Raw genomic sequence first — 54,956 nt, 5'->3', positions numbered from 1 at the left:
TGGCCCGACGATTTCTATCTCGGGGTCCGAGAGGGCGAGCAGCCGAGCCTCGTCCCGGGTGTTGACGGCCTCCTCCCACGCCAGGGCGACCTCGGCGGCGGGTGGGATCATGCTCTCTGCCCCTCCGCCAGCGCCGCCTCCAGCGCGTTCCACGCCAGCAGCGCACACTTGCGCCGGGCGTGCAGACGGCTCACCCCCGCCAGCGCCACGAGGTCGCCGAGCGCGGGGTCGGGCGGCGCCTCGCCCATCACCATCGCCCGGTAACTCGCGCTCAGGGTGCGGACCTCCTCCAGCGTCTTGCCCTTCAGGTTCTGGGTGAGCAGGCTGGCACTCGACTGGCTGATCGTGCAGCCGCGCCCGGTGAAGCTCACCCCGGCGAGCCGTCCGCCCTCCACCTGCACCCAGACCGTCACCTGATCGCCGCAGCCGGGATTGTCGAGCGCGGCGTGCGGGGCGCCCGCGATCTCGCCCTTGCCCCGCGGGCGCCCCCCGTGGTCGGAGATGATCTGGCGCGCGACGGTCTCCGGCAGCACGGCCCTACTCCGGCAGGCTCAGGCGCAGCGCGGCGGCGTGCAGCATCCGCACGCCCGTCTCCAGGCTGGCCTCGTCCAGGGTGAAGCGCGGGTGGTGGTGCGGCCAGCGGCTGTCGGCCTCGTCGCTACCCGAGCCGACGTTGAAGTACGCGCCGGGGGCTTTCTGGAGGTACGCGCTGAAGTCCTCGCCACCCATCGTGGGTTTCGCGTCCCGGTAGTGCTCCGGGCCCACCGTCTCCAGCGCGATCTCCCGGAGTTGCGCCGCCACCCAGTCCGTGTTGATGACGGGCCGGTAGCCGGGCTCGTACCGGAACTCGTAGCCCGCCCCGTGTGCCTCACACACGCCCTTGATCACCCGCTCGATCATCCCGGGCGCCCGCTCGCGCAGCTCGGCGTCGAAGGTCCGCACCGTGCCCAGCATGTTCGCCGTGTCGGGGATGACGTTGTGCGTCGTGCCGCTGTGGAAGGAGGTGACCGAGACGACCAGGGCGTCGAGGGCGGCGACGTGGCGGCTCACGACATGCTGGAGGTTGGTGACGACCTGCGCCCCCACCGCGATGGGATCGACTGTCTCCTCGGGGTGCGCCCCGTGCCCGCCCTTGCCCTTGATCGTGATGTGAATGGTGTCGGGTGCGGCCATAAAGGCACCGGGCTTGACCGCCACCATCCCCACCGGAAGCTGGGAGTTGAGGTGCAGGCCCGTCACCACGTCCACCCCGTCCATCAGCTCTGTCTGCATGACGAGTTCCTCGGCCCCGCCCGGCCCGATCTCCTCGGCGTGCTGGAAGATCATGCGGACCTCGCCGGGGACGTTCGCCGCGTCCCCCGACAGCAGGCGCGCGACGCCGAGCAGGATCGCCGTGTGCCCGTCGTGGCCGCAGGCGTGCATGGCGCCGGGGTTTTGCGACACGTACTCGAAGGTGTTCTCCTCCTCCATCGGCAGGGCGTCGATGTCGGCGCGCAGCAGGAGGGTGCGGCCCGGCTTCCCGCCCTTCAGGACCGCCAGCACGCTCGTCCCGGTCGGGCGGGAGACGGTCAGGCCCGGCATCTTCCGCAGCTCGGCCTCGATGTAGGCCGCCGTCTCGTGCTCGTGAAAGCCGACCTCGGGGTGCATGTGCAGGTGCCGCCGCCACGCCACGAGCTGTTCGCGCAGGTCCGTCACCGGGTCCACGGTTTGGGTCATGCCCCAGTGTAGGCCGTGGGGCGCCGGGACGGGCGCCGCGGGACCGTGAACGCGTTCCCGGCCGCACTCAGCAACTTTTCCTCTTCGTGCCGCGTAATGGGAGGTATGAAGACTCGCAAGACCGGCAAGGTCAGCAAATGGATGGTCTACGCCCCCCTCGCCGCCGAACTCATCGGGCTGATGCGCCGCAACCAGCAGGCCAGGCGCGGCAAGTACACCAAGCTCAGCAAACGCGACCGCGCCTTCGACTTCCTGCTCGGTCAGGCCGAGCGGCGGCTGGGCAAGCGGACGGGCACCAAGCGGCGCTGGTTCTGAGCGGCACAGGAGAGAGGACGTCCCGGCGGCAGGGCTGGGGCGTCTCCTTTTGGCTGCCAGAGAGGGGTGGTCAAGGAGCGCCACACCTCCCCTCGATGGGGTGGAGGCCCGCGTCACTCCTACTTCCTGTACTGGATATTGGAGAACTCAAAGCCAGAGAGGCCATTCCAGCTCCGCGTGCAGAACCTGATTGAGCGTTCCCTCTGACCTGACCGCTCCCCCTACCACCGTCCCCGCAGGCTCCGCGCCAGGGCGTGCAGGTCGCCCACACTCGCGGCGGGCAGGAAGGCGTCGAGGTGGGGCAGGGCCGCCTGGACCGCGCGCTGCACCGGCTGGTAGCCGGGCGTGGCGGCGAGGGGCGAGAGCCACGCGAGCAGGCCCGCCCGGTGGCCGAGGTCCCGCAGGGCGCGGGCCAGCACCTCCGGGTCACCCGTGTCGAGACCGTCGCTGAGGATCAGGACCACGGTGTCGCGGGTCACGCGGGCGCGCTCGTCGCGGGCGAGCCGCAGCAGACTCTCCCCGATTCGGGTGCCGCCGCCCCAGGCGTCGCCGAGGTCGGGGAGCCTCAGCGCCTCGCCGGGGGGGGCGCCGCGCAGGGTGGGGGTCAGGCGGGTCAGCGCCGTGCTGAAGGCGTAGACCTCCACCCGACGCGCCCGCAGGTGCAGGGCGTGGGCGAAACGCAGCAGCAGCGTGGCCCCCCGGCCCATGCTGCGGCTGCCGTCGAGCACAATCAGGAAGCGGGGAGCCCGGCGCGGACGGCCCAGCCAGCGCAGCCGCGCCGGGTCGCCCGCCGTGCGCGCCGAGGCCCGCAGGGTGCGCCGGGCGTCGAGCCGCGTGCCCCGCAACATGGGCACCCGCCGCCGGGCCCGCCCCAGCTCCACCGCCCGCACCAGGGCGCCCGCCGCCCGCAGCAGCTCCGGCAGGTCGTCCCCTCCCGCCTCCACCCGCCCCCCCTCGCCCGCGTGGGGGCTGAGGCGGGCCTGGAGCAGCCGGGGCGGGTCCGCCGGGTCGTCGGGCTCGCCCTCCGTCTCGCGCGGGGGGGTGCGGCCCTGGAGGGGCTGATCCTCCCCCTCCTCCGGCGAGTCCTCGGCCCGCGACTCGCCGGGCACCGGGCGCGGCTCTCCCGCCTCCCCCGAGACCTTCTGCGGCGGCGGAGGCGCCTCCGTCTGCGGCAACAGGGGCGGCAGCTCGGGCGGGGGTGGCCCGGTACGGGGCCGGAAGAAGGCCTCGAACTCGGCGTCGAAGACGGGCGCCTGGGCCGGGCTCGCGGTGAGGACCAGCCGCAGCGCGTCGCGCACCTCGCGCAGCCGCAGCACGTCCACCGCCCCGAGGGCCCGCAGCGCGTCCGTCACCTCGCCGGGCCCGATCAGGAAGCCGTGGGCCGCCCTGAGCCGCGCCGCGAAGGCGACCACCCGCGCCGGGAGGTCGGCGGGGAGGGGGGGCGCGTCCGGGCCCGTCGTCACCCCCTCGCCAGCCGTTCCAGGGTCGCGCGGGCGAGGGTCTGATCCTCGCGCAGCTTGAGGACGGCGCCCAGGGTGACTCGCAGCGCCTCCTCGTCGAGGTGGTCGCGGTGCAGGGCGACGAGCGCGGCGGCCCAGTCGAGCGTCTCGGCCACCCCCGGCGGCTTGCCGAGCGGCAACTCGCGCAGCGCGTGGACGGCCCGCGTGACCTGCGCGGCGAGGGCTTCACTGATCCCGGGCAGCCGGGCCCGCACGATCTCCAGCTCCTGCGTCCGGCTGGGGTAGTCCACCCAGAGGTACAGGCAGCGGCGGCGCAGGGCGTCGCTCAGCTCGCGGGCGCGGTTGCTCGTCAGGATGACGTGCGGGCGGGCGGTGGCGCTGATCGTGCCCAGCTCCGGCACCGTGACCTGCCACTCGGCGAGCAGTTCGAGCAAGAAGGCCTCGAAGGCGTCGTCGGCGCGGTCCACCTCGTCGATCAGGAGCACGGGCGGGGTGGGCTGGCTGATCGCCTCCAGCAGGGGGCGGCGCATCAGGAACTCGGGGCCGTAGAGGTCGTCGTCCGTCACCGGGCGCCCCCCCGCCTCCGCCGCGCGCAGGTGTAGGAGCTGGCGGGCGTAGTTCCACTCGTAGAGCGCCGCCTGGGCGTCGAGCCCCTCGTAGCATTGCAGCCGGATCAGCCGCGTGCCCAGCGCCGCCGCGAGGGTCTTGGCCGCCTCGGTCTTGCCGACCCCCGCCGGGCCCTCCAGCAGCAGCGGCTTGCCGAGCGCCACGACGAGCCGCAGCGCCGTCGCCAGCGCGTCGCCCGCCACGTACCCCCGCTCACGAAAGGCCTCGCGCAGCGGATCGGGCGCGGGCATGGGGGAGGGGGCGGCGGCGCTCGGCTCTGAAGGCTGACTCATGCCCCTATCCTCGCGCGTTTCGGGGCGGGGTGGGGTAAGGCGGGAAAGAAAAAGGTCAGATCGAACACGGGAGCCTGATGGGGTGAGGCAGAACAGCTTTGACGCCCTGCGCATCCTCGCTGCCCTGGCCGTGATGGCTTCCCACGCGTGGCAGGTCACGAGCGGTGAACTCGACCCGGACGTCCTGTACCGGCTCTCGGGCGGACAGATGACGTTGGGGGCGCTCGCCGTCACGGTGTTCTTCGGGATGAGCGGTTATTTGGTGATGGGGTCTTGGGAGCGCCGACCGGACGTGGCCGCGTTCGCCCGTGCCCGCGCCCTGCGCATCTGGCCCGCCCTGATCGTGGTCGTGGCCGTCACCGTGGGACTGATCGGCCCGGCGCTGAGCTCGGAGTTCGGGTATTGGTCGAGTCCGCTCACCTGGGCCTACGGGCAGAATCTGTGGCTGCATCAGCCGCCCGGGGGCCAACGGTTCCTGCCCGGCGTGTTCGAAACCAACCCACTCCCCCAGGTGGTGAACGGGCCGCTGTGGACCCTGGAATACGAGGTGGAGTGCTACGCCGCCCTGCTCGCGCTGGGGGCCGCCCGGCTGCTCACCCGGGAGAGCGTCACGGCCCTCGCCGTCGCCCTCGCCGTGATCGTGTGGCGGGTGCCGGGCGCGCAGGAGCAGCCGTGGCTTTACCTGCCTCTCGCCTTCAGCGTGGGCGCGGCACTTCAGGCCTGGAACGCGCGTCTGCCGTGGCGGCGCGACCTCGCCCTCGCGGCGCTCCTCTTCGTCGTCGCGGGCGTCGCCGGGGAGGACCTGCGGACATTCGCCAGCACCTTCGGCCTCTACGCCGTGCTCTACGTGGCTCGGAGTCGGCGGCTCGCTGGTTGGGGGCGCTGGGGCGATCCCAGCTACGGAATCTACCTCTGGGGCATGCTGGTCCAGCAGATCGTGGTGGCCCTCGGCCTCGGCCTCACGCCCGCCGCCAACCTGCTGCTCAGCGTTCCGGTGACGGTGGCCCTGGCCTATGCGTCCTGGCATCTCGTGGAGAGGCGGGCCCTGGCCCTCAAGGACAAGCCGTCCGTCCACTCCTGCGCCCAGACGACACCCCCCTGAGTGGCGCGGAACGCATGCCTCATGGGGTCAAACAGAGCGGTCCTTCCCTTTAGTTTCCATCCATCCTGGCGCGGGTGAGGGACGGGTGACAGCCGCCTCTCTACCCTTGGGCCATGACTGTGCCCTTCCTGCTCTGCGTGCTGATGGTGGCGGCCTCCGGGCTGCACTTCGGCGCACGCGGGGCGGCCCTGCATCACGCGCGCCGCCTCCCCCTGACGCCCGTCCTCGCCCACGCCGCCGTCTCGCTGGGAGCCGTGTGGCTCGGGGCGCTGCTCGACCCCACCCCCGCGCGGCTGCTGTGGCTCTTCGTCGCCCTGGCGAGCGTCGCCGGGTTCTTCAGCGGAGTGCTGCGGGTGCGCCCGGCCCCCGCTCCCGACCGGGCACCCCACCCCACGACCTGACCCGCTTTGAGCAAGCGGCGCCGCCCCCTCCGAGCTGGAGACGGGGCGGCGCCGCTTTCCCGGACAAGGCTTGCTGGGGTCAGGCGGGCGTGCCCGACTGCTCGCCCACCTGCGTGCTCATGTTCTGGAAGGTCTTCTGGATGAGCTTTTGCGCCTGGGCGTCGAGCACGCGCCCGCCCACCGTGGCGACCGGCCCGCGCATGGTGGCGTCGCCCGTCCAGTCGAGGGTGGTCGTGCCGTCGCCGTTGTCCTGGACGGTCGCCCCCGCCGTCAGGTCCACCACGCTGCCCAGGCCGCCGCCCTGCACCTTGACGTTCACCCGGTTTTGCGCCTCGTCGGGCAAGACCTCGATCTTGAACTTGAACTTGCCGCGCACCATGCCCACCCCGACCTGCACGGTCGCGTCCATGTGGGTCTGGTCGTGGACGACGACCTCCTGCACGTCGGGCAGGCAGCGCGCCACCCGCTCGGGGTCCTGCACGAAGGCCCACACCGCCGCCGGGGGGGCCTGCACCTGCTCCTGACCGCTGTAGTTGAGTTTCATGGATGACCTCCGGAAATGTCTGAGAGGTGTGCCCGCCGCGGGGCACCGGGACCGCTCGGACGAATTGTAAAGCTTCCTCCATTGTGCCCGATGGGGGTGGCCCCGGTGGGGGGACCGTGCCGGGCACGAGGAGGGGCTAGACTCGCCCCATGTCCGCGCCCGGCCCCCCTCCGCCCGTCTGGGGTGTCCTCCTGGCGGCGGGCCGGAGCACCCGGATGGGCCGCCCCAAGCAGCTCGCACCCCTGCGCGGCGTGCCCCTCGTGCGCCACGCGGCGCTGGCGCTGGCGGGGGGCGGGCACGACGGCCTCCTCGCGGTGCTGCCCCCGGGCGAGGTGGGGGAGGGCGTCCGCGCGGCGCTCGCCGACCTGCCCTTCGCCTTCGCGGTGAATCCCGACCCGGCGCGGGGGCTGCTGGGGTCTTTCCGGGTGGCGGCGCAGGCGCTGCCGCCGGGGGTCGCCGGGGCCAATTTCGCGCTGGGGGATATGCCGCTGGTGACGGCCGACCTGCACGCTGCCCTCCTGCGGGCCTTCCGTGAGACGGGCGCCCCCGCCGTGCTCGCCCGCTACGGCGACCCGGGCGGGGAGACCGTCGGCGCGCCGCCCCACCTTCTGCGCGCCGACCTCCTCGCCGGGCTGCCGGGCCTGCCCGACGCCGACCACGGCCCCCGCGCCCTCCTGCGGGATCACCGGGCCGGGGTCGTCACCCTCACCTTCCCCGCCGCGCGCCTCCTCGACGTGGACACGCCGGAGGGGCTGGCGCAGGCGGAGGCGTGGCTGGCGGGCCTTCCCTCGGTCTGATCCCAGTCTTCCCCGGGGGAGGTCAGGCCTGGGCGGCGGGCTCGGGGACCTGTTTCCTGCCCTTCTTGTCCGCCTCGCCCGCCGTCCGCAGGGCCTCGGAGAAGGCCGGGAAGAGGGTCCGCACCCACGCCCGCGCCGCCTTGCCCGCCGCCGCCTCGCGCACGAGGAGCTGGTCGCGGAATTCGCCCAGCAGTCCAGAGAGGGCCGGGTCGTCCCGCAGCAGCGCGGTGGTGACTTCCGTGTCCTGGAGGCGGCCCAGGGCGTCGAGCACGTCGGTCAGCGGCGTGGGCACGTCGCCGAGGAGGTCGAGGGTGTAGCGGTGACGCTTGAGGTTCTTGCGCCAGTCGTGCCAGGGCTGGGTGTCCTCGGAGGCGAGCGCGGCCTCGCCCTCCCCCAGCAGCTCGTCCACGTCCCCGGCGGCGAGCTTGCGGGCGCGGCCCTTCCAGCCCCCCTTGAGGTCGTAGGCGGGGGGTTTTGCGGGCCACTCGGTCCCGGCGAGCAGGCCAGCGCGGCGGGCGGTCCATTCCGCGTCGAAGCGGTCGAGGAGCGGCGGCGGAGCGCCCAGCCCCACGAGCGCAGCGTGCAGGTGGCCCCCGGCCACGTCGTGGTCGCGCAGGGGCGCGGCGGCGCGGCGCAGGTCCCGCCACGCGCGCCTCACCTTGCCGCCCGCTCCGGCCACGCGGAGCTCGGCCTGGGCGCGGCGGGTGAGCTTGCGGGCGGCGTGGACGGCCCCCGGGTCCCCGGCCCTGAGCCTGGGCCAGACTTCCTCCAGCCGGTCGGCGGTGGGGCTGCGTTTGGTCATGTCTCTCTCCCTCCAGAAAGCACCCGGCCGGGGGGCGCTCAGTAGGCGGCGGGCAGGGGCACGGGCCGCGTGGGCAGCGCCTCCCCGAAGGCCGCGTACCGCCGCGCCGCCCCGGGGTCCCCCGGACCATACAGGATGGTGACGGGCGGGGGCGAGAGCACGTTCACCGGCAGCAGGGCGAGCCGCCCGGTCTCGTAGGCCCCCAGGTCGAGGTAGACGTGGCGGTCCACCTGCACCGGGGCCTGGACGGGCGTGTGCCCGTGCACGCTGTAGGTCACCCCGGAGGGCAGCGGGAAGGGCCCGTCGAAGGGCCGCAGCCACAGCGCCGCCGCCTCGGGATTGGGGTACTGGCGGTGCGGCACGGGCGGGCTCGCGTGCGCCACGAGCACGCTCAGCCCGGCGGGCGGCTCCCCCACGACCTCGCCGCTCGCGGTGACGTACACCACCCGGCGCAGCACATCCAGGTACTCGGCGAGGGGGGCGGGGAAGCGTTCCAGGGTCAGCCCGCCGAGCTCTCGGCGCACGCTCTCGCCGCCGTTGCCCATCCACCAGCGGAAGCCCTCCAGCGCGCGGCGGTAGTCGCCGGGGTCGCCCGTCTCCTGAAAGCGGCGGTACCACTTCAACCCCTCCCAGGCCATCCGCTCGTGGTTGCCCATCAGCAGGGTCGCCCGGCCCTGGCGGTGCAGGTCGAGCAGGAGTTCGGCGCAGTCCACGCTGTGCAGCCCCCGGTCGATGGCGTCCCCCAGGCTCAGGAAGTGCGTGTCCGGCCCGAAAGTGTCCGCCGCGTACCCCACCGCCGCCGCAAGGAGGTCCGCCCGCCCGTGCAGGTCCGGGATGATGACGACGGGCCTGTTCACGCGCCCTCCCGGCCATCCGGCGCGTCGCTGAAGTCGAGCAGGGTCTGCTTGCTGCGTTCGCGCAGGAGGCGCGCGCCGTCCGGGTCGGGGGTGAAGTCCACGCCCCGCCCGGTCACGCTCACCCGGTAGGCCGCCCCGTCGCGCACCTCCGGCAGCCACTCCGCCGGAAGCTGGAAGGTGCGGCCCCGCGTGTCCTCCACGTCCGCCAGGCCCGCGTCCTCGTCGAGCACGTCCACCACCAGCACCTCTCCCGCCCACGTCATGCCCGCCAGTCTACCCGGCTGAGCACGGAACGCCTCCCCCTTTGGGGGGATGCCCCCCGCCCCCGCGTCTGCTGGGATGGGGGGGAGATGACGCCGCCCTTCCCGCGCCCCCCTGCCCTACCCTGGAGTCCATGACCCGCCCCGACTCCCCCCCCGTCACCCGCCGCCGGGTGCTGCGCGGCCTGCTCGGCGGCGGCGCGGCCCTGGGCGCCCTCGGCGGAGTGGGTGCGGCCCAGGCCTATGCCTTCGGCGTGACGCGGGAGCAGGCGAGCCTGCCGGGCCTGCGTTCTCCCCTGCGTGCCGCCTTCCTCACCGACCTGCACTACGGGCTGTACGTCGGCCCCGGAAGCGTGCGCGCCTGGGTGGACGCCGCGAACGCCGAGCGCCCCGACCTCGTGCTGCTGGGGGGCGATCTCCTTGACCTCCCTTCCGGCGACTCGCCCGCCGCCCTCTTTCCCGAACTCGCCCGGCTGCGCGCGCCGCTGGGCGTGTACGGCGTGTGGGGCAACCACGACTACGACTCCTTCGGGCGCCGCGACTCGCGCCGGGGAGGCCGCGCCCGCCCCGACTGGGAGGAGAGGCGCGAGCAGTTGACCGCCGACTTCGCCCGCGCGGGCGTTACCCTGCTCGTGAACACGGGGCGGGCCGTGCGGGATGACCTCTGGCTGGGCGGCGTGAACGACTTCTGGCAACGCGACGCCGACCCGGCGGCGGCCCTGGCGGGGGCCGGGGACCGCGCCACCCTGCTCCTGACCCACAACCCGGACGTGCTGCCCGAGCTGCCTGCTCACGTCGGCCTGACCCTGTGCGGGCACACCCACGGGGGCCAGATTCGTCTGCCGCTGGTCGGCGCCGTGCACGTGCCCAGCCGTTACGGGCAGCGGTACGCGATGGGCTGGGTGCGCGGCGCGTTTGGGAGTCCCGCCTACGTCAGCCGCGGCCTGGGCACGAGCGGCGTGCCCATCCGCAACCTCTGCGCGCCCGAGGTCACCGTGCTCACGCTGACGGGGGCGGGGTAAGGAGGCCGTCCCCCGTCAGCACCCGCACGAACGCCGCCACCACCGCCGGGTCGAACTGGGTGCCGCTTCCCTCCTCCAGGTAACCCACGGCCTCCGCGTGGGTCCAGGCGCGCTTGTAGGGCCGCTCGCTCACCAGGGCGTCGTACACGTCGCAGGGGGCGAAGATGCGCGCGCCCAGGGGAATCGCCTCGCCCGCCAGCCCGCGCGGGTAGCCCCCCCCGTTCCACCACTCGTGGTGCGAAAGGATCACGTCGAGCGCCCCCCGCGGCAGAAAGGGCAGTTGCTCCGCGAGCCGCGCCCCGTCGAGGACGTGCTCCTCCATCCGGGCGCGGGCGGACGGGTCCAGGCGCCCGGGGTGGTGCAAGATGGCGTCGGGAATGCTGATCTTGCCGAGGTCGTGGAGGTAGGCCCCCCAGCGCAGGGCCCGCAGCGCCGAATCCCGCAGGCCGAGAAGCGCGCCCAGCCGCACGGCGAGCGCCGTCACCCGGTCGGTGTGGCCCTGCGTCTCGGCGTCGCGGGCCTCCAGGGTCAGGCCCAGGACCCGCAGCGCCCCCTCGTGGGCGGCCTGCTCGCGTTCCTCGGCGTCGAGGCGGGCGGCGACGAGCGAGAGCAGCCCGGTCACGCCCGCGAAGAGGGCCCGCTCCTCCTGGGCCCACCCGTGCGGCGTGAAGGTGTGCGAGAGCAGCGCCCCGACGAGCCGCCCGCCCCCGTCGTGGATGGGCGCGGCGGTCAGGGCCAGCACCCCCAGTTCCGGAAAGCCCGCCGCCTCGGGGTGCCCGCGCGTGTCCCCGAAGAACAGCGCCCCCTGGGTCCCCGCCAGCGCCCGCAGCAGCGGCAGGTCGGCGGGCAGCCCGTGGGCGAGCAGCGCCTCCATCACGGGCCCCGCGGGCATCGCCCCGCTCGCCGCCCGCGCGTGGAAGGTCAGGGTGCCCTCCCGCAACTGGAAGTACCCCGCCCCCACGGCGGCGGTGCGCTCCACCAGCGCGTCGAGGGCGGGCCGCATCGCGCTCCCCAGGTCCGGGGCCGTGAGTCCCAGGCGCGTGAGCCCGAGGGTCAGGTCGGCCACCGAGGTCGCCTGCCCGGCGCCGGGCACCGCGGTCGTCCGGGGTGGAAGGGAGCCTGCCATGCCCCCAGCGTACGGGCCGGGTCGTCGGAAAGGCTGTGAGGCAAAAGAACGGGCGGCCCCCAGTGCAGGAGGACCGCCCGGAACGCACCCGTGCTCAGGGCAGCGGGAAACCCCCGGCGAAGGCGTGGACCTCTGCCTTCACGTCCTCGCCCCCCAGCGCCCGGTCGATCAGGTCCGCGATCCTGGGCATGTCCTCTTCCCCCATGCCGCGCGTCGTCACCGCGGGCGTGCCGAGGCGGATGCCGCCCCCGTGCAGAATCTTTTCCGTGTCGTAGGGCAGCGTGGACTTGGAGATGGTGATCGCGTTGGCGTCCAGCCGCTTCGTCGCCTTGGTGCCGTTGAGCCCCTGCGGGCGCAGGTCGAGGACGAAGAGGTGGTTGTCGGTGCCGCCGGAGACGACCCGGTAGCCCCGGTCCTGAAACGCTTTGGCGAGCGCCTGCGCGTTCCTGATGACCTGCGCGCTGTACTCCCTGAACTCGGGCCGCAGCGCCTCCCCGAACGCCACCGCCTTCGCGGCGATCACGTGCTCCAGCGGCCCGCCCTGGTAACCGGGGAAGACGGCCCGGTCGATCTTCGCGCCGAGTTCCACGTCGTTGCTGAGGATGATCCCGCCGCGTGGCCCCCGCAGCGTCTTGTGCGTCGTCGAGGCGACCACGTGCGCGTGCGGCAGCGCGCCCGGGTGCACGCCCGCCGCGATCAGCCCGGCGATGTGCGCGATGTCCGCGAAGAGGATCGCCCCCACCTCGTCCGCCACCTCCCGGAAGGCCGCGAAGTCGATGATCCGGCTGTACGCGCTCGCCCCCGCGATGATCATCTTGGGCCTGTGCTCGTGGGCGAGGCGGCGCACCTCCTCCATGTCGATGAGTTCCGTCTCGGGGTTCACCTTGTACCCGACGATCTTGTACCGCAGGCCGGAGAAGTTCACCGGGTTCCCGTGCGTCAGGTGCCCGCCGTGCGAGAGGTCCATGCCCAGCACGGTGTCCCCCGGCTCGATCAGCGCGTTGTAGACGGCGAGGTTCGCGCTGGAGCCGGAGTGCGGCTGCACGTTCGCCCACTCGGCGCCGAACAGTTCCTTCACCCGCTCGATGGCGAGGCGCTCCACCTGATCGACGACCTCGCAGCCGCCGTACCAGCGTTTGCCGGGATACCCTTCCGCGTACTTGTTCGTCAGCACGCTCCCCTGCGCCTCGCGCACGGCGGCGGAGGTGAAGTTCTCGGAGGCGATCAGCTCCAGCCCCACGCGCTGACGCTCGGCCTCCTGCTCGATCAGGTCGAAGACCGCCGTGTCGCGGACGGCGAGGTCGGGTTTCTCGGCGGTGCTCGTCATGGGGGTACGGTAACACTGCGGGGTGAGGGGGATTGGGGACTTGTCTCCGCAATGGGGACGTGGGAAAGAGGGGTTCTACCGCGTGCTGCCCACCACTTCCCGAGCCCCCTCTCCCAGCCTCCCCCGCACCTCCCGCAACTCCGCCTCGCCCGCCAGCACGAGCACGCTGTCTCCCGCCATCAATTCGGTCGCCCCCTTGGGAATCAGGAACTCCCCGGCGCGGTGGATCAGGATGACCAGGGCCTCCGGCGGCAGGTGCAGGTCCACGATGCGGGCGCCGTCGGCGTCGCTGCCTGCCCTGACCTCGACCTCGACCATCTCGTTCTTGTTGTGCCCGGTCGGGGTGTAGGTGATGGGGTAGGCGGCCCGTGGGGGCAGCGTCTCGCGCACGCCCAGCCAGCGGGCGACGAGGGTGAGGGTGGTGCCCTGGAGCAGCACGCTCGTCAGCACGATGAAGAAGACGATGTTGAACAGGGTCTGTGCCTGCGGGATTTCGGCGAGCAGCGGAAAGGTGGCGAGGACGATGGGCACGGCGCCGCGCAGCCCCACCCACGCGACCATCGTCTTCTCGTTGGGCGGCATCCGCGCCCGCGCGAGGCTGAGGTACACGCTGACGGGACGCGCCACGAAGACGAGCACGAGGGCGCAGGCGATCGCGAGCCCGGCGGTGGGCAGCAGCTCGCGCGGGTTGACGAGCAGCCCCAGGGTGAGGAACATGCCGACCTGCATCAGCCACGCGAGCCCGTCGTGGAAGGAGATCAGGCTGCGCTTGTGGATGAAGTCGCTGTTGCCCAGGATCACCCCCGCGATGTAGACCGCGAGAAAGCCGCTTCCGCCGACCACCGCCGCCCCGCTGAAGATCGTCAGCGCGAGCGCGAGTGTGAGGACCGAGTACAGCCCCTCGAACTGGAGCTGCACCCGGTTGAGCACCCATAGCGCCGCCCGCCCCAGAACCACGCCCAGCACGGCCCCCAGGACCATCTGCCGCAGGAACAGGGGCACGATGTCGAGCACACCCGAGCCGGGATGCGAGACCAGCTCGATGATCCCGACCGTCAGGAAGACCGCCATTGGGTCGTTCACGCCCGACTCGAACTCCAGCAGGGGGTCGATGTCGCCCCTGAGCCCCAGGTTGCGCTCCTTGAGGACGGAGAACACCGCCGAGGCGTCCGTGCTGCTCACGATGGCCCCGAGAAGCCACGCGGTCAGCCACGAAAAGCCGAACGCGAAGTGGGCGAACGCGGCCATCACCCCCGCCGTCACGAGCACGCCCAGGGTCGCCAGGCTCAGCCCCCGCTTCACCACGGGCCGCACCAGCCGCCAGTTCGTGTCGAGCCCGCCTTGGAAGAGGATGAAGCACAGCGCCACCGTCCCCAGCACCTGCGCCAGCCGGTAGTCGGAGAACTGGATGCCCAGCCCGTCCGACCCGGCGAGCATCCCCACCCCCAGGAAGAGCAGCAGCCCGGGGATGCCGAGCCGCCCCCCCAGCCGACTCACGATCAGCCCGGCGAGGAGCAGCACGCCCGCCACGAGCAGGAAAACTTCGGCGTGAGCCTCACCCATGCGCCGCATGGTGGCACAGGAGCGAGGGGGCGAAAGCGCCGCTGCCTGTTCGAGACGAACCGGGGTCTGCGCCCTGCGGCCGGTTGACCCCCACCCCCGCGCCCGCTACCCTGACCCCATGACGCCCCACGCCGGTCCACGTTCGCCGTTTCCGCGCGGCGGGGCCACGCTGACCTGACACCCGGTCGAGCGCCTTGTCCCCGCCGCCTCCCGCGTGGCGGGGTTTTCTTTTGTCCCCAGGAGCCCCCATGAGAGAAGAAGCCCTGCAAGCCATCCAAGAAGCCCCCGACCTCGACACCCTTCAGGCCGTCAAGACCCGCTACGTTGGCAAGAGCGGGCTGGTCACCAAGGAACTCGGCACCCTTGGCAAGCTCGCCCCCGAGGAGCGCAAGGCGCGCGGCGCCGAGATCAACGCCCTGCGGCAGACCATCGACGCGGCGCTGGGGGGGCGCGAGGCCGTCCTCAAGCGAGCTGCCCTCGACGCCAAACTTGCCTCGGAGGCCATCGACGTGACCCTGCCCGGTCTGCCCCTCCCGGCGGGCGGGCTGCACCCCATCAGCCGCGTGTACGACGATCTCGTCACCCTCTACGAGCGGATGGGCTACACGGTCATCGAGGGGCCGGAGGTCGAGGACGAGCACCACAACTTCGAGGCGCTGAACGTGCCGTGGTACCACCCCGCCCGCGACCTTCAGGACACCTTCTGGCTGGAGGACGGTCGCCTGCTGCGCACCCACACCAGCCCCATGCAGGTGCGCTACATGGTGGACCACGAGCCGCCCCTCAAGGTCGTCGTGCGCGGCAAGGTCTACCGCTACGAGGCCACCGACGCCACCCACGAGGCGATGTTCCACCAGCTCGAAGGCCTCGTCGTCGGCGACGGCATCAGCATGGCCGACCTCAAGGGCACGGTCGCCGAGATGGCGCGCGGGCTCTACGGCCCCACCGCCAGGGTCCGCTTCCAGCCGAGCTACTACCCCTTCGTGGAGCCGGGCGCCGACTTCGCGGTGTGGTGGGACAACCCGCGCGGCGAGAGCAAGTGGCTCGAACTCGGCGGCTCCGGCATGGTCCACCCCAACGTCTTCAAGGCGGTGGACGACCTGCGCGAGGCCCAGGGCAAGCCCCGCGTATACGAGGGCAAGACGGGCTTCGCCTTCGGGCTGGGGCCGGAGCGAATCGCGATGCTGAAATACGGGATTCCGGATATCCGGTACTTCTATGCGAATGACCCGCGAGTGATCGGGCAGTTCCGGGGGGAGTTGGGGTAGGTCTTCCTTCGCCGCGTACCCCTCCTCCCGGCCTCTCGCGGTGCGAGCTGTACCAGTCCCCCACGAGGGGGGAGGAGCAGGAACGCCAGAGCTTGAGCTTTTCTCTCCCTCCCTCCTTGTGGGGAAGGGTCGGGGAGGGGGGTAACGCGGGCGACCACCAGCGCGTCCAGTCTGCCAACCCCCTTCCCCCCGAGGTCCCCCCATGAAACTTCCCCACTCCTGGCTCCAAGAACTCCTCCCTGGGCTCCCCCCCGCCCCCAACCTCGAACCCATCCTCGCGGGCATGGGCCTGCCGCTGGAGGGGATCGAGGAAGTCCCTGCCCCTCCCGAAGGTGTTCTCCTCGTCGCCGTCACCGCTGCCGAGCCCATCGAAGGAACGGCCCTCACCCGGCTCTCGCTCGACGTGGGGCCGCACGGCCCGCGCACCATCGCCTCCGGGGCCCCCAACGCCGTCGGCCTCCCCGCCGGAACGATGGTCGCCCTCGTCTCGCCCGGAACGACGCTGGGCGAGACGGAGTACGGCGTCCGGCAGATGCAGGGCGTCGAGTCCTGGGGCATGGCCGCGAGCGCGAAGGAACTCGGCGTCGGCGAGAGCGGCGCGGGGCTGATGCTGTTCCCGGCGGGGACGGCGGCGCCCGGCACCCCCATGCGCGAGGTGTGGCAGGCGGACTCCGTGCTCGACGTGGAGGTCACGCCCAACCGCGCCGACGTGCTCAGCGCCCTCGGCCTCGCGCGGGACCTTGCGGCGTTCCTGAAACTCGATCTCGTGCCCCCGCAGGCCGGGCCGCGCCCCAGTGGTGAGGGCGAGATTCGCGTCTCCCTGCCGCCGCGCGGGGTGACCATCGAGCGCGACCCCTCCCGCAAGATTCGTTTCGGCTGCGACCACTTCGCGGCCCGCACCGTGAGCGGCGTGCAGAACGGCCCCTCGCCCCTGTGGATGCAGCGCCGCCTCACGCTCGCCGGGATGCGCCCCATCGACCTGATCGTGGACACCAGCAACTACGTGATGCTCGAACTCGGCCAGCCCACCGCCCTCTACGACCGCCGGGACGTGGCGGACGACCAGATCATCGTCTCTTTCGGGCTCCGTCAGGGCGAGATCGTGCGCGACCTGCTGGGCAACGAGCACACGGTCGGCCCCGAAGACCTCCTCATCCGCGACGGGGGCGAGGTCCACATCCCGACGGTGATGGAAGCCTTCGCCACGGCGAAGGAGCCCAAACAGGGCCGGGGCGTCCTCGGCATCGCGGGCGTCGTGGGCGGCGACCACGGGCATGTGCGGCCAGACACGGCGGACGTGGTGATCGAGTCCGCCCACTTCGACCCCGTGTTGTTGAGGCGCACGAGTACCAGGCTCGGCCTGAAGACCGACGCCGTGTACCGCTACGAGCGCGGCGTCGATCCCCTCCTCGCCCCGCGCGGCGCCGACCGGGTGGCGGGGCTGCTGGCCGAGCACGGCGGCGGACAGGCCCACCCCGGCGCGACCCTCGTCGGCACCCCCGACCTTCCCGGAGTCATCGAGGCGACGGGGGACCAGATTCGCGCCCTCCTCGGCATGGAGGTGAGCACGGGGGAGATGGCGGACATCCTCACCCGCCTGGGCTGCCGGGTCGAGCGCGAGGGCGACCGCCTGACCGTGACGCCGCCCTCCTGGCGGGTGGACATGGGCATCTGGCAGGACCTCGCCGAGGAGGTGGCCCGGCTGCACGGCTACGGCGACCTCCCCGAGACGCTGCCGAACCTGCGGGTCCACGAGAGCAACCTCGGCGCGGAGCGGGAGAGTGCGGCGAGAACGACCCTCCGCCGCGCCCTGTCCGGCCTGGGCTTCCAGGAGGTCGTGACCTACACCTTCACCAGCGACGAGGAGGCGGGAAAGGCCCGCAGCGCCACGCCCACCGTCCGCCTCCGCAATCCCCTCACTGCCGACCGCACCGGGATGCGCACGGCCCTCTACCCCAGCCTGCTCCGGGCCGCGCAGGCCCACCCGAAGGGCGAGCGGGTCCTGATCTTCGAGATCGGGCGCGTCTTCCCGGCGGACGGGGAACGGGAACGTCTCGGTCTGCTGATGCGCGGCCCCCTTGCCGCGAACACGCACCAGCCGGGGGTGGCGGGGTCCTTCAGCGCCTTCCGGGGTCTGGTGGAGGCGCTGGCGTCCAGTCTGGGGGCGAGCCTCGACATCCGCCAGCTTCGCGGGGACGCCGTGCCGCCCGCCCTCCATCCCGGAATTGCGGGGGAGGTCGTCTGGAACGGTGAGCGTGTCGGCTGGCTCGGCGCCCTGCACCCCGAGATCGCGGGGGAGTTCGGCCTGAAGGGGGACACCTCCGTGCTGGAGGCCGCCCTGCCGCTGCCGGGCCGCGCGTGGACCTTCCGCGACCCCAGCCGGGCGCCCGCCGCGTGGCGCGACCTGGCCGTGATCGCCCCCCGGGACGTGAGTTACGGCGAGGTCGCCGCCCTGCTGCGGCGCGAGGCGGGAGAATGGCTCGAAAGTGTCGAGCCCTTCGACGTGTACGTGGGTGCCCCTATCCCGGAAGGCCAGCGCAGCGTCGCCGTGCGGCTGGTGTTCCGGGGGCAGCGGACGCTGACGGACGCCGAGGTGGACCCGGTGATGGACCGCCTCATCGGGGCCGTTCGCGCGCAGGGCTGGAGCATCCGGGAGAAGTGAGCGAGGTTCGGAAGGGGGCCGGGGCTACCTGTTCCGGCCCTCTCGCCATGCCTGGACCATCGCCCGGATGAGCGGGCCGCTGAGGTCGTCCTCGCCCGGCAATTCGTCTGGGGCGAACCACGCCCCATCGAGGACCTCGCCCTCCTGCAACCGCAGATCGCCCGTCACGCCGACCGCCCGGTACAGGACGCTCACGTTGTCGACCACATCGCCGTGCGGGGAGGTGAAGCGGTACTCCGCTCCGGCATAGAGGTTCAGGGGCTCCAGCCGGTCGGCGTTCAGCCCCGTCTCCTCGAAGAGTTCCCGCCGCGCGCACGTCCCGAAGCTCTCGCCCGGTTCCAGGCTGCCGCCCGGTAAGGTCCAGCGGCCCGTGTCCCCGTGCTGGAGGAGGAGCAGGCGCCCCCCCTCGTCGGTCGCCAGCACGTTCGCGCCGGGGGCGAAGAGGGGGCGCGGGCCCACCGACTTCCTCACCTCCATCAGGTGATGCCCGACCGGTGGCGAGTCCGGGAAGGGGAGGAGGGACAGGGGCGGCAGACCTGCGCGGGCACGCAGGACATTCATGCTCACGCGGTTGATGTTGCTGTTCAAAGGCGGCAGGTCGTCGAGCCCGAACCAGGCGAGGTCGAGCGTCTCGCCGCTGTCGTCGGGGGCGGCGTGGTCGAGGGCGGAGGCGGGGAGGGTGCCGTGCACTTGGGCCCCGACGAGGTAAATCTCGTCGCCGTTCGGATAACGGTGATAGAACTGCGGGCCGCTGATCAGCCCTTTCTCCAGCGGCAGCGGGGCGAGCTTCGGGCAGGTCAGCCCCGTCTCCTCCAGCAGTTCCCGGTGCGCGGCGGTCAGAAAATCCTCGCCGGGTTCCAGGCTCCCGCCCGGCACGCCCCACAGCCCGTCGTCGCCGCGCCGCTGGAGAAGGACCCGCCCGGAGTCGTCCTGAAGGAGCACGCTCACGCCGACCGAGACGAGCGGCGAGGGCCCCCACACCGCGCGCAGGTCTTGCAGGTAGGACATGGGCCGCACTCTAGCCGCGCCGAGTGCCTAGCATGACCGCATGACCGACCTCCGCGACGCCGGGCAGGCCACCGAGACACAGAGCGTCCCCACCGAGACGACCGGCTGGGGCTTCGAGACGACCGCCGTGCAGACCGGCATCGCGCGGGGGCTGGGGGAGACGGTCGGCATCCCGATCCATCAGGCCGCCGCCTTCCAGTTCGAGACGCTGGAGCAGGCGCAGGAGGAGTTCCAATCGAATCAGGGCCTCAGCTACGCGCGGCTTCAAAACCCCACCGTCCGCGCGCTGGAGGAACGGATCACGGCGCTGGAGCGCGGCGCGGCGACCGTCGCCCTCGCCAGCGGGCAGGCGGCGACCTTCACGGCGTTGCTCAGCGTGTGCCGCGCCGGGGATCACGTCGTCTCCACGGGCAGCCTCTTCGGCGGCAGCGCGGGGCTGCTGAACAACATCCTGCCCCTGATGGGCGTCACGGCCACGATCACCGAGAACACGCCGCAGGCCATCGAGGCGGCCATGCGGGACAACACCCGCCTCGTCTGGGCCGAGACCATCGGCAATCCCGCCGGGGACGTGCCCGACCTGGAGGCGTGCGCGGCCACCGCGCACGCGCGGGGCGCCCTGCTCGGCATCGACAACACCTGGGGCGGCGTGGGCTACCTGTGCCGTCCGCTGGAGTACGGCGCCGACATCGTGACCCACTCCCTGACGAAGTGGGCGGGCGGCCACGGCAGCGTGATGGGCGGCAGCGTCACGGTGGGCAATCGGCACAGCCTGACCCGCAACCCCATCTACACCGACGGGGGCGAAAGCAGCGTCCTGAACGTCCGGGGAGAGGGGGCCCTCGCGTGGCGGCAGCGCTGGTTCGGCGCCCACCAGCTCGGCATGACGCTCGCCCCGCACAACGCCTTTCTGCTCGCGCAGGGGCTCGAAACGCTCGCCCTGCGCCTGGGCCGCGAGTCGGAAACGGCGCTGGCGCTGGCGACGTGGCTCGAACGTCACCCCCGCGTCGGGCGCGTCTCGTACCCCGGCCTGCCCGGCAGCGCCCACCACACCCTCGCCCGCCGGTACCTGCGCGGCGGCTTCGGGGCCGTTCTCACCTTCGAGGTGGAGGACCCCGCCGCCTTCCTCGCCCGCCTGGGGGTCGTCCGCATCGCCCCCAACCTGGGAGACAGCCGCACCCTCGTCGTTCACCCGTGGACGACCACGCACGGCAAGATGCCCGAGCCCGCCCGCCGCGCCGCCGGGGTCACCCCCCACACCATCCGCATGAGCGTCGGGCTGGAGGACGTGGAGGACCTGCGCGCCGATATCGGGGGGGCGCTGGGGTAGGCGTCACGTCACGAGACGTTGGGTTCCGGCAGGGGTCGCACGCCCCGGGCCGGAACGCTTTGCTACTCCCCCACGCTCCGTTCGTTCCGGGGAATCACGGTGAAGGGCGTGGCCCCTGGGGAGAGGTCACCGCTGAGCCGCAGCAGCAGGGCGTGGGCGGGCCGCTCGGCACGTCCGTAGTCCAGCCTCTCCGCGAAACGACGGGCGTCCTGCCGCAACTCGTCGGGGTCGCCCGTCAGCCGCAGGTGAACCAGGTCGTAGGGGAGGGCGAAGTGCAGCCGCCCGTCCACGCCCGGCCGCGCCAGATCGAAGGCCAGCACGAGGGGACTCGTCTGGGAGGCGGGGTCGCGCGGCGGCAGATACAGCACGCTGACGAGGGCGTACACGTCCCCCGCACCCCCCGGTGCCCGCAGCGCGTGGGTGCTGTACAGGTTCACCCCGCTCCAGCGCGCGCTGTACGCCTCGCGCACGCCCAGGTCACGCGCCAGGGCAGCCAGCCCCAGGCTGTGGAGGTTGTACGCCTGCACGGGCCGCGAGGCCGTCCCCAGCCGCAGCGTCACCGGCCCCACCCGGAGGTCGGGATTCACCCACCCCCTCACCCGCACGTCCAGCCCGGCGCCGATCAGCGACCGCGCCAGCGTGTTCGCGTCGAGATACACCTGCCCGCTTCCGTAGTCGCGCACCAGCGCCCGGCTCAGGTAGGGCCCCGGCGTACCTCCCCCGGTCTCCACGACCACCGGACGGGGCGCGTTCGGGAAGGTGAGGACCGGCCGGGTCGGCGGGCCCGACACCCCCACCCCCGCCCGCCGCAACTCGGCCTGAAGGCTCTGGACGTTCAGGTACACGAAGGGACCGGCGGGGAGGGCGTACGCTGGCCGGTAGCCCTGCACCTGCGCCAGCCCCCGCGACAGGTCCGTCACCGCCAGCAAGGCCCCGCAGCCCAGCAGGACACTCAGCACCGCCCCCCGCGTCGGCCGGAGGGAGAGGGGCGCGGGCCCGCCGGGTTCGCGGAGGGTCCGGCGGCGGGCGCTCGGCCACCCGGGCTGCTCGGCTTCGACCACACGCCGTCGGCGCCCCCACAGGCCACGGATCGCGCGCCGCAGCTCACGCCGTCCACCCCCGTCTCCCATACCCCCTCCCCAGAGCCTGGAGATGCCTGCCCCTCCGCAGCGCGGGCGATCCTCCCTCAGCCGCAGATCCAGGTGTCCCTGGAGCCGATCCGGTGCCATGCCCACGGCTCTGGCCGGAGGGAGCCCTGGCCGGTATCGTCCTCCCCCGGGTGGCGGGCCGTCTGTGACGCGGCGTGCAAAAGGTCGGCCTGAGGAGCACCGCACAGGAGGCGACCGACCTCACGGCGGGGCGCTTCCCCCGCGCGGTTCAGAGCCAGGGCTTTTTGCCGAGCACGTACTGCCGGTAGAACTCCTCGTCCGACTTCGTGAGGTACAGGATGCCCTCGACGAGGCCGAGCAGCCCGATGGCGCCGCTGATCAGGCCCGCCAGCGGCACGGTGATGATCAGCCCGAAGCCCAGCGTGATCAGGCCCAGCAGGAAGGCCAGAATCCACACGCCGATGTTGGCGCCGAGCATGATCAGGCCGGGGGTGTTCATCCCCAGGTAGAACTTGTGCACCCCCAGGCTCCCGAGCACGATGCCGAGCAGCCCCGCGATCAGCTTCCTCTGCGCGATGTCGGCGGGCACGCTGGATGACCCGGTGGACGGCAGGGCGGAGTCGCCGTTTCGCGTCGGCTGGAACCATTCCTGCAAGCCGCCCGTCGGCGGTGGGACGACCTGCGGCCCGGTGGGAACCGTCGGATTCCTGGCCGCGTGGCCCGTGCTCCGGGCGATCCAGTCGTCCTCGTCGGCGTGAGGCCGCGCGCTGGCCGTGACGGCTGTGGGGGCGGGCTGGGGCCGGGGCGTCTCGGGAATGCGGAAGTCCCCGCTCCCCTCGGCGGGCGCGGGTTGAGGGCGGGGGGCTTCCGGGATGTGGAGATCGCCCTCCGCCTGGGGAGGTGTGGAGAGGTTGACCGTCTGGGGCTTCGGCTGGGCGCTCAGCACCTCGTCCACCCAGGACGGCACGCTGGACTTGGGGGCGGGTTCATTGCCGGGGGTCGGGTCTTCGGGCTTGGTCATGGCAGACGCCTCCTGCCCCACAGTACGCTCACGGGTGGGGTGGGGTTGCGTCCGCCGAAAGGTGAAGCTCTGGATGCCGCAGCTATTCAGGACTGTCCTCAAGCGTAGCGATTCCAGGCAGGCGCGTGCTCTCGAACCAGGGCGTCACGACGCTCTTTGAGTTCCTGAAGCGTGGCGTCGGGTAGGGCAAGGACGGCGGTTTCCATTCTTTGACCGGCCAGCAGTGCGGCACGGATGAGGGGAGACAACCGATAGTGAGTTTGTTGCGAGGGCGGAGGATTCCTGAACATGCCCATACGACTCAGGAAGCCGTCCTTGCATTTGCCGACGTACATGACCTTGCCGTCCACCATAAGGGCGTAAAGTCCATACTTCTGATCTGTTCCTAGAAGTTTGAAGACGGGCCATGTTTCTTCGAGCTGCCAACTCCCAAACAAGTTGAAGCCGCGCCAGGCCGCTTCCATGTCCTACCCCCTCCCCCGCACCACATCCAGCGTGTCCCGCACCAGCACTTCCCCGTCTCTGTACACCGTCCGCATCAGGCTGCCCGGGAAGTCGGTGTCGAACGTCCTGTATTGCCGCGTCACCATGCGGCCATTCTCCACCACGAGGTCGAGCACGCCGTCCTTGCTGCGCTTGCCGGGGTCGGTCACGGGGTCCTTGTAGATGCCCCGGTACTCGCCGCCGATGACGCCCGCGCTGGCCTTGTAGGCGAACTTCTGGGTGTCGCGGTCCACCTTTTGCAGCAGCGCGCCGCCCATGCCGAAAGCCACGTTCTCGGCGGAGAAGCCGTCCACCGTCAGGTTCTGGAGAATCTGGCGGATGGTCGTCTCGTCGATGCCGTCCCCCTGAATCACCCGCACGTGGTTGAGCACCCGGAAGCCCTTGCTGTTGGTGGTCGTGCCGAACTTGGCGGCCAGCGCGTTCACGGCGAGGCGCACCATCGCGGGGGGATCGCCGGAGTCGGGCCGGACGACGAGGGTGGCGCCGCTCTCCTCGACCTCCCGCCGCAGGGTCTCGCCCCAGTGGACGTTGATCGCGTGCTTGAGGTCGTACGAGTCGCTGACGACCGCGAAGATGCCGCCCGGTTTGCCGAACTGCCGGACCATGTTGCGGTACGCCTCGGCCTCGTATTTCTGGCCCCAGCTCGTCACCGTGGAGTGCTCGGCGGCGGGGATCGAGAAGCCCGCCACGTCCGCCCCGTAGTGGTTGCGCCCCACCCGCAGCGCCTCCAGCGTGTCCGAGCCCAAGAAGTTGACGAGGTGCGCGAGGCCACCGATGCCCGCGCTCTCCCGGCTGCTCACCCCGCGCGAGCCGAAGTCGTGCAGCTTGAAGGGCAACTCCTCGGCGGCGCGGTCGCTCGTGCGTTCCAGCTCGGTGCGGAGGATCTCGCGCAGGTGGTAGCTCTGCGTGCAGACGGTCGTGGGATACCAGACGCGCATCAGCATCGTCTCGAACCACCCGACGAGCCACGGCAACTCAGGGTCGGTGTTCGTCACGCTCATCAGGACGTTGTGGATCGGCACCACCGTCCCCTCGGGCACGGCGCGGATTTCCAGGGGCAGCCGCCCGCCGTGGACCTCCACCACCCGCAGCCAGCCCTCGTAGGGGAAGGGCTCGCCGTGCGCCTCGATGAGCTCGCGCGCCTCCTCCACGTTCTCGCGCGTCACCCGCCGCGTCAGGTAGCGGTCGAGGAGGTACTGGAGCCCGAAAAAGCGCGTCGCCGGATACCGCCCCCCGCGCGACTCCAGGTAGGAGAACAGCCGCGTCGTCTCAGGCGGGTACTGGAGGAAGTGGCTGCTCTTGTACGAGTCCGTGTCGAGGATGAGGTTCTGGTCGTCGAGGTGCGGCAGCGTCATGGGAGGCCTCCTGGGGACCATCTTCTGTACTCATTTTAGCTTCCGCCGATTATGAGCTAGATGAGCCAGGGGGGTTCCCGTTGGGGGTACAATCCCCCTTCGTCCTCTAGCCCCGCATCAGGAAGTGCTCGATGATCGCGTGGTGGTCCTCGAAGAACAGTTCGGGCTGGCCCAGGGCCTCCGACAGCGGCATCCAGAAGGCGTCGGCGGCGTCGCTGGCGGCGCGGAGGATGGGAAGCTGGCCGATGCCGAGGTCGAAGTGGAAGGCGTGGGTGACGGTACGCCCGCGCTGGCTGCGGTCGGGGTAGTCGAAGACGGCCTGGGCGCGCAGGGCCGCCGCGAGGTTCACCCCCTCGCCCAGCCCGGTCTCCTCGCGGACCTCGCGCACGGCGCATTCGAGCAGCGTCTCGCCCTGTTCGAGGAAACCGCCCGGCATGGCGAGCCGCCCGCGCCCGGGGAGCCCCGCCCGCCGCACGACGAGCACGTGCCCGCTGCGGGTGACCACCCCGTCGGTCGTGACGAAGACGGGCGGGAAGGGGGCGTCCTTCCACGCGGCGCGGTACTCGCGCAGGTAGTCGAACTCGGCGCGCAACTCGGCGTACTCGGGCGTCCCCCGGAACCCGGTCAGGAAGGCGTGGACGGCGGGCGGGACCATGCCGGACACGTCCTCCAGGCGGTCCTCGAAATAGGCCTTGCGCACGTCGGTCGCGCTGAGGGGGCTCACCACATGGGTGGGGATGAATTCCCAGCCCGGGAAGGAGCGCAGGTAGTAGCTGCTCTCGTCCTTGATGTGGCCGATGAGGGCCACGTCGCTGCTGCCGCGCGTGTGCTCGCCGACGCCGCGCTGGACCTCGGAGAGCCACAACCCCTCGTTGTAGAAGTAGTCGCGCACGTGGACGAAGAGGAGGCGGCTGCGCGCCACGCCCGCCTCGGCGAGCATGGCCGTGATGACCCCCTGGCGTTCCTCGGCGGTGAAGGGATTCTTGGTGTTGCGCGCGGCGCGGGCGCTGCCGATGACCACGATCAGTTTTTGCACGCTCCTGAGCGCCTCCAGCATCACGAGGAGGTGGGCCTGGTGGGGAGGCTCGAAGCGGCCGATATACACGCCGAAGGTGCGCTTGCGCCGGGTGGGTGGGGGAGAGGCCAGGGCGGGATCGCGCGGGGCGGTCATGAGTCCACCATAAGACCTGGGCGCGGGGGGCGGGTCCGGGGCCTGCCTCTGCGGGCGGGGGCAGCATGAAGATTTACGACCGCCGCCCTGCTTCCCCTGCCCACCCACCCAGGGCGTAAGGTGAACCATGCGCGCACTCGGCACGTCCGCAGCGGCCCTTGTCCTCACCGCCAGCCTCGGCGCGGTCCAGGCCGGGGGGGCGCAACCTCCCGCGCCGGGGGGCGGACAGGTCCAGGCCGCCACGCCCCAGACGGTCGCCGCCGCCCTGCGCGAGGCCGGGTACGGCGTAACCGTCAACCCGGTGCAGGGCGACGACGAGCCCAGCCTGACGGTGAAGGCGGGCGACTACGAACTCGACGTGTGGTTCAGCGGCTGCCGGAGCACGACCTGCGACCGCGTGACCGCCAGCACCCACTGGGACTACCGGGACGACGAGGAGAGCCTCGACCCCGAGTTCGCCAACGAGTGGAACAGCAACTTCTTCACCCAGGCCTACGTCTACGAGGGGGGTTACTACCTCGACAGCACCTTTACCCTGCGGGGCGGCTACACCCGGGTGGCCCTCAAGGCCTGGATGGAGGACTACCTCGGCGACGTGGAGGACTTCGAGGCCGAGCTGCCCTGATCTCTCCCCCCGCTTCCCCGCCCCGTCCCGGCCCGTGCCACAATTGCCGCCATGACCGAGGCGGGACAGGCGGAAGACGGCACGCGGCGACAGGTCGCCCTGATCGCCCACGACAAGAAAAAGCTCGAACTCGCCCTCTTCGCGCTCGCGCACCGGGACGTGCTCGGGCGCTATCCCCTCGTCGCCACGGGCACGACCGGGGCCATCCTTCAGAAGCAGACCGGCTTGAACGTCGAGCGGGTGCTCTCGGGGCCGCTCGGCGGCGACCAGCAGATCGGGGCGCGGCTCGCCGAGGAGCGCATTGCCGCCGTGTTCTTCTTCCGCGACCCCCTGACCGCCCAGCCCCACGAGCCCGACGTGACGGCCCTGACCCGGCTGTGTGACGTTCACGACGTGCCCCTCGCCACCAACCCCGCCAGCGCCGAGGCCCTGGTGCTGTGGCTCAGGCAGCAGGAGGCCGCGCGGCCCGGCTGAAGTCGCGGGCACGCTTTCGTCCGGGCACGCGCCCCCTCTTCCGTGTGGTTTTTCAAGCGCTCGGGATGAAGGGTTCCCTTATATTGGTCACATGTGCGCCGCCGTGACGCCCCCGCTGTCCTCCGGTCTGCTGACCGACGTGGGGCGGCAACGGGACGTGAACCAGGACGCGGCCCTGGCCCTCGACCTGCCGGGAGGCGGGCTGTACGCCGTGGCGGACGGCATGGGCGGGCACGCGGCGGGTGAACTCGCGGCCACGCTGGCGCTCGACACGCTGGGCCAGCGGTACCTCGGCGGGCGCGGCCAGCCCCCCGAGCGGCTCGCGGAGGCGGTGCAGGCGGCGAACCTCGCGGTCTTGCGCCACGCGGTCGGCGAGTACGTCGGCATGGGCACGACCCTGCTCGCCGTGCTGATCGACCGGGGCGCGGCCCTCGTCGCGCATGTGGGCGACTCGCGGGCGTACCTGCTGCGCGGGGGCGAGCTGCACCGCCTCACCGACGACCACTCCTGGGTGGCCGAGCAACTGCGGCTGGGGCACCTCACCGAAGAAGAGGCGCGCGACCACCAGTGGCGCAGCGTGGTGAACAACGCCCTGGGCGGCGAGGAGCGGGTGCGGCTCGAACTCTTCGGCCTGCCGCTGCGCCCCGGCGACCGCCTGCTGCTGTGCAGCGACGGCCTGAGCGGGGTCCTCACCGACGCCGAACTCCTCGACCTGCTCGCCCGGCCCCTGCCCCCCGAGGGCTCCGCGCGCCTGCTGGTGGACGCGGCGAACGACGCGGGGGGGCCCGACAACATCACCGCCGTGGTCGTGGACGTGCACCGCCCGGGGCGGCTGCCGCGTTACACCCTCCCCGAGCGGCAGGGGGACGGTCCCGCCTACGTGGACGTGCTTCTGAGCGCCCGGCGGGGCAGCAGTCCCCTCACCTACCTGCTGCTCACGGTGGCGTACTTCACCCTGCTGGGCGTGATGCTCATTCCCGAGCGCCGCCTCGTGATCGGGCTCGTCGGCGCCCTGCTGCTGGGGGGGATCGTCGCCTTCCAGCGGATGCGGCGGGCCCGGCACGGCCACCCCCTGACCCGCGCGGCGTCTCTGGGCCGCGCGCTCGGCCCGGTGTTCTCCCGCCCGACCCGCTTCCGGCGCGGGAGCTAGGGCGGCGCGCTGTCCCAGGGCGGGGCCTTTCCCCGCTAGAGTGGGAGCATGAAAGAGATCGTGGAGACCGCGGGCGCGCCCGCCGCCATCGGCCCGTACAGCCAGGCCACCCGGTTCGGCTCTCTCGTGATCACGAGCGGCCAGATCCCCCTGCGCCCCGACGGCACCCTCGTCGAGGGCAACATCGAGGCCCAGACCCGGCAGGTGCTCGACAACCTCAAGGCCGTGCTCGCCGCCGCCGGAACGGACCTCACCCGGGTCGTCAAGACCACCGTGTTTCTCGCGGACATGAACGAGTTCTCGGCCATGAACGCCGTGTACGCCGAGTACTTCGAGGCCCCCTACCCGGCCCGCTCGACCGTGCAGGTGGCCCGGTTGCCCCGCGACGTGCGGGTGGAGATCGAGGCCGTCGCCGAGCGGGCGTGAGCGGCGCCGGACTGGCTCCTTCGGAACGGATACGACCGGGGGAGGCTGCCCCCTTGCAGTGACCACCCCCGCGCTCGACGGGGGGAAAGGGGCGCGGTTACTGCCGGAGGGTCATGGTGCAGCTTCCCATCCCCCGCTTCTGGGGAGTGGGCTGCCCGCCGAGGTCGAGCGAGAGGTAGTCACCGGGCAGTCTGGTCTTGTCCTTCGCGCGGCCCGGCTCCCGGAGAATGCACCCGCTGAGGCCGTTGATCTTCCCGTCCGCGCCGTTCCGAATCCAGGACGCCGACAGCATGTCCGGGCCCAACTCGTCGGCGGGCGCGTAGACCATGCCGATGAAGCCCGCCGGGGGAACCGCCGTTCCGGCCTCGGCACTGTTCCGGGGGTAGGACACCCGCCCGTCCGGCGCGCGCCTGGGCTCACCCAGCGTCAGGGAAAAGGTCTCCGACTTGCCGCCCGGCGTGACGCCGTTCACGACCCAGGTCTGGCCCGGCTGAAGGATCGCGTCGACGACCTTGGCGCTGGCCTCCACCGGGTTCATGGCGGGTGCGCAGGCGGCGAGCGAGGCGAGCAGGGGGGCGAGCAGGAGGAGCGGGAGAGGCTTCACGCGCCCACCCTGGCCGGATTCCCTCCTCCCCGGGGGCACAGATGCGGCCCCGGATCGGGGGGGAGATCCCCCCCTGCTCTTCCGGCCCGACAGCCCCGCGAAGGGGTGTCGCCCACTTCCCCGAAGCCTCGCAGGACAGGAAGGGCCAACCCTTCCCTCCCCCTGCCCCTTTGTGCCCCGACTCTCCACGCCTGCCCCAGAAGCGTGACATCCTGCGGGACGTGGTTGTCCTTCCCGTCCGATTCGAGCGCAGTCCCCGGCTGCACGCGATGCTCAGCCCCGAGCCGCACGCGGTCGGCACCCGCGTCGTCGTGCAGGGCAAGCGCGGCCAGGAGGTCGCCACCGTGCGCGGGGAGCCCTCCACCCCCGAGGAGCACGGCCGCTACGGCACGGTGCTGCGCGCGGCCGGTCCCGAAGACCTCGCCCGCTGGGATGAGCTGTATCGCCAGGGCGAGGACCTGAAGTGGCTGCTGCGCGCCCGCGCCCGCGAGCGGCGGCTGCCCGTCAAGCTCGTCGCCGTCGAGTTCACCCTCGACGAGAGCCTCGTGACGGTGAGTTACAGCGCCGAGGACCGCATCGAACTCGGCAGCCTGATCAGCGATCTGCGGTCACACACCCGCGCCCGGGTGAACTTCGCGGCGGTGGGCCCGCGCGAGCAGGCGCAGATGATCGGCACGCTGGGGGCCTGCGGGCGCGAGAACTGCTCGTCCAATCACCTCCAGGAGTTCGCGCCCGTCAGCATCCGCATGGCGCGCGACCAGCAGCTTCCCCTCAACCCGGAAAAGCTCTCGGGCCCCTGCGGGCGGCTGCTGTGCTGCCTGCAATTCGAGCACACCCAGTACCTCGATCTCCTGGGCGATCTCCCGCGCAAGAACGCCCGCGTCTGCCACGAGGGAAGCGGCGCCTGCGGCAAGGTCACCAAGCTCCACCCCCTCAGCGGGACGGTGGACGTCCACACCGAACAGGGGATGCTGCTGGGCGTGCCCGCCGCCGAGCTGCGCCGGATGCCCGACGCGCCGCAGGGCAAGGGCAAGAACGCCGAGGCGTGAGGACAGGGATGACGCGGGAGGGGTCCTTCTTCGGGGGGGCCTCTCCTTTTCTTGCGTCCCCGGGGAGGCTCCCGGAATGAGCGTCCTGTTGCTCCTCCTGCTCCTGGGCGCGTCGGGCTGGGCCGTGAGCCGTCGTTCTGGACGGCAAGCCGACTCGGCGTGGAAGACGCCGCCTCCCCGGAACGGGACCCTGGGCGGACGCTCCTTCCCCAACCGCGCGTTCGTCCGGGGACGGTCCAGGACCCGGCTCCTCCCCGCCCCCTTCCGCCCGGGAGAGATCGTGCGGGTGGACGGCGAGTGGTATCACCTCCCCACCCTGCGGCGGCTCCACCGCGACGGATGTCTGGGCTGGGGCTCCCCGGGCTGGCGCGCGCTGGAACAGGCCGAGCGGGGAAGACGCCTGAACTGAGCACCAGCGGGCCAAAGAAAAAACTCCCTCTGAGAGGGAGCTTCGTGCTGGTCGAGGCGGCGAGATTTGAACTCACGACCCCTACCACCCCAAGGTAGTGCGCTACCAGGCTGCGCTACGCCTCGACGGCCAGCCCCAAGACTATAGATGCCCCCCAGGTCAGGCGTCAAGGGTGAGCCTGTCGGCGTATCCTGCCCCCCGTGAGCAACCTAATGTTCGAGGAGAAGCTGCGCAACTATGCGCGGCTGGCGGTGCGGGTCGGTCTGGGTGTGCGCGAGGGGCAGCGCGTCCTCGTGCAGGCCCCGGTGGAGACGGCGCCGCTCGCCCGCTTGATCGTCCGCGAGGCCTACGCGGCGGGCGCGAGCCTCGTCGACGTGCGCTGGGACGACGACGACGTGCAGCTCGCCCGCTTCTCGCTGGCGCCGGAGGGGACGTTCGACCAGCTCAGCCGCTGGCGGGTGGAGGCCGAGAAGGAGACGGCGGAGGCGGGCGGGGCCGTCATCGCCATCCGCGCGACCAACCCCAACCTCTACGCCAACGTGGACCCGGCGCGGGTGACCACCCACCAGCGGGCCCTCGCCGCCTACCGCAAGCCCTACAGCGAGCAGGTCATGACCAACCGCCTGAACTGGAACCTGATCTCCGCCCCGGTGCCCGAGTGGGCCGCCCTGATGTTCCCCGGCGTCTCCCAGGAGGAGGCCGTCGGGCGGCAGTGGGACGCCATCTTCGCCGCCACCCGCGCCGACCAGCCCGACCCGGTGGAAGCCTGGCACAGCCACCTCGCCGACCTGAGGCGCCGCCGCGAGACCCTGACCGGGCGGCAGTACGCGGCCCTGCACTTCCGGGGAGGGGAGACCGACCTCACCGTGGGGCTGGCCGAGGACCACATCTGGGGCGGCGGCGCGGCGGACACCCCGTCCGGCATCACCTTCACGGCGAACATCCCCACCGAGGAGGTGTGGACCGCCCCCCACCGCGAGCGGGTGGACGGGGTGGTCGTGAGCACCAAGCCGCTCTCGTACAACGGCGTGCTGATCGAGGGCATCCGCATCCGCTTCGAGGGCGGGCGGGTGGTGGAGGCGACCGCCCGGCAGGGCCAGGAGACCCTGGCTCAGATGATCGACACCGACGAGGGCAGCCACCGCCTCGGCGAGGTCGCGCTGGTGCCCCACTCCAGCCCGATCAGCCGCTCGGGCCTCTTCTTCTTCAACACCCTCTACGACGAGAACGCCGCCTCCCACATCGCCATCGGCAACGCCTACCGCTTCAACGTGCGCGGCGGTGTGGACATGAGCGTGGAGGAATTCGGCGCCAAGGGCGGCAACGACTCCCTCACCCATGTGGACTGGATGATCGGCTCGGGCGAGATCGACGTGGACGGGATCACGAAGACGGGGGAGCGCGAGGCGGTGATGCGGGGGGGCGAGTTCGTGATCTAGCGGTCAGCTCTCAGCGATCAGCCGTCAGCAGAAGAGGGGGCCCGCAACGTTGTTCGACGTGCAGGCCCCCACTTACCACGGACGACTGACCACTCAACCCGTCTACCCCTGCCCCGCCGCCAGCGCCGCCCCGATCACCCCGGCGTCGGGGCCGAGCTGGGCGCGGCGGATGGTGACGGGGGCGAAGGACGCGGCGTACTCGTCGGCGGCGGCCTGGACCCCCTGGAAGAAGGGGTCGCCGACGCTGGCGACGCCGCCGCCGATCACGAAGACCTCCGGGTCGAGGATCTTTTGCAGGTCGGCGAGGGCCACGCCGATGGCCTTGAGCGCCTGGTTCACCACCCGGCGGGCGGCGGGGTGGCCCTGGGCGGCCAGAGTGAAGGCCTCGGCGGTCGTCACGTCGCGGTTCAGGGCGTAGCTCGCGTCGCGGGCGATGGCGGTGCCGCTGGCGACGGCCTCCAGCGCCCCGTCGAGGCCCGCGCCGCTCACCGGACCGCCCGGCATGACGGTGATGTGCCCGATCTCCCCGGCGATGCCGTGCCTTCCCCGCCAGATTTTGCCGTTCAGCACAATGCCCGAGCCGATGCCGGTGCTCACCGTCACGTACACGCTGCTCTCGGTGCCCCTCGCCGCGCCCAGGTACGCCTCGGCGAGGGCGGCGGCCTTGGCGTCGTTTTCCAATACGACCCGCTGGGCGAGGCGGTCGCGCAACCCGTCCACCAGGGGCACGTCGATGAAGCCGTAGATGTTGGGGGCGAACTTGACCCGGGTGCGGTCGCTGCTGAGGGGACCGGGCACGCCCACGCCGACGAGGGTGGCGTCCGGGTGCCGCGCCTGAAGCTCGCGCACCTGGGCGGCAACGGCGTCGAGGACCGCCTCCCAGCCGGTCTCGGGGGTGGGCTGGACGTGGCGGTCGTGGAGTTCTCCGGCCCTCAGGACGCCCGTGGCGATCTTGGTGCCGCCGACGTCCACGCCGATGCTCGCTTGATTCACTTCGTTCACCTCACAGGGGGAGTCGGGCGCGTTTCTGGAGTCTGGAAGGACTTCCGGCCGGGGGGCCCGGGGGAGCGGCCGGGCCCTGCGGCCCGCACTCTATCCCGGGCCCCGGCGCGCGGGTCAGGACCGCTCTATGTCGGGCGCTTCTGCGTCCTCCCCGCCGCCGAGGAGCGCGAGCGCCTCCGGGAGCTGCACCTCGGGCACGTACAGGCCCACGTCGCCCAGGTACCCGCCCGTCTCGATCTCGATGACCGGACTCGCCACCGCCCACTGGAAGGGGGTGCGCACCACGCTCACCACGCCGCCGTCAGATAAGGTGCGCCGCCAGCCCTCGGCGAGCAGCCGGGGCAGGGTGTCGAGGCGCACCCAGATGTCCCCCTGGTACATCACCCGGTCCTCGAAGTGGGACCCGCCGCTCACGTCGCCGCGCTTCCGGGAACGAGCAGGGGGGCGAGGACGGCGCGCACCCGCTCGGGCAGGGGCTCGGGGCGGTGGGCGGCGTCCACCCGGACCTGCACCGTGCGGGCGTAGGCACAGGGCTCGCCGTCGGCCAGGAGGCGCGAGACGACCGTCCAGCTCGTGCGTCCCAGGCGCTCGACGAGGTTGTCCACCTCCACCCGCTGGCCCCACCGCACCTCGCGGCGGTAGTCGAGTTCCAGCCGGGCGATCACCGAGTGGTCGTCCGTGTCCCGCACGCCGAGGTCACCCATCAGGACCACCCGCGAGGTTTCGAGGTACTGCACGTACACGGCGTTGTTGAGGTGGCCCATCGCGTCGATGTCGCCGTAGCGCATCTGGATTTCGGTGCGGTGCGCGCGTGTCCAGTCCAGCTCGGCCAGCGGTTCGGCGGCGCGCGGGGAGGGGGTCGAGCTCGTCATGGGGCCATTATGCCGGGGCCGCCCCCGGCCCCGGCGCTATGCTCTGGCCCATGACCGCCCCCGACCCGCCGCCCTCCCACCCGGCCCACGGGCTGCGGGCGCGCTGGCGTCAGGTCCGGCGCCTGCCCTTCACCCTGATGCTCGCCTCGTTGCTCGCGGGGCTGGGGATCGTGCAGCTCACCTTCCAGCTCGGCAACCTGGGCTACCGCAGCGTGACCTGGGTGCGCGAGACCCGGGAGACCCAGGAGCGCGTCGCCTCGCTGGAACGCGACGTGCGCGTGCTGGAGGAGGCCGCGGCCGCCGCTCAGAGCCCCGCGTACCTCGAACAGCTCGCGCGCTGCCAGGGCTTCGTGGGCGCCGAGGAGGACGTGATCGTCGCGGTGGGGGCCCCCGAGACGCCCGGCGAGAACTGCGCGGTGCGGCGAGTGCCCTGACGACGGCCCTGAGCCGGGCGGGCGTATGCTGCGGGGTATGTCACTCGTTGTGCTGGTCACCGTTCCTCCCGAACGCGCCGGGGAGATCGCGCGCACGCTCGTCGCCGAACGGCTGGCGGGGTGCGTGAACGTCCTGGCGGGGCTCCACAGCGTCTACCGCTGGGAGGGCGAGATCGCCGAGGACCCCGAATCCCTCCTCCTGATCAAGACCACCGGCGAGCGCTACCCCGAACTCGAAGCGCGCGTGCGGGCCATGCACCCCTACGAGGTCCCCGAGATCATCGCCCTGCCCTTCGACCGCGCCCTCCCCGAGTTCCAGAGCTGGCTTCTCGCCAGCACCACCCTGCGCGGCGGCTGAGCCCCTGGCCCCGCCTCGCTGAACCGGGTCCAGAGAGGGGGCCCTTGAGAGCACTTTCATAGATAAACCCCTCGTTAAGGTCATACACTGGCGTATGACCGTGCACTGGGAGGAGGCGCCGCGGGATCAGGCCCCGTCGCCGGGCCTGTCCCGCGCCCGGGTGGACCCCCGGCCTCCGGCCCAGGCGCCGCTGGAAGTGCTCGCCCTGCTTCAGGGCAGCGACCCGACCCTGATCCTGGGCCGCCGGGAGGGGGTGGCCCCCTCCGGGTCGGCCTGGCCGGGCGCGGCCTGGGAGGTGGCCTTTGCCAACCACGCCTTCGCGCGGCTGCTGGGGCAGGGCCCGGAGGCCCTGTGCGGCGTCACGCTGGAGGCCCTGTTCGCGGGGGCCGGGGAGAGCCTGCGGGCGGCGTTTCCGAACGCGGCGGACCTCGCCGCCCGGGGCGAGCCCTTCCGGGTGGACCTGCCCCTGCGCTCGGAGGACATCCGCTGGATGGAGGCCCAGGTCACGCCCCTGCGGCTGGGGGAGGGCGGCCCGGTCTCCCACTGGCTGGCCGTCCTGCGCGACGTGACGGCCCAGCGCCAGGCCCTCGCCCTCGCCACCGGGCACACCCGCGCCCTGCACCTCGCCGCGCAGGGCGCGCCCCTCTCCGAGATCCTGGGTGCCCTGATCGCCACCCTCGACGAGCGCCTGCCCGGCAGCGCCGCGTGCGCCGCCCTGTGCGAGGGAGACGACCTCGTGCTGATCGGCCCGCCGCGCCTGCCCCCCCTGGACCACGAGGTCCGGCGGCCCGCGCGCGAGGTGCGCGCCACCTCCTGCGGGGGGGCCGTGTTCGCGGGAAAACCCGTGCTCGCCCTCACGCCGGAGGGTTTCCCGGGGGCGCTGCGCGAAGGCCTGGTCGGGGCGGGCTACCGCCGGGCCTACAGCGTCCCTATCCGTGAGGCGGGCGGGCCGGTGCTCGGGGCCATGACGCTCTACGGACGCCGGGCCACCCCGCCCCACCCCACCGAAGCGGGGCTCCTCGCGCAGTTCGCGGACCTCGCCGCCCTCCTGATCGCCCGGCGCCAGGCGCTGCGCCGCCTGGAGTACCTCGCCTTCCACGACGGGCTGACCGGCCTGCCCAACCGGGCGCGCTTCATGGCCGTGCTGGGGGAGGCCTGCGCGGGGCTCACCGACCCGGCCCGGGTCCCCCGGCAGGCGGGCGGCGGGGCCTTTGCGGTGGGCGTGCTCGACCTCGACGGCTTCAAGCTCGTGAACGACGCGTACGGGCACGCCGCCGGGGACGGGCTGCTCGTCACGCTCGCCCGGCGGCTCACGGCCGCCCTGCCCCCGGGGGTGCTTGTGGCGCGCATGGGCGGCGACGAGTTCGCGCTGCTCGTGCCCGGCGCCTCTCCCCGGCGGCTGGGGGCGGTCAAGCGCCGGGTGCGGGCGGTCCTGACCGCCCCCTTCCCGCTCGGGGCCACGCTCGGGACCGCCACCGTGCGGCTCGGCGGCAGCCTGGGCTGGAGCCTCGCCCCCGGGGAGGCCCGGACGCCCGACGCGCTGCTGCGGGCCGCCGACGGCGCGATGTACGGGGTCAAGCGCGTGACCCGCTCCGCCCGGGGCGTGCTCCAGAAAAAAGCGCCCCCCGGGTGGGAGGCGACCTTGGCGGGCCCGGAAGCCCTCGAACCCTCGCCCCACGGTCTTGGAAGGCGCGGCGGTCCTTCCAGCCGCTTCTGAGGGCTTCCGGGATGTTCAGGACGGGTCGCTCCCACCGTCCTTGTTCGTCTCCCCACTCCCGAGCGTTCCGGCCCCTGGCTGGCCTGTTTGAGCTGCCTGCTCCACTGGCCGTCGGCGAGAAGAACCCCGGCCTGGACGCGCCCGTGGGGCCGCCGGAGCTGTTTGGGTAGACCCGGGCCGCGTGACTCGGCAGGCGACCTCGATTCCTGCGCTGCCCCCTCGACAGAAGCCCACGCAGGGGAGTGGACCAGCGCGTTCTCCCGGCACGGGCGGGAGAGGTCGAAGGGGTTGGTGCGCCTGCGCGGGAGCGGCGACCTGAGGGTTAGCCCCTCGTCCGGCGACGCGTGCCCTTCCGAACGCCACTTCGTCACCCTGCCCCCGACAGTCGAGCCACTGCGCGCGACCGCGGCGTTGTGCGGCACAGCGAGCGCACCCAGGTCTGCGCCTGATCCCCGAACGCTCCTCCCTGCCCGGACAAGAACCGGGACGGGTCGTCCACCCCCGGCCCCCATTCGATCCGGCGGCATGTTTGGTTGACGCTTCGTCGTCCATACTTTACGCTCGGGAGGTGACCGCCGCCCCAGGCACCCTCCGTTCCCATGTCAAGGCGCTGCGCGAGCGGGCGCACCTGGGGCCCAGCGAACTGGCCCGGCGGGTGGGCATCTCCCGCCAGGCCCTGCACAAGATCGAGACCGGCGTCTCCCCCCCCAGCACCCTGATCGCCTTTCACCTCGCGCGGGCCCTGCACTGCCGCGTGGACGAACTGTTCACCCTCGTCCCGCCCGCCGTCACGGCCACGCTCTGCGGAACCGTGAACGGCGACACCCGGGTGCAGTTGGCCCAGGTCGCCGAGCGTGTGCTGGCCTTTCCGCTCACCGGCACCCCGGGCTTCCGGCAGACCGCCGACGGGGTGGCTCATCCGCCGGGGGGTGGGCGGATGGCGGCCGGTGAGGTCCCCGTCGAGCTGCTGGGGCCACCCGAGCGCCTGCCGCGCACCGCCGTGCTGGTGGGCTGCGACCCGTCGCTGGAACTGCTCTCGACCCACGTGGCCGGGCACACGCCGGAGGTCCGGGTGCTGTGGTCCCCGGTTTCCAGTCTGGCCGCGCTGGAGGCGCTGGGTCGGGGCGAGGCCCACGCCGCTGCCATCCACCTCTGGGACGCGCACACCAGCGTGTCCAACCTGCCCTTCGTGGCGCGGCTGTTTCCGGGCCGGGTCATGCACCTGCTGACCCTCTGGTCCTGGGAGCAGGGCTTGATGCTGCCGCCCGGGAACCCCAAGGGCGTCACTGGGGTGTCCGACCTCCCCGGCTTGCAGTTGGTGAACCGGGAAGCCGGGGCGGGGAGCCGCCTGCTGCTCGACGCCTGGCTGGGAGACCTGGGCCTCACCCTTCGGCAGCGCCGCGCCCTGCCCGGGTACGGGGACGAGGTGCACAGCCCCCTGGAGGCGGCGGGCCGGGTGGCCGCCGGGCAGGCGGACGTGGCGCCCGGACCACGCTCCGCCGCTCAGGCCCTGGGGCTGCACTTCGTCCCGGTCCAGGTCGAGCGCCTGGACCTCGTGGTGCCCGACGAGCACCTCTTTCATCCCGGCCTCACCGCGCTCATTGAGGTGGCCCAGACTTCCGCCTTCCGCGCCGACCTGGCCCTGCTGGGCGGCTACGACCCCAGTCACGCGGGCGAACGCTGGCAGACCACCGGCCCCTCGTCCCCCCCCCTTCAGGAGGTTGCCCCATGACCCGGACCCTGCTGTGCACCGCCCTGCTCCTGACGACCGGCGGCGCCAGGGCCGCTCACCTCACGGTGTTCGCCGCCGCTTCCCTGACCGACGCCCTGACCGAGTTGGGCAAGGCGTTCGACGCGCGGACGGGCCACAAGACCACCTTCCAGTTCGCCGGGTCGCAGGCCCTGCGGACCCAGTTGGAAAACGGGGCCAGAGCGGACGTGTACGCCAGCGCCAACACCGCCCAGTACACGCCGCTGGTGGACAAGGGGTTGGTCGCCCCCGGCCAGGCGTTCGTCAGCAACAAGCTCGCCGTCATCGCCCCCAGGAACAACCCCCGGGTGAACCGGCTGCCCGACCTCGCCGCCCCGGGGGTGAAGCTGGTGATCGCGGACAAGACCGTGCCGGTCGGCGACTACACCCGGCGGATGCTCGCGGCCGTCGACAAGGCCGGGACCTACGGCCAGGACTTCTCGGCCCGCGCCCTGAAGAACGTGGTCAGCGAGGAGCCCAACGTCCGGCAGGTGGCCCTCAAGGTGCAGCTCGGGGAGGCCGACGCCGCCGTGGTGTACGTGACGGACGTGACCCCGGCCCTGCGCCCTTCGGTGCGGGTCATCACGCTGCCCACCCGCTTCAACCAGAGCGCCACGTACCCCATCGGCGTGCTGAGGGGCAGTGCCAGCCCGGAGGCGGCGCAGGCGTTCGTGCAGTACGTCCGGTCACCCGAGGGCCAGCAGACGTTGAAGAAGTGGGGCTTCCAGGCGCCCCGCTGAGGCCCGTCCCGCCCGCCCGACTTCCCCGCAGGAGGTGTCCCCATGAGAATCAGCGCCCGCAACACCCTGAAAGGTCAGGTCACGTCCCTCAAGCTCGGGGACGTGGAAGCCGAAGTGACCCTCCAGATCGAGGGGGGAGCCGAGATCACGGCGACCATCACCCGCGCCTCCGCCGAACGGCTGGGGCTCGCGGAGGGCCGCGAAGCCTACGCCGTCGTCAAGGCCAGCGACGTGATGGTCGCCGTGGACGACCCGGGCCGGTGACCCGGAGAGGCGGCCAGCTTCGCCCCGCGCGGAACGGGAAGGGCGGGCGGCGCGTCGGCCAGCCGGTCGAGCTCCCGGTTCTGCGCGCCTGCGCTTGAGCCGTCTGCGGCCCGAGCAGGCCCAGCCCGCCCGGGCCGTCCGCCGCGCTCCCCGTCCCCGGCGCCTCCCGGTCGCTCCCGTGCTTCTGGGGGGCGTGATGACGCTCTTTTTGCTCCTGCCGACGCTGGTCGTGCTGGGGCGCGGGCTGGGCGCCGACTTCCTCCCCACCCTGCTGAGCCCGGTGGTGGTGGATGCCCTGCGGGTCAGCCTGTGGACGACCGCGACCACCCTGGGCCTCACCGTGCTCCTCGTCACTCCGGTCGCCTACCTGCTGGCGCGCTTCGACTTCCCCGGCAGGGCGGTGCTGGACACCTTGCTCGACCTTCCCATCGTGCTGCCGCCGGTGGTGGCCGGGGTGGGGTTGCTGCTGACGTTCGGGCGCAACGGGTTGCTGGGGCCGCCCCTCGAACTGGCGGGGGTCAGCCTCGCCTTTTCCCCGGCGGCGGTGGTGCTGGCGCAACTGTTCACCTCGGCGCCCTTTTACCTGCGGACGGCCAAGGCGGGCTTCATGGCGGTGGACCGCGAGGTGGAGCAGGCGGCACGGACGGACGGGGCGGACGGCCTGCGGGTGTTCCGGTGGATCACCTGGCCGCTCGCCTTTCCCTTCCTGCTCGAGGGCCTGGTGCTGACGTGGGCGCGGGCACTGGGCGAGTTCGGCGCGACGATTCTCTTCGCGGGGTCCCTCCAGGGCCGCACGCGCACGATCACGCTCGCCATCTACTCCGCCCTGGAGTCGGACCTGGCCCCGGCGCTGGTGCTCTCGGCAGTGATGGTGCTGGTGGCCTTCGGGGTACTGCTGCTCGTGCGGGTGCTGGCGGTCCGGCGCCTGGAGTGAGGGCAGAACAAGGCCCGGCGGCGGTCCGTCGGCAGCCGTGTGGAGCCGTTCAGAAAACCTTGGAGGAGGGCGGGCGCGAGGCTGAAGATGCCGCTCCCGTGGCCGTGGCGGAGGCCAAGCGCAAGGGCCGGGCGGTGATGGGGAGTTCGGAGCAGGCGGCGCGCTACAGCCCGGGGTTTCGCCTGGGCGTGACCCCCGGACTCGACGCGTCGCAGGGTCTGTGAGGTGAGGACAGCCCCTTCCTCTCCGCCACGAACGGTCGCCCCTCCCCGCACAGCTCAAGACGGGGATCGGCCTCTGGGATGAGGGTCGGTCGGTGTGCCCAAGGGGAGGTCATGGGCTTGACCTGGGCGGATGTGGACCTCGGCGCGCGGATGCTGCGGGTGAGGCCAACCCGCGTCGTGGGAAAGAGGCTGCCGGGACCGGTGACCCCCAGCCGGTGAACGCCCGCCGGGACTTTCACCTCCTCGCCTCTCTCGCGGGAGGGCTGTGGGAGCGAGCGGGTCAAGGCAGGCGGCGCGTGGGAAGGAACGGGCGCGGCGTACCTCCCGCCCTGGGGGGCTGACCTCACCCGGACACATGGAAGCGCTCCACCGGAGAACCGGAACGGGAAAGCCCCTCCTTAAAGGCGAAACTCCCGCGCTGGGCGGAAGTTTTTCTTGGCGGGCCCTGAAGGACTTGAACCCTCGACCTACGGTTTTGGAGACCGCCGCTCTACCAACTGAGCTAAGGACCCACGCGCCTGCCCCGGACCACGGCCCCGCAAGCGAGCCCGGGCAGCATAGCAAAGGCCCCGGGTGCGCGCAAGGGTGGGCTCCTCGGGCCGAGGGCGGCCACGAACTTCGGGGAAAGACCTCTGTGCAAGCCGCTCTCCGAATCGGTCCGCCTCAGTGACAGCTCCCCTGAGACGGGGACAGCTCCGAAGGAGGAGCGAGCATTCCGGGGTGGAGGGACCGAGAGGGCGGGCGTGGGGGTGGCGCCGGACGACCGGGGCGGGAGGCGTCCATCCATGCGGACTGCTCGCGGGGCCGAGCCTCCCTGAGCCGCCCTTCGTCACGACTCCGGACCCCCCACCCGAGCTAGGCTGCGCCGCGTGCCCCCCAAGACCCTGCCCCTCCCCGACGGAGCGCGTGAGCGGGCGCCGCTCGTGCTCGCGGCGCTGGAGGCCCTCTACCCGGACGCCCGCACCGAACTCGTCTTCCGCACCCCCTTCGAGCTGCTCGTCGCCACGGTCCTGAGCGCCCAGGCGACCGACGTGAGCGTGAACGCCGCCACGCCCGCCCTCTTTGCCCGCTACCCCGACGCCCACGCGATGAGCACGGCGAGCCCCGGGGACCTCGAACCGTACATCCGCGCCATCGGGCTGTCCCGGGCCAAGGCGCGCAACCTCGCGGCGCTCGCCCGGCTGCTCGTCGAGCGGCACGGGGGCGAGGTGCCGAACGACTTCGGGGCGGTGGTCGCCCTGCCCGGCGCGGGGCGCAAGACGGCGAACGTGGTCCTGAGCAATGCCTACGGTTACCCCGCCATCGCCGTGGACACCCACGTGGGCCGCCTCGCCCGCCGCCTGGGCCTGAGCGTGCAGACCAATCCCGACCGGGTGGAGGCCGACCTGGGGGAGCTTTTTCCCCGGGAACGCTGGGTCTTCTTGCACCACGCCCTGATCTTCCACGGGCGCCGGGTCTGCGTGGCCCGCCGCCCGCGCTGCGCCGAGTGCGTGATGCTCGCCTTCTGCCCGCAGGTCGGGGTGGAGGCGTGAACTGGCGCTTTTCCGGCCAGCTCTGGCTGTACCTGGCCTCGGCCTTCACCTTCGGGCTGTCGCAGGCGTTCGCGGCGCTGTTTCTCAACTTCTACCTGCGGGCGCTGGGCCTCGGCGCCGAGTGGCAGGGGCTCGTCAACGCCCTCCCGGCCTTGACCCTGGCGGGGCTGAGCCTGCCCGCGGTGGCGCTTGCCCGCCGCATCTCCAATGCCCACACCCTCAAGCTCGGCAGCGTCCTGAGCCTGATCGGGGCCGTGATCCTGGCGCTGGCGGGTGGGCCGGGGGCCGCCCTCGCCGGAGCGCTCGTGCAGGGGGCGGGCGCGGCGCTGCTCTCCGTCTCGGGCTCGCCCTTCATGGCGAACCACAGTGGCGAGGCCAACCGGGTGACCCTGTTCAGCGTGCAAAGCGCCCTGATGACCGGCGCGGGGTTCGTGGGCAACCTGCTCGGCGGGCAGGTCCCGGGGGCGTACGCGGCGGCGACCGGCACCGCCCCGGACGGTCTGGAGGCCTTACGGGCGGCGCTGCTGGTGTCGGCGGCCTTTCAGCTCGCGGGCCTGATCCCGGTGCTCCTGCTGCGACCCAGCGGCAAACCGCGCCCCGCGGGCCGCTCCCTCGCCATCCGCGACAAGCTCACGATGATCCGGCTGGTCGCGCCCAACGTCCTCGTCGGGCTGGGGGCTGGGGCGACCATTCCCTTCCTCAACGTGTTCATCGAGGGCAAGTTCGACGTGGATTACGCCGGGCTGGGTACCCTCTTCGCCTGGACGAGCCTCGCCACGGCGGCGACCGCCCTGCTCCAGCCCCTGCTCGTGCGGCGGCTGGGACAACTGACCGCCGTCTTGATCGTGCAGGCGGCCAGCCTCCCCTTCCTGGCGGTGCTCGGCTTCGCTCCTCAGCTCTGGATGGTGAGCGCGGCCCTTTTCACCCGCGGCGCCCTGATGAACGCGGCGGGCCCGGTCTACTCCGCCTACGCGATGTCCGCCCTGCCGGAGGAGGACCGCCCGATGTACTCCGGGGTCAACCTGATCGCCTGGGACGCGGGCTGGGCCGTGAGCAGCCTGATGTCCGGGGTGGTGCGCGGGGCGCTGCCCTTTTCCGTGGCCTTCAACGTGCTCTTCGCCTGGACCCTGCTGATGTACGCGGGGAGCGTGGTCTTGATCTACCTGGGGCTATACCGCCCGGCGCGCCGCAGCGGCCACCCGGCGGCGCGGGCGAGCGTGGGCCCGACCTCCTGAGGGCCCCCGTTGCAGGGACACTTTCTGAAGGCCTTCCCGGCGCCCGGCGCCTGAGGCGGGGGTACACTGACCCCGATGAGTGACACCGGACCCTTTCAACGCCTGTACCGCGTGCAGCAGCTCGACCTGGACCTCGACCGGCTGCGGGCGGAGGAGGCGAGCATCCCGGGTGACCTGCGGGGGGCCCGCGCCGAGCAGGAGCGCCTGAACAACGAGCTGGAGGACACCGAGATCACCCTGGAGGGCGTCGAGAAGAGGGTCCGCCAGCTCGAACAGGACCTCGCCGGAACCCGCGATCAGGTGCAGCGCGCGCGCGAGGAGCAGGACAAGAACGCCTTCGACGCCCGCACCCAGTCCCAGTACGGCAGCCGCATCCAGATGCTCGGGGAGCGCGCCGAGGAGATGGAAGAAGACCTTTCTCCGCTGCGTGAGCGTGCCCGCGACCTCTCGACCCGGGCGGGTGAGCTGCGCGCCGAGCACCGCACCTTGCGCCCCCGCCTCGCCGAGCTCGAAACCCAGGATGAGGCCCGCGTCCAGGCGCTGCGCGATCAGGGTGCCGGGATGCGCGAGGAGCGCGCGGCGCTCGTCGCCGCCCTCGACTCCCGCACCGTCAAGGAATACGACCTGATCCGCAGGTCGAAAAAAGGCCTCGGCCTCGCCGAGATTCAGGGTGGGCGCTGCACCGGATGCAACGTCAACCTACCCGTCAACGTCCAGCAGCGCGCGGCCCAGGGCAAGTTGCCCCCCGTCAAGTGCCCTTCGTGCGGGCGGTTCCTGATCAAGCTGAACTGAGGCGGCGGGGAGAGCAGAGAGCAGCCCGCCGCGGCGGTTCCCCCTCTTGGTGAGTAGCCCCGAGGGATGCGCTATCTGGTACACCAAATCGGGAGCAGGTACAAGACGTTGTACCCCCGGCCCGATGGTGCTACAGTCAACCATCTCTGAGCGGCCCCTCTGACCGGGCCACCCTGTCCGCCCTGCACCGCCCCCGAGGGGGAGGTGAGGTCTTCTGCTGCCTTTTTGCCCCAAGGAGCCCTGCCCATGACCACCGCGCCCGACCGCAACCTCAGCAACTTCGACGAGAACGCCCACCACATCGCCAAGCGGCAGTACCTCCAGGCGGGGGACGGGGACCTGGGCGGCATGTTCCGCCGCATCGCCGACTGGGTGGCGGGCGCCGAGGCTCCGGAGGCGCGGCTCGCCTGGGCGCAGAAGTACTACGACCTGATGGCGGAGAAGAAGTTCTGCCCCGGCGGGCGCGTGCTGGCGGGGGCGGGGACGCAGCACGGGAACGTCTTGAATTGTCTGCAAGGGGACACGCTCGTCGAGACCCGGGAGGGCCAGGCGCGCATCGCTGACCTGTCGGGTGAGGTCGAGGTGTTGTCGCAGGGTGGGGTGTACCGGACGGCCCGCTTCCGTTCCTTCGGCACGCAGGAGCTCTACCGGGTGCTCTTCGAGAACGGCGAGACGGTGGAGGCGACTGCCGGGCACGAGTGGCCGGTGGGCAAGCGGGGCAAGTCGGGCCAGTACCGCAAGGTAACGACCCTGGATTTGGTCGGCAAGTTCGTGCCCGTTCTCCCCTCTGGACGGCGCCCGACGCGGGACGAGGACTTCGAGGCTGGGGTGCGCCACGGGGTGACCTACGGCGACGGCTCGCAGAACACGAACGGGCACACGTACCACGTCCAACTGTTCGGGGCCAAGCGCCCACTCGCCCGGCACTTCGGCGAGTGCCGTGTCCACGACGCGGTGTACGCGGGCCGGGAGGTCACGGTTGCCCAGGGAATGCGCGGTGACCTGAAGTCCCTCCCCGACGAGCTGAGCAGCGACGCCTACTGGTACGGCTTCTTCTGCGGCCTGCTCGCTACGGACGGCGGGGTGGACGACCGGGGTTCGGTGGCGATCTACCAGTCGGACGCCCATGACCTCGCCCGCCTCGCGCGGCAACTCGTGCGTTTCGGGGTCAAGGCGGCGAGTATCAAGCTGTTCCGTCAGGCTGACGCGGGCTATGGAGGCAAACCCGGGTACGCCCTGCGCCTCATCAAGCAGACTCTGCTGCCTGGGGACTTCCTGCGCGAGGACCAGCGCGAACGTTTCGAGCGTTCCTTCGAGGGGCAGACGGGACCCCATAACGCCAGCCTCCGCGTGATGAGCGTCGAGCCGACGGGCCGCAGCGAGGAGGTCTTCTGCTGCGAGGAACCCCAGACCCATACCTTCGTGATCCAGGGCGGCCTGCTGACGGGGAACTGCTTTGTGCAGGGTGCGACGGAGCACGGCCCCGAGAGCTTCGACGGCGTGATGGAGGTCGCCAAGAAGCTCGCCCTCGTGACCAAGGTGGGCGGCGGCAACGGCGTGAACCTCGATGTGTACACGCCCCGCGCCGTGAGCAGCCGCCCCGACGCGGGCGTGCGCGGCTGGGCGTACATGAGCGCGGCTCACCCCGACGTGAGCGACTTCATCGAGGGGTTGATGCGGCCCCCCACCCAGCCCGACGGCGAGAAGCAACCCGTCGCGGTGCGCAACTGGACCCGGGTGGTGTACGGCCACGCGATTCCCCCTGAACTCGTCGCCAGCGCCCGGATGAACGGCGTGCAGATCGTCCGCGCGCTGCCGGGGGGCGTGCAGGCCGTCGCAGACGACATGGGCGGCATCATCGACTCGGCCCGGGCGGTCGCCGAGAGCGCCAAGGTGGGCGTCGAGCCGCGCATCGACCTTTCCGAGATGCGGCCCGAGGGGGCCCCCATCAAGGGCTCGGGGGGCACGAGCAGCGGCCCGGTCTCCTTCCTGATGGAGATTTTCGACAACTTCCTGGAGTGGGCCAACCGGGGCGGGGAGACGAGCGGGCCGATCAACACGCTGCGGTTCGTGTACGCGCCCGTCCTCCGAGTTGTCAGGCAGGGCGGCTGCCTGCACCCCGACACCCTTGTCCACACCAACCGGGGCACCCTGCGCCTGCGCGAACTCGTGGACGCGCGGAGCTTCGGGCACCAGGGGCACGCGCTGGAGGTTGCCACCGACGAGGGCTGGCGGCACAGCCCGGAAGGCTTCAACAACGGCTTGGCCGACACCCTGCGCGTCACGCTGGAAAGCGGCCTGACCCTCCAAGGCACGCCCAATCACAAGCTCAAGGTGCTGCGCGAGAACGGCACGCGCGAATGGGTGCGCTTTGATGAACTCCAGCCGGGCGACTGGGCGATTCAGGTGCTCGACGGACACACCGGCACGCCCGCCCTGCTCGAACCGCTGGCTGAGTTGCCCTTCAACGCCAAGCGCATCCGCACGCCCGAGACGCTGACTGAGGACCTGGCCTTCTGGCTCGGCTACCTGTGGGGCGATGGCTTCGTGAGCGGGAACCGCGTGGGCTTCGCCGTCGCGCACGGCTCCCCGATGATGGAGGAGACCCCGCGCCTCTTCCGCGACCTCTTCGGGCTAGAACTGCGGCAGGAGCAAAAGGAGAACGACCGCAGCGTCGTCTTCGTCACCCGCTCGGCGGCGCTGGTGGCGTGGCTGGAACGCAACGACCTGTTGAAGGGCAAGGCCCTCACGCTGGAGGTGCCGCGCCCCGTTCGCCAGGCGCCCCGCCCCGTCCTCGGCGCGTTCCTGCGCGGCCTGTTCGAGGCCGACGGCACGCTGCTGCACGGCTACCCACAACTCTCCGCCGCCTCGCGCCAGTTGGCGGAGGACGTCGTGGTGCTGCTGGGCGGCCTGGGCATCCCGGCCAAACTCACCCGGTACGAGGCCCTGCCCAACCGCTACTCGAAGCGCGAGCACTACCGCCTGAACGTCGTCAGCGGCAAGGGCCTGGAGCGTTACGTCGAGCGCGTGGGCTGGCTGCCCGGCTCGCGGTTCGAGGCGCTGGGGTCCTTCCAACCTGACCCGGCCCGCGAGTCTGCTTGGCCCTTGCCCCACGCCTCCGGGCTGCTGGCGGGCGTGCACAGCGGCCTCCCCGCTGGGCGCAAGGGCAGCCCCTCGGCCTACACGGAGACGCGCAAGACTCTCTCGCGGTACATCCGGGGCGAGCGCGGCCTGACCGCCAGCGGCTATGCGGCCCTCGCCCTGAACCCGCAGATCGCCAATGCTCTGCCCGCCTTCGACCACGACGAGTATTACGTCCGCGTGCAGGGCGTGATGCCTGGTGAGCGCATCCTCACCCTCGATATTTCGGTGGAGGAGAACCACACGTACCTTGCCAATGGCATGGTCAGCCACAACACCCGACGTGGGGCTGGGATGGCGACCATCTCCATCGAGCACCCCGACGTGCTGGACTTCCTGACCGCCAAGGACCTCGACCGCGAGGCTGCCGAGGGCGACATCTCCACCTTCAACATCTCCATCCTCGTCACCGAGAAGTTCTGGCAGACCCTGGAGCGCGACGGCCTGTGGCATGTGGACGTGCAGGAGGTACCCGGCAAGTACTACCTGGAGGCGCAGGCGGGCCTGTACGACGGGCGGCTGCCTGGCCTCCCCGAGCGGGCCGAGGACGGGGCACGCGGTGTGCCGCTCTACAAGACCGCCCCCCAGGGCCGTTACAACCCCGCCGACAAGCGGCCCGGCGTTCCCGCCAAGTGGCTGTGGGACCAGATCGCGCAGCACGCGTGGGCGACGGGAGAACCGGGGTTGATCTTCGTGGACCGGGTGAACGAGTATTCCGCGTTGAAGAATCTGGGGAAGCGGTACGAGATTCGGTCGACGAATCCTTGTGTGACGGCGGACACGTGGGTCGGCACGGCGATGGGTGCCCGACAGGTGCGTGACCTGATTGGCAAAGATTTTTGCGCCGTCGTGAACGGCCAAAGTTTCAACGCTCGGGGAGGCTTCTGGCTGACCGGCGTGAAGCCCGTCCTCAAGCTGCGCACCAAGCGGGGCTACGAGCTGCGGCTGACGGATAACCACAGGTTGCTGAAAGTGCTGCGCCAGACGCGGGATGCACAGATCACCGAGTGGACCGAGACTGGAAGCCTGACACCCGGCGACCACATCGTGTTGAGCGACCACCGGGGCGTGCCAGGCTGGGCGGGACGGGGCAACCACACCGAGGGTTGGTTGCTCGGCAGTCTGGTCGGAGACGGCACCTTCATCACGGACAAGGCCCGGCCTATGGCGGCTCTGGGGTTCTGGGGTGAGGGACGACACGGGCTGGCCGACCGTGCCGAAGTGCATCTCCGGGCACTCGGGGCCACGAAGAAGCTCTGGCGCAGCGATGACGAAGCTCGGGACCGGATTCGCCTCAGCAGTGAAGCCCTGGCGGAACTGGCCGAGAAGTACGGTGTGCGGCACGGCCAGAAGACCATCACCGACGGGGTGGAACAGGCAGGGTTCGAGTTCTACCGGGGCTTCCTCCAAGGGCTGTTCGATGCGGATGGCGGTGTGCAGGGCAGCCAGGCCAAGGGCGTGTCCGTACGCCTGGCCCAGTCCGACCTCACCCTGTTGCAGCGTGCCCAACGGATGCTGGCGCGTCTGGGCGTTCTCAGCACTCTTGCAACCGAACGCCGCGGGGAGGGCACCCGCCTGCTGCCCGACGGCCTCGGTGCCCACCGGGAATATCGCGTCAAGGCGCAACACGAGCTGCTGATCAGTGGCAGCAACCTCGAGGTGTTCGCCGAGCAGGTGGGCTTCCGTGACCCCCACAAGGCGGCGTTGCTGGCGGAGCGCCTTGGGGGATACGCCCGCCGCCTGAACCGCGAACGCTTCAACGACGAGATCGTGAGCATCGAGCCCGATGGCGAAGAGGCGGTCTACGACGTGACCGTGGAGCACGTGCACGCCTTCGATGCCAACAGCATCCTGGCCCATAACTGCGGAGAGATCCCACTCACCATCGGCGAACCCTGCGACCTCGGCGCCATCAACCTCGCCGCCTATGTGAAGGGCAGCACCTTCGACTACGCCACCTTCCGCGCCGACGTTCGCACCTGCGTACGCTTCCTCGACGACGTGCTCGACGTGAACGTCTTCGCGCTGGAGGACAACCGGGTCGCCTCCCAGGACCTGCGCCGCCTCGGCCTGGGCGTGATGGGTCTCGCCGACGCCCTGATCAAGATGGGGCTGCGCTACGACTCGGAGGCCGGGCGGCAGGCGATCTACGAGATCATGAGCGCCCTGCGGGAGGAGGCGGTGGCCGAGAGCGAGCGGCTGGGCCAGGAGCGGGGCGTGTACCCCGTCTACCAGCGCAACGCGAAGAAGATTCCGCACGGGCCGCGCCGCAACGTCGCCGTGCTGACCGTGGCGCCAACCGGCACGACTTCCATGCTGATGGGCGTCTCCTCCGGCATCGAGCCCGTCTTCAGCCCCTTCATCTGGCGCAAGATCGGCTCCGAGTACCGGGCGCTGCTGGCCCCCCTCTTCGTGGAGCTGCTGAACCAGTACCCCGCCCCCGCAGGTCTGGAGAAGGACGGCGGCTGGGACTGGGACAAGGTGACGGAGGCGATCAGCGAGAACCACGGCTCGGTGGTGGGCCTGACCTTCATCCCCGAGGCGCTGCAACAGGTGTTCGTGTGTGCCCACGACATCAAGCCTGAGGACCACGTGCGGATGCAGGGCACCGTGCAGCGGGCCTTCGACGATGGGGGGCAGCACGCCGCGAACAGCTTGTCCAAAACGATCAACCTGCCCAACTCCGCCACCGTGGACGACGTGCAGGCGGCCTACAGCGAGGCGTACAAGACGGGGTGCAAGGGCATCACCGTCTACCGCGACGGCTCGCGCCAGTTCCAGGTCCTCTCCACCAGCAAGAAGAAGGAGAAGAAGGCCGAGGAGACGCCCGCCGAGGCGGTGGCCGAGGTGATGGGGGAGAAGACGGAGGAAGTCGTGACCCAACCCGAAGTGCAGAGCGCCCCCGTGCCCACCCCAGTCCCCTCCGCTCAGCCTGCTCCGGCACGCGCCACCGCCGCCCCCGGGCCCCTGTACGAGCGCCCGGCCCGCCTCCAGGGCATCACCGACATGGTGAAGCTCACCGACCCGACGAGCGGGCATCGGCGGTCCTTCCTGGTCACCGTCAACCACCTGGGCGGCAAGCCCATTGAGGTCATGGTGATCAGCGGGCGCGCGGGCGACGAGGCGAACGCCGACTCCGAGGCGCTGGGCCGCGTGGTCAGCATCGCCCTCCAGCACGGCGTTCCCGCCCAGGCCCTGATCAAGACCCTGCGCGGCATCAACGGCGGCCTCTACGGCAGCTACAACGGTCGTCTGGTGGGTTCCAAGGCCGACCTGATCGCCGTCGCCCTGGAGACCTTCCAGAAGGACATGGACGCCGCCGCCCTGCCGCCTCTCGCCGGGGCCAGCGTGGACGTGCCCGCCCCGGCCCCCGCTGCCCCCAGCGGTGTCAGCGTGGACGGCATGGCCCGCGAACGCTGCCCGGTGTGCGAGGAACGGGCCGTGATCCGCGAAGAAGGGTGCCTGAAGTGCCAGGCGTGCGGATATAGCAAGTGCGGGTGAGACGTGAAATACCGATTGTATGTTGATGAGGTTGGCAACACTCAAGCGTGCAAGCTGCCTAGCGACGAGAATGCCCGATACTTCAGTTTAACGGGGGTGATAATGTCTCTCGATTACAGTCGGGAAGGACTACACCCCCAAATGGAAGGTTTGAAACGAAATTATTTCGGTGACCATCCCGACGAACCGGTGATATTTCATAGAAAGGATTTGTTGCAGAATAATAGACCCTTTCAAGCTCTCCGTGATGCGGACGTAAGAAGGGCGTTCTTCTACGAACTTTTCGAGTTAATTTCTCAAGCTGATTATCAAGTAATAACGGCAGTTGTAGACAAAGTAGCGTTAGAGCGAAGATACGGTAAGGATGCCTGGGAGCCCTATCACTTTGCTATGGAGATGCTACTTGAAAGATTCGTAAAATTTCTAGAAGCCACTCCTGGTTCTAGCGGCGATGTAATGGTAGAGGCTCGAAGTTCAAAGCAAGATAAGACCCTTGCTTTGGAGTTCACGAGAATGTGTAACAAAGGTACTTACTACTGTACTAGGAGTAAGATAGAAAGCGTTTTAACATCGAAGGAGGTGAAAATCAAGAATAAGTCCGCAAATATAGCCGGATTACAGCTAGCAGACCTAATTGCTCACCCTAGCGCTATATCCATAATAAGGGAGGGCACCAAGCAAACTTATTATCATTCTTACGGAACCCCCATTGTTGATATATTGAACGCAAGTAAGTATCGCAGAGATAAGAGTGGCGCCATTAAGGGAATAGGTCGAAAGCTAATAAAATAAGTAAAGGGGGCATCTATAAGATGCCCCTTCGAAGGCTCCTGACCTTCTCCCTCCAAAACTTTGGATTGCACGTAGCGTAACTGTTATGGCAGAGGAATGTCAAGTGTGTAAGACTTACACCTCTTAGGTCTTGTTAGAGGCATCGGCCACCGCCGGGGAACTGCCCCGCATCAGCACCGAGAGCCAGGCAGGATGGGAACCGCCGGGACACCGAGTGGGGGAGACGTTCACGGTGAACTTGGGACGGCGGGGAGCGGCGTACTGGGTGTAGAGGGTCGGCTAATTTCGTGGAATGGGTTCGCCTGGGTGCAAGTAGACGATGCGTGCGCCGGGGCTGCCCTCGCGTGCGGGGTCTGGGCCGGGCTCCTCGTCTCGCATTTCCCGAATCATCTCGTTGACGGTCTGCCCTTCTAGCAGGAGTGCGATCCCAAGCCACTCCTCAAAGGGGTTCTCGGGCTGTTGGCTGCTGGGCAAATTGTTCTTGTCGTCGTCCACTCGTCCTCGATTATGCGCGAACCACGCCCTCACGCTCACGCCGCTGCTTCGCCCCCTACCATCCGCTCCGCCACCGCCAGCACGTCCTTCGGCGGCAGCACGCCCTTGAACCACACCAATCTCTCGTCGAAGTCGCTGGGGTCCACGCCCGCGCGGTCGAGGTTCAGGCGCTCGGAGACGCAGACGATCACGTCGCGGCGGCCCGACTTGCGCAGCAGGTCGAACTTCTTGCGCAGGTACTCGGGGCGCCAGTAGCCCACGATCTCCACGAGGACGCTGCGGCCCGACGGGTGGACGAGGCGGAAGTCCGGCACGATCACGCCGCCGGGCACCGGCACGAGGTCCACCTCCCGCTCCAGGGTCCAGGCCGACCCCAGCTTGCCGAAGCGGTCGCTGAAGCCCGACTCCAGGGCGCTGTCGTGCTCCTCGGGCGGCTTGTAGTGGCTCACGTAGCCGTCCTCGCTCGTCAGCTCGAACAACCACTCGTCGTCCCCGGGGTCTACCCAGGCGAGGTCCTTGCGGGGCTTGAGGGTCGCCGTCAGGTCCCATTTGGTGACGTACAGCAGGGCGGGCAGGAACTTCGCCATCGCCAGGCCGTAGCGTGTCGTGCCGCCGAAGAGGGACGTGGGCCCGTCCATCGTCAGGGTGAAGCCGTAGTCCGCGTCCCCCTCGACGGTGACCATCAGGCCGAAGAACTTGGTGTACTTCAGCAGTTGCTTGTAGCGGGCGGGCTCGTTGCGCCGGGCGGTGATGATGAGACTGTAGGCCCGGTAGAGCATCCCCTGGGCCTGGGCGAGGTTGAAGCGTTCGAGGAGGTCTTTTGGTTCGGGCGGGTCGAAGGCTACGAGCCGTTGCTGGTCCGGCAGGTCCGCGTACAGCAGGTCGGCCAGGTCCTCCGGGGTCAGCCTGCGTTCCCCCGAGAGCGCGGCGGCGGCCTGTTCGAGCACGTCGGCTCGGCGGTGGCGGATGGGCGGGTGAATCTGGGCGAGTTCAAAGACCTTCGCCCGCACCGTCCCCGGCTCCACGTCGCCCCCGGCCTCGAAGGTGGCGGCGCTCGTGGAGAGCAGGTGCGCCATCCCGCGGATGACCTTGAAGTCCGCCCGGCCCGCCTCCAGCGCCTTCAGGTCCTCCTCCACGTCCGCCCGGCGCTTCCCGAGGTTCGTCTCGAAGAGGTCGATGACCGATGCGGCCAGCGCCAGGTTGTTGGTGTGGGGCTTGAGGCGCCGGGGTTCCACCAGCCCCGCCTTGACCCGGAACATCAGGAGTTCAGTCGGAAGCATTCAGGTCCTCCCAGACGGGCGTGACGGAATTGATCCCGGGCTGCCACCGCCCGCGGCGCTGCTGGCTCACCCGCTCCTCGCTCGTGCCCTCGGTGATGACCTCGTACAGCACGGCCTGCTTGCCCTCGGCGCGGCGCAGGATGCGGCCCAGACGCTGGATGTGCTCGCGCTCGGTCGCCGTGCCCGAGAGGACGACCGCCACGCTGGCCTCCGGCACGTCCACCCCCTCGTTCAGCACCCGGCTGGTGACGATGACCCGGTAGCGCCCGTCTCGGAAGCGTTCGAGTAGGGCGTGGCGCTCCTTCACGGGCGTCTGGTGGGTGATGGCGGGCACGAGGAAGTCGCGGCTGATGCGGTAGACGGTCGCGTTGTCGTCGGTGAAGATCAGCGTCCGCTCGTGCGGGTGGTTCGCCAGCAGTTCCTCCAGCACGCGCAGTTTGCCCTCGGTCCCGTAGGCCAGGCCCCGCGCCTCCCGGTGGGCGAGCATGGCGGCGCGGCCTTGCGGAGACCCGCTCTGCATCACGAACTGCTTCCATCCGTCGAGGCTGCCGAGCCGGATGTTGTTCCGCCGCAGAAAGTCGTTCCTGGCCCGGATCAGGTCGTCGTAGTGCCGCTGCTCGGCGGGGCTGAGCCGCACGCGGATGACGACCTCGCGGTAGTCCGCCAGCGTCTCGCCCGCCAGTTCCTCCGGGGTGCGGTGGTAGACCACGGGGCCGACGAGTTCCTCCAGGTGCAGTTCCCGCCCGTCGCCCCGTTTCGGTGTGGCGGTCAGCCCCAGGCGGTAGGGGGCCAGCCCCAGTTCAGCCACCGCCCGGTGGAAGTCGCTGGGGAGGTGGTGCGCCTCGTCGTAGACATGCAGGGCGTACTTGCCTGCCAAGAGTTCGGCGTGGATGGCCGCCGAGTCGTAGGTGGAGATCAGGATGGAGGTCTCATCCCGACTGCCCCCGCCCAAGAGCCCGATCTCGGCGTCGGGAAAGGCGGCGAGCAGGCCCGAGTACCACTGGTGCATCAGGTCCAGGGTGGGCACGCAGACGAGGGTGCTGCGGGGAGTGTCACGCAGGGCGAGCTGGGCGACGAGCGTCTTTCCCGCGCCCGTGGGCAGGACGACCACACCCCGGCGGCCTGCTGCCTTCCACGCCCGCAGCGCCTCCTGCTGGTGGGGGTAGGGCTGCACTTCCCGCGCGTACCCGAGGTTGAGCCGCTGGAAGGTCGCCGCCTCGTCCCGCACCGGGACTCCCGCCTTCATCAGCGTCTCCATCACGTCGCGGTAGACCCTTCCCGGGGCCCGCCACGACTGGCTGCGGGCGTCCCAGGTGAAGAGGGGCGCGGCGCAGGGCGGCACCTCGCGCATCACGAGGGTGCCCCGGTCCAGTCGCAGGACGCAGGTCATGGGTCCTCATGCTACGGGGGGGATGCCTCCCCCATCCCGCCTGAGGTGACGTTTGCGCGTGGTGCTCCTCCACGAAAACGCGGCGAGGTGGCCCCAACCGGCAAACCGGGTCCGGGGCAGACTGGGTGGGCGGGGCCGTAAGGAGTTTTCCTGAAAGTCATGCGCTTCGATGGAAACTGTCCTGGGCCCCGCGCTCCCTCAACTGAAGCCCCATGCCCGCCCCTCTCCGCCTCACCCCCGAAGGCTTTCAGCGCATCCAGCGCACGACGAGGCCCGGCGCGTGGTGCAGGAGCGGATGGGGGCGAACGAGCAGGAGAATCAGGGGCTGGAGGCCGCCCAGCGCGAGGTGATGGCGACCCTGGCTCGCATCGCCGAGATCGAGGACGGTCTGGCGCGGGCGGTGCCCATCGAGCGGGCCGAGGTTCAGGACGACCGAGCTGCCCTGGGCGCGGTGGTGACGCTGCTCGACCTGGACACGGGACGCGAACTGAGGCTGCACCTCGTGAGCCCGCCCGAGGCGTCGGCCATCGTCGGGGAGATGCCGCGCATCAGCACCGAAAGCCCGGTGGGACGGGAACTGCCCGGTCGCCGGGTGGGGAGACATTCACCGTGAATCTGGGACGGCGGGAGGTGACGTACCGGGTGGTGAACGTCACCTCCTGAGCTTCAACGCCTGTTGTATCGCAAGCGCGAGCCTTGTCCTCCTAA

Annotated in this window: 54 protein-coding genes and 2 tRNA genes (2 of these 56 running past the window's edge); 29 read left to right on the top strand and 27 right to left on the bottom strand. The window is 71.1% G+C overall.

What is annotated here, in order from left to right; genetic code table 11:
• The 3 genes in view from IC605_RS05865 to IC605_RS05855 are tightly spaced (at most 4 nt apart) and all read right to left on the bottom strand, a layout consistent with a single transcriptional unit that may run on beyond the window.
• Positions 1 to 111 carry the 5' end (the start) of a hypothetical protein gene (locus IC605_RS05865; RefSeq protein WP_216320181.1) on the bottom strand. Its footprint begins 276 nt before the window's first position, so only the first 111 of its 387 coding nucleotides appear in the window; the start codon lies at positions 109 to 111; its stop codon lies off the left edge, out of view.
• Positions 108 to 533, bottom strand: a complete 426-nt coding sequence (gene sufU / locus IC605_RS05860) for a Fe-S cluster assembly sulfur transfer protein SufU (protein ID WP_216320179.1) — start codon at positions 531 to 533, stop codon at positions 108 to 110. Before sufU ends, IC605_RS05865 begins: the two co-directional genes overlap by 4 nt.
• Before the next feature lie 4 nt (positions 534 to 537).
• Complete coding sequence (locus IC605_RS05855; protein WP_216320176.1) at positions 538 to 1,716, bottom strand: amidohydrolase; 1,179 nt, start codon at positions 1,714 to 1,716, stop codon at positions 538 to 540.
• Positions 1,717 to 1,821: 105 nt separating this feature from the next.
• Here IC605_RS05855 and IC605_RS05850 point away from each other — a divergent pair, with 105 nt between their 5' ends.
• Positions 1,822 to 2,031, top strand: a complete 210-nt coding sequence (locus IC605_RS05850; protein WP_216320173.1) for a hypothetical protein — start codon at positions 1,822 to 1,824, stop codon at positions 2,029 to 2,031.
• Between the two features lie 221 nt (positions 2,032 to 2,252).
• Here the strand turns inward: IC605_RS05850 and IC605_RS05845 are convergent, their stop codons facing one another.
• Both IC605_RS05845 and IC605_RS05840 read right to left on the bottom strand, forming a co-directional pair.
• Entirely contained in the window at positions 2,253 to 3,494 is a 1,242-nt protein-coding gene (locus tag IC605_RS05845) for a vWA domain-containing protein (protein WP_216320170.1), read from the bottom strand.
• A complete protein-coding gene (locus IC605_RS05840) occupies positions 3,491 to 4,390 on the bottom strand; it encodes an AAA family ATPase (RefSeq protein ID WP_246580389.1) in 900 nt (299 codons plus the stop codon). Before IC605_RS05840 ends, IC605_RS05845 begins: the two co-directional genes overlap by 4 nt.
• Positions 4,391 to 4,472: 82 nt before the next feature.
• On the opposite strand from IC605_RS05840, the gene IC605_RS05835 reads away from it, so the two are divergent.
• On the top strand, positions 4,473 to 5,492 hold the full coding sequence (locus tag IC605_RS05835) for an acyltransferase family protein (RefSeq protein WP_216320167.1): 1,020 nt from the start codon (positions 4,473 to 4,475) through the stop codon (positions 5,490 to 5,492).
• Between the two features lie 113 nt (positions 5,493 to 5,605).
• Entirely contained in the window at positions 5,606 to 5,893 is a 288-nt protein-coding gene (locus IC605_RS05830; RefSeq protein ID WP_216320164.1) for a hypothetical protein, read from the top strand.
• 79 nt (positions 5,894 to 5,972) lie between these two features.
• Here IC605_RS05830 and IC605_RS05825 read toward each other — a convergent pair whose 3' ends face one another.
• Positions 5,973 to 6,437, bottom strand: a complete 465-nt coding sequence (locus IC605_RS05825) for an SRPBCC family protein (RefSeq protein ID WP_216320163.1) — start codon at positions 6,435 to 6,437, stop codon at positions 5,973 to 5,975.
• Between the two features lie 149 nt (positions 6,438 to 6,586).
• On the opposite strand from IC605_RS05825, the gene IC605_RS05820 reads away from it, so the two are divergent.
• Complete coding sequence (locus IC605_RS05820; protein WP_216320160.1) at positions 6,587 to 7,234, top strand: nucleotidyltransferase family protein; 648 nt, start codon at positions 6,587 to 6,589, stop codon at positions 7,232 to 7,234.
• A 22-nt stretch (positions 7,235 to 7,256) separates the two neighbouring features.
• Here IC605_RS05820 and IC605_RS05815 read toward each other — a convergent pair whose 3' ends face one another.
• From IC605_RS05815 to IC605_RS05805, 3 genes are read right to left on the bottom strand one after another with little or no spacing between them, the layout of a single operon-like run.
• Positions 7,257 to 8,036 (bottom strand): CHAD domain-containing protein, encoded by a 780-nt coding sequence (locus IC605_RS05815; RefSeq protein WP_216320158.1) that lies wholly within the window; start codon positions 8,034 to 8,036, stop codon positions 7,257 to 7,259.
• A gap of 38 nt (positions 8,037 to 8,074) precedes the next feature.
• Complete coding sequence (locus IC605_RS05810; RefSeq protein WP_216320156.1) at positions 8,075 to 8,893, bottom strand: metallophosphoesterase; 819 nt, start codon at positions 8,891 to 8,893, stop codon at positions 8,075 to 8,077.
• Positions 8,890 to 9,156, bottom strand: coding sequence for a hypothetical protein (locus IC605_RS05805; RefSeq protein WP_216320154.1), 267 nt, complete (start codon positions 9,154 to 9,156; stop codon positions 8,890 to 8,892). The genes IC605_RS05810 and IC605_RS05805 overlap by 4 nt, the downstream gene beginning before the upstream one ends.
• A gap of 131 nt (positions 9,157 to 9,287) precedes the next feature.
• Here IC605_RS05805 and IC605_RS05800 point away from each other — a divergent pair, with 131 nt between their 5' ends.
• Positions 9,288 to 10,175, top strand: a complete 888-nt coding sequence (locus IC605_RS05800) for a metallophosphoesterase (RefSeq protein ID WP_216320152.1) — start codon at positions 9,288 to 9,290, stop codon at positions 10,173 to 10,175.
• Here IC605_RS05800 and IC605_RS05795 read toward each other — a convergent pair.
• The 3 genes from IC605_RS05795 to IC605_RS05785 all read right to left on the bottom strand — a co-directional run bounded on the left by IC605_RS05795 (position 10,153) and on the right by IC605_RS05785 (position 14,191).
• Entirely contained in the window at positions 10,153 to 11,301 is a 1,149-nt protein-coding gene (locus IC605_RS05795) for an HD domain-containing phosphohydrolase (RefSeq protein ID WP_216320150.1), read from the bottom strand. The two genes, IC605_RS05800 and IC605_RS05795, sit on opposite strands and share 23 nt — an antisense overlap.
• A gap of 94 nt (positions 11,302 to 11,395) precedes the next feature.
• On the bottom strand, positions 11,396 to 12,628 hold the full coding sequence (glyA, locus tag IC605_RS05790; protein ID WP_216320149.1) for a serine hydroxymethyltransferase: 1,233 nt from the start codon (positions 12,626 to 12,628) through the stop codon (positions 11,396 to 11,398).
• 75 nt (positions 12,629 to 12,703) lie between these two features.
• The gene (locus IC605_RS05785; protein WP_216320145.1) at positions 12,704 to 14,191 is read right to left on the bottom strand and encodes a potassium/proton antiporter; all 1,488 of its coding nucleotides are present in this window, start codon (positions 14,189 to 14,191) and stop codon (positions 12,704 to 12,706) included.
• A 248-nt stretch (positions 14,192 to 14,439) separates the two neighbouring features.
• Here IC605_RS05785 and pheS point away from each other — a divergent pair, with 248 nt between their 5' ends.
• On the top strand, positions 14,440 to 15,459 hold the full coding sequence (pheS, locus tag IC605_RS05780) for a phenylalanine--tRNA ligase subunit alpha (protein ID WP_216320143.1): 1,020 nt from the start codon (positions 14,440 to 14,442) through the stop codon (positions 15,457 to 15,459).
• Between the two features lie 202 nt (positions 15,460 to 15,661).
• Complete coding sequence (locus IC605_RS05775; protein ID WP_216320141.1) at positions 15,662 to 18,121, top strand: phenylalanine--tRNA ligase subunit beta; 2,460 nt, start codon at positions 15,662 to 15,664, stop codon at positions 18,119 to 18,121.
• Positions 18,122 to 18,145: 24 nt separating this feature from the next.
• On the opposite strand, the gene IC605_RS05770 is transcribed toward IC605_RS05775, so the two are convergent.
• On the bottom strand, positions 18,146 to 19,129 hold the full coding sequence (locus IC605_RS05770; protein WP_216320139.1) for an NUDIX hydrolase: 984 nt from the start codon (positions 19,127 to 19,129) through the stop codon (positions 18,146 to 18,148).
• A 40-nt stretch (positions 19,130 to 19,169) separates the two neighbouring features.
• Between IC605_RS05770 and IC605_RS05765 the strand changes: the two genes are divergently transcribed.
• A complete protein-coding gene (locus IC605_RS05765) occupies positions 19,170 to 20,459 on the top strand; it encodes a PLP-dependent transferase (protein ID WP_216320137.1) in 1,290 nt (429 codons plus the stop codon).
• Positions 20,460 to 20,521: 62 nt separating this feature from the next.
• On the opposite strand, the gene IC605_RS05760 is transcribed toward IC605_RS05765, so the two are convergent.
• From IC605_RS05760 to IC605_RS05740, 5 genes are all read right to left on the bottom strand, one after another.
• Positions 20,522 to 21,589 (bottom strand): hypothetical protein, encoded by a 1,068-nt coding sequence (locus IC605_RS05760; RefSeq protein ID WP_216320135.1) that lies wholly within the window; start codon positions 21,587 to 21,589, stop codon positions 20,522 to 20,524.
• Positions 21,590 to 21,836: 247 nt separating this feature from the next.
• Complete coding sequence (locus IC605_RS05755) at positions 21,837 to 22,589, bottom strand: TM2 domain-containing protein (protein WP_216320133.1); 753 nt, start codon at positions 22,587 to 22,589, stop codon at positions 21,837 to 21,839.
• A gap of 98 nt (positions 22,590 to 22,687) precedes the next feature.
• A complete protein-coding gene (locus IC605_RS05750) occupies positions 22,688 to 23,053 on the bottom strand; it encodes a GIY-YIG nuclease family protein (protein WP_216320131.1) in 366 nt (121 codons plus the stop codon).
• A gap of 3 nt (positions 23,054 to 23,056) precedes the next feature.
• Positions 23,057 to 24,448, bottom strand: coding sequence for a nicotinate phosphoribosyltransferase (locus IC605_RS05745; protein WP_216320129.1), 1,392 nt, complete (start codon positions 24,446 to 24,448; stop codon positions 23,057 to 23,059).
• Between the two features lie 106 nt (positions 24,449 to 24,554).
• On the bottom strand, positions 24,555 to 25,619 hold the full coding sequence (locus IC605_RS05740; protein WP_216320126.1) for a bifunctional nicotinamide-nucleotide adenylyltransferase/Nudix hydroxylase: 1,065 nt from the start codon (positions 25,617 to 25,619) through the stop codon (positions 24,555 to 24,557).
• Positions 25,620 to 25,746: 127 nt separating this feature from the next.
• Between IC605_RS05740 and IC605_RS05735 the strand changes: the two genes are divergently transcribed.
• From IC605_RS05735 to IC605_RS05720, 4 genes are all read left to right on the top strand, one after another.
• Entirely contained in the window at positions 25,747 to 26,244 is a 498-nt protein-coding gene (locus IC605_RS05735) for a type III secretion system chaperone family protein (protein WP_216320122.1), read from the top strand.
• Between the two features lie 51 nt (positions 26,245 to 26,295).
• The gene (gene mgsA, locus IC605_RS05730) at positions 26,296 to 26,718 is read left to right on the top strand and encodes a methylglyoxal synthase (RefSeq protein ID WP_216320118.1); all 423 of its coding nucleotides are present in this window, start codon (positions 26,296 to 26,298) and stop codon (positions 26,716 to 26,718) included.
• Between the two features lie 91 nt (positions 26,719 to 26,809).
• Positions 26,810 to 27,868, top strand: a complete 1,059-nt coding sequence (locus IC605_RS05725; protein WP_216320117.1) for a PP2C family protein-serine/threonine phosphatase — start codon at positions 26,810 to 26,812, stop codon at positions 27,866 to 27,868.
• Positions 27,869 to 27,916: 48 nt separating this feature from the next.
• Positions 27,917 to 28,294, top strand: coding sequence for a RidA family protein (locus tag IC605_RS05720; RefSeq protein WP_216320116.1), 378 nt, complete (start codon positions 27,917 to 27,919; stop codon positions 28,292 to 28,294).
• 97 nt (positions 28,295 to 28,391) lie between these two features.
• Here IC605_RS05720 and IC605_RS05715 read toward each other — a convergent pair whose 3' ends face one another.
• A complete protein-coding gene (locus tag IC605_RS05715) occupies positions 28,392 to 28,898 on the bottom strand; it encodes a hypothetical protein (protein WP_216320115.1) in 507 nt (168 codons plus the stop codon).
• A 269-nt stretch (positions 28,899 to 29,167) separates the two neighbouring features.
• Here IC605_RS05715 and IC605_RS05710 point away from each other — a divergent pair, with 269 nt between their 5' ends.
• Positions 29,168 to 29,947 (top strand): PSP1 domain-containing protein, encoded by a 780-nt coding sequence (locus tag IC605_RS05710; protein ID WP_216320354.1) that lies wholly within the window; start codon positions 29,168 to 29,170, stop codon positions 29,945 to 29,947.
• Positions 29,948 to 30,023: 76 nt separating this feature from the next.
• Complete coding sequence (locus tag IC605_RS05705) at positions 30,024 to 30,356, top strand: hypothetical protein (RefSeq protein ID WP_216320114.1); 333 nt, start codon at positions 30,024 to 30,026, stop codon at positions 30,354 to 30,356.
• Between the two features lie 48 nt (positions 30,357 to 30,404).
• Here IC605_RS05705 and IC605_RS05700 read toward each other — a convergent pair.
• Positions 30,405 to 30,481 (bottom strand) — tRNA-Pro (locus IC605_RS05700).
• Between the two features lie 87 nt (positions 30,482 to 30,568).
• Between IC605_RS05700 and IC605_RS05695 the strand changes: the two genes are divergently transcribed.
• A complete protein-coding gene (locus tag IC605_RS05695) occupies positions 30,569 to 31,795 on the top strand; it encodes an aminopeptidase (RefSeq protein WP_216320351.1) in 1,227 nt (408 codons plus the stop codon).
• Positions 31,796 to 31,897: 102 nt separating this feature from the next.
• Here IC605_RS05695 and IC605_RS05690 read toward each other — a convergent pair whose 3' ends face one another.
• From IC605_RS05690 to IC605_RS05680, 3 genes are all read right to left on the bottom strand, one after another.
• Complete coding sequence (locus tag IC605_RS05690; protein WP_343216516.1) at positions 31,898 to 32,788, bottom strand: ROK family protein; 891 nt, start codon at positions 32,786 to 32,788, stop codon at positions 31,898 to 31,900.
• Positions 32,789 to 32,911: 123 nt separating this feature from the next.
• Positions 32,912 to 33,178, bottom strand: coding sequence for a hypothetical protein (locus IC605_RS05685; RefSeq protein WP_216320347.1), 267 nt, complete (start codon positions 33,176 to 33,178; stop codon positions 32,912 to 32,914).
• Between the two features lie 29 nt (positions 33,179 to 33,207).
• Complete coding sequence (locus IC605_RS05680) at positions 33,208 to 33,669, bottom strand: acyl-CoA thioesterase (protein WP_216320113.1); 462 nt, start codon at positions 33,667 to 33,669, stop codon at positions 33,208 to 33,210.
• Between the two features lie 50 nt (positions 33,670 to 33,719).
• On the opposite strand from IC605_RS05680, the gene IC605_RS05675 reads away from it, so the two are divergent.
• The 8 genes from IC605_RS05675 to IC605_RS24995 all read left to right on the top strand — a co-directional run bounded on the left by IC605_RS05675 (position 33,720) and on the right by IC605_RS24995 (position 40,090).
• Positions 33,720 to 34,103, top strand: coding sequence for a cell division protein FtsB (locus tag IC605_RS05675; RefSeq protein WP_246580388.1), 384 nt, complete (start codon positions 33,720 to 33,722; stop codon positions 34,101 to 34,103).
• Between the two features lie 37 nt (positions 34,104 to 34,140).
• Positions 34,141 to 34,461, top strand: coding sequence for a divalent-cation tolerance protein CutA (gene cutA / locus IC605_RS05670; RefSeq protein WP_216320110.1), 321 nt, complete (start codon positions 34,141 to 34,143; stop codon positions 34,459 to 34,461).
• A gap of 94 nt (positions 34,462 to 34,555) precedes the next feature.
• The gene (locus tag IC605_RS05665) at positions 34,556 to 36,178 is read left to right on the top strand and encodes a diguanylate cyclase domain-containing protein (RefSeq protein WP_216320108.1); all 1,623 of its coding nucleotides are present in this window, start codon (positions 34,556 to 34,558) and stop codon (positions 36,176 to 36,178) included.
• Between the two features lie 568 nt (positions 36,179 to 36,746).
• Positions 36,747 to 37,910, top strand: a complete 1,164-nt coding sequence (locus tag IC605_RS05660; RefSeq protein ID WP_216320105.1) for a substrate-binding domain-containing protein — start codon at positions 36,747 to 36,749, stop codon at positions 37,908 to 37,910.
• Positions 37,907 to 38,668 carry a molybdate ABC transporter substrate-binding protein gene (gene modA, locus IC605_RS05655; protein WP_216320103.1) on the top strand — a complete coding sequence of 254 codons (762 nt, stop codon included), beginning with the start codon at positions 37,907 to 37,909 and terminating at the stop codon, positions 38,666 to 38,668. Before IC605_RS05660 ends, modA begins: the two co-directional genes overlap by 4 nt.
• 42 nt (positions 38,669 to 38,710) lie before the next feature.
• A complete protein-coding gene (locus tag IC605_RS05650) occupies positions 38,711 to 38,932 on the top strand; it encodes a TOBE domain-containing protein (RefSeq protein ID WP_216320102.1) in 222 nt (73 codons plus the stop codon).
• 196 nt (positions 38,933 to 39,128) lie between these two features.
• Positions 39,129 to 39,866, top strand: a complete 738-nt coding sequence (locus IC605_RS05645) for an ABC transporter permease (protein ID WP_216320101.1) — start codon at positions 39,129 to 39,131, stop codon at positions 39,864 to 39,866.
• A gap of 98 nt (positions 39,867 to 39,964) precedes the next feature.
• Positions 39,965 to 40,090 carry a hypothetical protein gene (locus IC605_RS24995; protein WP_281416198.1) on the top strand — a complete coding sequence of 42 codons (126 nt, stop codon included), beginning with the start codon at positions 39,965 to 39,967 and terminating at the stop codon, positions 40,088 to 40,090.
• Positions 40,091 to 40,526: 436 nt separating this feature from the next.
• Here the strand turns inward: IC605_RS24995 and IC605_RS05640 are convergent.
• Positions 40,527 to 40,602, bottom strand: a tRNA-Trp gene (locus IC605_RS05640).
• A gap of 357 nt (positions 40,603 to 40,959) precedes the next feature.
• Here IC605_RS05640 and nth point away from each other — a divergent pair.
• The 5 genes from nth to IC605_RS05605 all read left to right on the top strand — a co-directional run bounded on the left by nth (position 40,960) and on the right by IC605_RS05605 (position 51,083).
• On the top strand, positions 40,960 to 41,622 hold the full coding sequence (nth, locus tag IC605_RS05635) for an endonuclease III (RefSeq protein ID WP_216320099.1): 663 nt from the start codon (positions 40,960 to 40,962) through the stop codon (positions 41,620 to 41,622).
• On the top strand, positions 41,619 to 42,857 hold the full coding sequence (locus IC605_RS05630) for an MFS transporter (RefSeq protein ID WP_216320097.1): 1,239 nt from the start codon (positions 41,619 to 41,621) through the stop codon (positions 42,855 to 42,857). Before nth ends, IC605_RS05630 begins: the two co-directional genes overlap by 4 nt.
• A 75-nt stretch (positions 42,858 to 42,932) precedes the next feature.
• Positions 42,933 to 43,649, top strand: coding sequence for a zinc ribbon domain-containing protein (locus IC605_RS05625; RefSeq protein WP_216320096.1), 717 nt, complete (start codon positions 42,933 to 42,935; stop codon positions 43,647 to 43,649).
• A gap of 246 nt (positions 43,650 to 43,895) precedes the next feature.
• A complete protein-coding gene (locus tag IC605_RS05610) occupies positions 43,896 to 50,291 on the top strand; it encodes an LAGLIDADG family homing endonuclease (RefSeq protein WP_246580386.1) in 6,396 nt (2,131 codons plus the stop codon).
• Positions 50,292 to 50,294: 3 nt separating this feature from the next.
• Complete coding sequence (locus IC605_RS05605) at positions 50,295 to 51,083, top strand: DUF3800 domain-containing protein (RefSeq protein WP_216320095.1); 789 nt, start codon at positions 50,295 to 50,297, stop codon at positions 51,081 to 51,083.
• 530 nt (positions 51,084 to 51,613) lie between these two features.
• Here the strand turns inward: IC605_RS05605 and IC605_RS05600 are convergent.
• Both IC605_RS05600 and IC605_RS05595 read right to left on the bottom strand, forming a co-directional pair.
• Positions 51,614 to 52,858 carry a DUF790 family protein gene (locus IC605_RS05600; protein ID WP_216320094.1) on the bottom strand — a complete coding sequence of 415 codons (1,245 nt, stop codon included), beginning with the start codon at positions 52,856 to 52,858 and terminating at the stop codon, positions 51,614 to 51,616.
• Positions 52,845 to 54,248, bottom strand: a complete 1,404-nt coding sequence (locus tag IC605_RS05595; protein ID WP_216320092.1) for a DEAD/DEAH box helicase family protein — start codon at positions 54,246 to 54,248, stop codon at positions 52,845 to 52,847. The genes IC605_RS05600 and IC605_RS05595 overlap by 14 nt, the downstream gene beginning before the upstream one ends.
• A 280-nt stretch (positions 54,249 to 54,528) precedes the next feature.
• Here IC605_RS05595 and IC605_RS24445 point away from each other — a divergent pair, with 280 nt between their 5' ends.
• The gene (locus IC605_RS24445; RefSeq protein WP_343216515.1) at positions 54,529 to 54,861 is read left to right on the top strand and encodes a GreA/GreB family elongation factor; all 333 of its coding nucleotides are present in this window, start codon (positions 54,529 to 54,531) and stop codon (positions 54,859 to 54,861) included.
• Positions 54,862 to 54,952: 91 nt separating this feature from the next.
• Here IC605_RS24445 and hpt read toward each other — a convergent pair whose 3' ends face one another.
• Positions 54,953 to 54,956, bottom strand: the 3' portion of a protein-coding gene (gene hpt, locus IC605_RS05585) for a hypoxanthine phosphoribosyltransferase (RefSeq protein WP_216320090.1). The gene runs 524 nt beyond the window's last position; 4 of the gene's 528 nt are visible here — the last part of the coding sequence; the start codon falls outside the window, past its right edge; its stop codon occupies positions 54,953 to 54,955.

The sequence above is a fragment of the Deinococcus aestuarii genome (assembly GCF_018863415.1).
In the GTDB taxonomy this organism is placed as follows: Bacteria; Deinococcota; Deinococci; order Deinococcales; family Deinococcaceae; genus Deinococcus; species Deinococcus aestuarii.
Note: the sequence above shows the minus strand (reverse complement) of the source record. Positions and strands in the feature narration are given on the sequence as shown.

Bases quoted from the DNA above. Each gene is read 5' to 3' on its own strand.
- IC605_RS05750 (WP_216320131.1), bottom strand. From the start codon at position 23,053: ATGGAAGCGGCCTGGCGCGGCTTCAACTTGTTTGGGAGTTGGCAGCTC.
- cutA (WP_216320110.1), top strand. From the start codon at position 34,141: ATGTCACTCGTTGTGCTGGTCACCGTTCCTCCCGAACGCGCCGGGGAG.
- IC605_RS05755 (WP_216320133.1), bottom strand. From the start codon at position 22,589: ATGACCAAGCCCGAAGACCCGACCCCCGGCAATGAACCCGCCCCCAAG.
- IC605_RS05735 (WP_216320122.1), top strand. From the start codon at position 25,747: ATGCGCGCACTCGGCACGTCCGCAGCGGCCCTTGTCCTCACCGCCAGC.
- IC605_RS05600 (WP_216320094.1), bottom strand. From the start codon at position 52,858: ATGCTTCCGACTGAACTCCTGATGTTCCGGGTCAAGGCGGGGCTGGTG.
- IC605_RS05800 (WP_216320152.1), top strand. From the start codon at position 9,288: ATGACCCGCCCCGACTCCCCCCCCGTCACCCGCCGCCGGGTGCTGCGC.
- IC605_RS05610 (WP_246580386.1), top strand. From the start codon at position 43,896: ATGACCACCGCGCCCGACCGCAACCTCAGCAACTTCGACGAGAACGCC.
- IC605_RS05650 (WP_216320102.1), top strand. From the start codon at position 38,711: ATGAGAATCAGCGCCCGCAACACCCTGAAAGGTCAGGTCACGTCCCTC.
- IC605_RS05855 (WP_216320176.1), bottom strand. From the start codon at position 1,716: ATGACCCAAACCGTGGACCCGGTGACGGACCTGCGCGAACAGCTCGTG.
- IC605_RS05840 (WP_246580389.1), bottom strand. From the start codon at position 4,390: ATGAGTCAGCCTTCAGAGCCGAGCGCCGCCGCCCCCTCCCCCATGCCC.
- IC605_RS05625 (WP_216320096.1), top strand. From the start codon at position 42,933: ATGAGTGACACCGGACCCTTTCAACGCCTGTACCGCGTGCAGCAGCTC.
- IC605_RS05765 (WP_216320137.1), top strand. From the start codon at position 19,170: ATGACCGACCTCCGCGACGCCGGGCAGGCCACCGAGACACAGAGCGTC.
- IC605_RS05740 (WP_216320126.1), bottom strand. From the start codon at position 25,619: ATGACCGCCCCGCGCGATCCCGCCCTGGCCTCTCCCCCACCCACCCGG.
- IC605_RS05770 (WP_216320139.1), bottom strand. From the start codon at position 19,129: ATGTCCTACCTGCAAGACCTGCGCGCGGTGTGGGGGCCCTCGCCGCTC.
- modA (WP_216320103.1), top strand. From the start codon at position 37,907: ATGACCCGGACCCTGCTGTGCACCGCCCTGCTCCTGACGACCGGCGGC.
- pheS (WP_216320143.1), top strand. From the start codon at position 14,440: ATGAGAGAAGAAGCCCTGCAAGCCATCCAAGAAGCCCCCGACCTCGAC.
- IC605_RS05720 (WP_216320116.1), top strand. From the start codon at position 27,917: ATGAAAGAGATCGTGGAGACCGCGGGCGCGCCCGCCGCCATCGGCCCG.
- IC605_RS05820 (WP_216320160.1), top strand. From the start codon at position 6,587: ATGTCCGCGCCCGGCCCCCCTCCGCCCGTCTGGGGTGTCCTCCTGGCG.
- IC605_RS05680 (WP_216320113.1), bottom strand. From the start codon at position 33,669: ATGACGAGCTCGACCCCCTCCCCGCGCGCCGCCGAACCGCTGGCCGAG.
- IC605_RS05760 (WP_216320135.1), bottom strand. From the start codon at position 21,589: ATGGGAGACGGGGGTGGACGGCGTGAGCTGCGGCGCGCGATCCGTGGC.
- IC605_RS05805 (WP_216320154.1), bottom strand. From the start codon at position 9,156: ATGACGTGGGCGGGAGAGGTGCTGGTGGTGGACGTGCTCGACGAGGAC.
- IC605_RS05830 (WP_216320164.1), top strand. From the start codon at position 5,606: ATGACTGTGCCCTTCCTGCTCTGCGTGCTGATGGTGGCGGCCTCCGGG.
- IC605_RS05815 (WP_216320158.1), bottom strand. From the start codon at position 8,036: ATGACCAAACGCAGCCCCACCGCCGACCGGCTGGAGGAAGTCTGGCCC.
- IC605_RS05665 (WP_216320108.1), top strand. From the start codon at position 34,556: ATGACCGTGCACTGGGAGGAGGCGCCGCGGGATCAGGCCCCGTCGCCG.
- IC605_RS05825 (WP_216320163.1), bottom strand. From the start codon at position 6,437: ATGAAACTCAACTACAGCGGTCAGGAGCAGGTGCAGGCCCCCCCGGCG.
- IC605_RS05710 (WP_216320354.1), top strand. From the start codon at position 29,168: ATGCTCAGCCCCGAGCCGCACGCGGTCGGCACCCGCGTCGTCGTGCAG.
- IC605_RS05685 (WP_216320347.1), bottom strand. From the start codon at position 33,178: ATGTACCAGGGGGACATCTGGGTGCGCCTCGACACCCTGCCCCGGCTG.
- IC605_RS05705 (WP_216320114.1), top strand. From the start codon at position 30,024: ATGAGCGTCCTGTTGCTCCTCCTGCTCCTGGGCGCGTCGGGCTGGGCC.
- IC605_RS05850 (WP_216320173.1), top strand. From the start codon at position 1,822: ATGAAGACTCGCAAGACCGGCAAGGTCAGCAAATGGATGGTCTACGCC.
- IC605_RS05725 (WP_216320117.1), top strand. From the start codon at position 26,810: ATGTGCGCCGCCGTGACGCCCCCGCTGTCCTCCGGTCTGCTGACCGAC.
- IC605_RS05675 (WP_246580388.1), top strand. From the start codon at position 33,720: ATGACCGCCCCCGACCCGCCGCCCTCCCACCCGGCCCACGGGCTGCGG.
- glyA (WP_216320149.1), bottom strand. From the start codon at position 12,628: ATGACGAGCACCGCCGAGAAACCCGACCTCGCCGTCCGCGACACGGCG.
- IC605_RS05595 (WP_216320092.1), bottom strand. From the start codon at position 54,248: ATGACCTGCGTCCTGCGACTGGACCGGGGCACCCTCGTGATGCGCGAG.
- IC605_RS05745 (WP_216320129.1), bottom strand. From the start codon at position 24,448: ATGACGCTGCCGCACCTCGACGACCAGAACCTCATCCTCGACACGGAC.
- IC605_RS05785 (WP_216320145.1), bottom strand. From the start codon at position 14,191: ATGGGTGAGGCTCACGCCGAAGTTTTCCTGCTCGTGGCGGGCGTGCTG.
- IC605_RS05775 (WP_216320141.1), top strand. From the start codon at position 15,662: ATGAAACTTCCCCACTCCTGGCTCCAAGAACTCCTCCCTGGGCTCCCC.
- IC605_RS05695 (WP_216320351.1), top strand. From the start codon at position 30,569: ATGTTCGAGGAGAAGCTGCGCAACTATGCGCGGCTGGCGGTGCGGGTC.
- IC605_RS05645 (WP_216320101.1), top strand. From the start codon at position 39,129: ATGACGCTCTTTTTGCTCCTGCCGACGCTGGTCGTGCTGGGGCGCGGG.
- IC605_RS05795 (WP_216320150.1), bottom strand. From the start codon at position 11,301: ATGGCAGGCTCCCTTCCACCCCGGACGACCGCGGTGCCCGGCGCCGGG.
- mgsA (WP_216320118.1), top strand. From the start codon at position 26,296: ATGACCGAGGCGGGACAGGCGGAAGACGGCACGCGGCGACAGGTCGCC.